Raw genomic sequence first — 57,671 nt, 5'->3', positions numbered from 1 at the left:
GTGTATGGGATATCCAATAAACTTCAAGCTGCCGTTGAGCACTTGAAAAGGTCTTCAAGGCGTCAGTTAGCCGATTATTATGAGAAGCATGGGTGAGTTTGACTCGTCTGCCACAGCACCAGGAAAAACAGGCTTCTCAGTATCGTGATTATTCTGTATATACTCGCTTATTACTTTATTTGACGTGGGTAAGTATCCCGCCAAAATAGATCCAGTACCAGTCAGCAACACTATTCTTTTCACAATTTGACCCAATAAATATCTCCTTCCGTCATCAGCGACTCACAAAACATGTACAGATCGCCCGATAAAGGTCGAGACATGGGCGGGCCCCCACATGCTGATCAGCACATTGAATTGATGAAGGAAACGTGTCAGCGAAACACGACAAGTGGCAGGTGAGTCCTGGGAATGCAGCCTCACTGACAGGCAAGCCCAGGACAGCTGACTAGCTATGTTGACTGTTAATGTCGGGAATGAACGCTCCCCTCTCAGGAAGCCCGCCATCCCATGGCCGGAGCAATATATTTGAGAATAGACTCAATAACATGAATATTGTAAGCCACACCAAGTGAGTTAGGGACGGTCAGGAGTAAGGTATCCGCCTCGGCAATGGCTTCATCCTGTTTCAACTGAGCAATGAGTTTTTCTGGTTCTGCGGCATAACTGCGGCCGAATATAGCCCGCGTTTTTTCATCCAGATAACCGACCTGGTCCCCGTCCTTACCGCTGCCACCAAAATAGGCACGGTCACGTTCATCCATCAGGGCAAAAATACTGCGACTCACGGACACCCGTGGCGTGCGCTGATGCCCCGCCTCTTTCCAGGCCGCACGATACGCCCGAATCTGATCCCGTTGTTGGATATGGAATGCTTCTCCTGTTTCATCATCTTTCAGTGTTGAGCTCTGTAAATTCATTCCCAGCCTGGCTGCCCATACGGCAGTCGCATTCGAACCAGCTCCCCACCATAGCCGTTCCCGTAACCCCCTGGAGCAGGGTTCAAGAGGCAGTAGCCCGGGGGGATTGGGGAACATTGGCTGAGGGTGGGGTTCAGCAAAACCTTCACCTTTAAGTACATTAAGCAAAACTTCCGTGTGCCGGCGAGCCATATCCGAGGCGTCTTCCCCCTCTTCAGGGCGATAGCCAAAGTAACGCCATCCATCAATCACCTGCTCCGGAGAACCACGACTGATGCCTAATTGCAGCCGGCCATTGGCGATGAAGTCTGTCGCACTCGCCTGCTCCGCCATATACAGGGGATTTTCATAGCGCATATCAATCACCCCAGTCCCAATCTCAATGCGTTGAGTCCTGGCAGCTATTGCTGCAAGCAAAGGAAATGGAGAGCTGAGTTGCCGGGCAAAGTGATGGACTCGAAAATAGGCCCCGTCAGCGCCGAGTTCCTCAGCAGCAACGGCCAGATCAATTGACTGGTGCAGTGCATCTGCTGCCGAGCGGGTTGCTGGCTGGGGGGAAGGATTCCAGTGACCAAACGATAAAAAACCTATATTTTTCATTGCCTGTCCTTTTATTTGGCTGGCCAGGTACGATCAACGCCAGCAAAAAGATTGATCCTCTACTCTACGCGGTTGTCGATGATAATAAATATCATATCGTTAATCGTATCTTTCAATTTTTTTGAATAAAGCTTCAGGGATGATCGATACCCCCGATAAGAGACACTGCCGCTTAAGCCTGCCACCAGCGTCTGGACAGACAGGAAATGCGTACTCTACGGTGCAGAACAGTGCCCGTCGACCAGAGATCCCGACTATCTGCTCTTGTTATGTGATAAACCTCTCAGCCTGTTGTTCTCTGACACGAAATCTTTTCTGTAATCAGCCTGTATTTTTGTGCTATCGCACATAGTCTATTTCATTACCAGAATTTAGAATACACACAATACAAAAAAGGAGTTATTCAGCGGTTAGATTTATTATTAATTTAAATATATTACTTACAGAATGAACATCACCTCCCGTTAATAAAAATTATAACGGAGATATTTGTATTAACTCTCTATTGTCAATGACGTAAATATATGAGGTCTTATTATGAATGCAATAGAACCCTTGGCATGGTACGGGGCACTCATTGGTCTTTTTATTGCTATTATACTTATTCTTAAAAAAATCAACCCGGTTTATTCTCTGTTTCTGGGGGCTATTATTGGTGCCCTTATTGGTGGCGGGAATTTAGTACAAATTGTTGCCATGCTAACGTCAGGAACCCAGAGTGTAATGGGCACAGTAATACGTGTTCTTGCTGCTGGGGTACTGGCTGGCGTCATGATGGAATCCGGGGCGGCAGAAACCATAGCCAAGGCGATTGTGCGAAAAATGGGCGAGAGTAAAGCCATTTTTGCACTGGCGCTGGCGACGATGATTATCACCGCCGTGGGGGTGTTTATTCCTGTCGCGGTATTAATTGTGGCACCGATCGCGTTGTCTGTCGGTAACAAAATGGGTATCTCTAAGCTTGCCTTACTGCTGGCATTATCTGGTGGCGGGAAAGCCGGTAATATTATTTCACCTAACCCCAACACCATTGCCGCTGCTAATGGTTTTAATGTCAATCTCAGCGATGTCATGATAGCGGGTCTGATCCCCGCACTCTTCGGCTTGATGATGACAGTTATCGTTGCCTCCATGCTGAAAAGTAAGGGTGTTATGGTCAGTGGCCCGGAAGCGGCTGAAGCTTATGGGTCTAAAAATACGAAAGACGACAGAGCCTACCCCACCCTTGGCAAGGCCATTGTCGCCCCTGCCGTGGCGATTGTCTTACTGATGGTTAACCCAATTGGCTCTATTTTTAATATCAGTATCCTCAGCTCAGTCAAACTGGATGCCATGTATGTACTGCCAATCGCGGGTATTGTCGGCTTGTACGCCATGGGTCAGAAAGACAAACTGATTGCCTATACGACTTCAGGCCTGGAAAAAATGACCGCCACCGTACTGATTTTGATTGGTGCAGGTGCCATCGCGGGACTGATAGCAGCATCGGACTTATCAGCACAAATTGTTGATTTAATTAATGTGATGGGAATTTCTGGCACTTTCCTTCCACCGATCTCAGGTATTTTAATGGCAGCGGCTACCGCTTCCACGTCAACAGGTACCATCCTCGCCACCGGCACATTTGGTCATGCTATTGCGGCTATAGGTATCGCGCCAATTGCCTCCGCGGTCATGGTTCATACCGGGGCTACCGTTATCGACTCCTTACCGCAGGGTAACTACTTCCACATCACTGCCCAGAGCATGAATATGACCATTAAACAGCGTATGAGCCTGGTGCCTTATGAGGCTATCGTGGGTGGAACCATGACCATTGTCGCGACTGTACTTTACGGCTTTATTCTCTGATATGAGGCAAACCATAATGAAAAAAGCAACATTTGTATTAGCCCCTGATTCCTTTAAAGAGAGCATGACGGCAAAAGAAGTGTGTAACGCGATGGAAAAAGGGTTACGCAAGATTTTCCCTGAAGCGAATTACATTCATGTGCCTATGGCTGATGGTGGCGAAGGGACCACCCAGTCACTGATTGATGCTACCGATGGTCAGATGTATCACCTGAATGTCACAGGACCATTAGGCACCACCGTTGAAGCCAGCTACGGTATCATGGGCAATGGTGAAATTGCGGTCATTGAAATGGCTTCCGCCAGTGGCATTCAGTTTGTTACCCAGGAAACTAAAAACCCGCTGGTGACCACCACCTATGGCACAGGTGAACTGATCCGTGCCTGTCTGGACAAAGGCATTAAAAAAATCATTCTGGGCATTGGGGGAAGCTCAACCAATGATGGTGGCGCGGGTATGGCGGAAGCCTTAGGTGCGCGCTTTTATGACGCGGCTGGAAACACACTGCCACGAGGCGGCGGTGCCCTGGGGCAACTGTATAAAATCGACATTTCAGGGCTGGATAGTCGGCTGAGTCAGGTGGATATTCAGGTCGCTTGTGATGTCACGAATCCACTCTGTGGTGAACAAGGTGCCTCTGCTATTTTTGGTCCACAAAAAGGAGCAACCCCCGAAATGGTTGCCCACCTTGACAGTAGCCTGGCGCACTATGCGGGGGTGATTCGTGCCCAGCTGGGTAAAGAAGTGGCCATCACTCCGGGAGCGGGTGCTGCGGGCGGACTGGGCGCGGGTTTGATGGCCTTCACCCAATGCACACTACGTAAAGGTATTGATATTGTCGTCGAGTACAGTGGCCTGTGTGACAAACTGGCTGGTGCCGATTTCTGTTTCACGGGTGAGGGACGCATCGACTACCAAACCAAGTTCGGTAAAACGCCTTATGGGGTCGCTCATAGTGCGAAAGCCGAAGGCGTGCCCGTCATCGCCGTGTCAGGTTGTGTGGGGGATGATGTGGAAGCCCTTTACGATGAAGGTATCGATACTATTTTCGGTATTATCCCTCGTGCGGATAACATTGAAGCGCTGCTAAAAGACGGCCCATTAAATATGGAACGCACTTGTGAAAATATTGCCCGCCTGCTTAAAACAGCGCTGGATAATTAATTTCCATTTATAGAAGATAGATAATATGACTGATTTATTCAGACGTACAAAAATTGTCGCCACACTTGGCCCGGCAACTGACCGTGAAACTATTCTGGAAAAAATAATTGCGGCGGGGGTTAATGTTGTCCGGCTTAATTTCTCTCACGGGGAAGCACAGGATCACATTAACCGTGCAGAACAAGTGCGTAGCATCGCCAGAAAATTAGGTAAAACGGTGGCTATTCTGGGAGATCTGCAAGGCCCTAAAATACGGATCTCAACCTTTAAAGAGGGAAAAATATTTCTCACTGTGGGAGAGACCTTTATTCTCGATGCGTTACTTGAAAAAGGTCTGGGTGACCAGACGCAGGTTGGTATCGACTATAAAGCTTTGCCACAAGATGTCGTCCCGGGGGATATTTTATTGCTGGATGATGGCCGAATTCAGCTCAAAGTGATGGACATTGTCGGGGAAAGCATCCGTACTTGCGTCACCGTGGGTGGCATGCTTTCCAATAATAAAGGTGTCAATAAATTGGGGGGTGGGCTTTCAGCCGATGCCCTGACAGAAAAAGATAAAGCCGACATCTTTCTGGCAGCAAAAATCGACGTGGACTTTCTGGCGGTCTCTTTCCCACGTAATGGGGACGATTTGCACTATGCACGGCGCCTGGCGCGTGAAGCCGGATGCCAGGCGGCAATTGTGGCCAAGGTCGAACGTGCTGAGGTCGTCGCCACACAGGAACAGATGGACTCCGTGATTCTGGCCTCTGATGTCATCATGGTAGCCCGGGGGGATTTAGGCGTTGAGATTGGTGATGCCGCCCTGGTCGGCGTACAGAAACGACTCATTCAGCGCGCGCGTCAGCTTAACCGTGTGGTTATCACAGCCACTCAAATGATGGAGTCAATGATTGCTAACCCCATGCCAACCCGGGCAGAGGTGATGGATGTTGCTAACGCTATCCTGGACGGGACTGATGCGGTGATGCTTTCGGCTGAAACCGCGGCGGGCAACTACCCTGTCGAAGCCGTATCAGCGATGGCTAATGTCTGTTCCGGAGCAGAACGGGACCCACGGGTTAATATTTCAAAACACCGTCTGGATATTCAGTTTACCAATGTTGAAGAGATGGCCGCCATGGCTGCCATGTATGCCGCTAACCACCTGCAAGGGGTTAAGGGTGTCATCGCCTTGACTGAGTCAGGACAGACCGCTTGCCTGATGTCGCGCATCAGTTCAGGCTTGCCGATTTATGCCCTGTCCCGGCATCCAAAAACCCTCAATCAGGTTGCGCTGTATCGGGGCGTTGCGCCCTTTCCTTTCGGCTACGCTGAAGCAGGAACAGATGCCGCTCATGAGGCTATCATGCTGTTAAAAACGCGGGGGATCGTGCAATCCGGCGACCGGATCATTCTGACTCAGGGCAGCCGAAACAGTGAGGTGGGCACCACGGATACCTGCCGTATTCTCGTGGTCAGTTAATCTTCATTTTTTACTATTATGCCCGCATCATGACGCCCCCCGGCAGTACATGATGGCGGGCATTTTTTGTTTCATGGGGGGACGGTTACCCCCCTTTTAAGTCAAGAGTAAAAAATAACGTGCATTGTGCGCTATCATACCGGGCGGCGACTGTCAGGAACGTCATCCCCATGCACCCGACACTGATGGTCAAGCCACGCGACCCGGTTTTTAAAGAGCTTCTGTCTCTGGAAAATCAAGCCATACCGCACTTGAGGAACAGCAAATGACGGATTACGAATTTGACTCGAAATTAGCCCTTTCGATCGTCGAACGAACCATGAAAATTATTAACTGTAATATCAATGTGATGGATGCCAAAGGCCGTATTATTGGCAGTGGTGATAAAGAGCGTATTGGTGAAATTCATGAAGGCGCACTCCTGGCCCTTAGCCAGGGCCGGGTAGTGGCCATCGATGATGCGTCAATGCATACCCTACACGGTGTCAAACCGGGTCTGAATTTACCCTTGCGCCTGAATAATCAATTTGTAGGGGTCATCGGCCTCACCGGTGATCCTGATGAACTCCTGCATTATGGTGAACTGGTGTGCATGACAACGGAGATGATGCTCGAACAGGCGCACCTGCTAAAACTCCTGGCGCAGAATAGTCGTCTGCATGAAGAGCTGGTATTAAGCATGGTACGCAACGATACCGTTTCCAGCAGTATGCAGGAATGGGCACAGCGACTTGGCGTGGATCTGATGTTACCCCGGGTGGCTATGGTCGTGGAGCTGGACAGCGGACAACTCGGGGTCAGTACCGCGATGAGCGAATTGCAGCAATTGCAAAGCTTGCTGAAAGAGGCGGGTAAAGATGATTTGATGGCCATCGTTTCCCTGACCGAGATGGTGGTACTAAAACCCGCCTATCTTCATGCAGAACGTTGGGAACCCAAAGAACATAAGAATCGCATGGAACAGCTCTACCAGCGTATACAACAACGCAGCCCGCTGAAAATCAGCCTCGGGCTGGGCAAGTTTTTTCCTGGTGATGGGGGGGTGGCTCGATCCTATCTGACAGCAAAAACAACCCTCAGCGTTGGTAAACTGCGCACCCCAGATGAGCATTGTTTTAGCTATCAGGATATTAAACTACCGGTTCTGCTCGACAGTCTGCGTAATGGCTGGCAGGCCGCCGAGCTGGCCAGCCCACTACAGCGTCTGAAGGCCAATGACAGCAATGGCGTATTCAGGAAAACACTCCATGCCTGGTTCAGGCATAACCAACAGGCCGGGGAAACAGCAAAGGCCCTCTTTATTCATAAAAATACGCTGGAGTATCGTCTGCGGCGCATTTCTGACCTGACCGGACTCAATTTGGCTAATTTTGAAGATCGTTTTTTGCTGTATGTGGCAGCACAGCTTGATAACGTTTAAGCGATTTTCTTATTCTTTAGTGTTGCCCTTCCCTGTCCTTTGGTGCAAAAAAACTCAAGTGTCTTCTGGTTAGCTGCATCGCACATAGTGAGCATGGCTAAATCAGAGTTTTTACCTATCGCTGGCCTGACACAATCAGTAAATTTCTCATATCAGGTATGATCTCGATGACCCAGGATGGTGTTAAAAACTCCAATAAAAACTTATGTGTATACCCTTATTATTGAGGGTGTTGAGGTTAACGATGCTTTTGAAACGCAGTTTTTCTGTCGCAATTCTGGTCCTGCTCACCCTGTCGATTACTGCTTGCGGACATATGTCAAACCGGGGGCGTAACACGGCCATAGGGGCCGGGATCGGGGCTGTGGGCGGTGCGATACTCACGGGGGGTAGTGCCATTGGTACGGTGGGTGGAGCGGCAGTCGGGGGCGTGATAGGCCATCAGATTAATCGTTGATAAGTGATTTCAGATACGCTCCCCATCCGGGCTCGTGTCTGCGCCTTATTCATGCAGCACGGAGAATATCTCTCTGCCTGGTCATTGCCTCTCTGCCGGGCCAGGCAACAGGCTACATGAGTAAAGTTCCGGCGATCGGAACTTTACTCAATAATGCTCTGATTACTTAATTTGATCCACTAACGACCTGGAAACAAACCAGCGGGAACCGTTATAGACATTAACCCCATCGGATGCCACTTCCTTATTGTTTAACCAGGCAATACTCTTATTACGTGGGATGCGCAGCGTCTGGTCTCCTTTTTTCACCACCAACACCGGGTTTTCTGCGTCGGTTGAGTCCTGACTCACCGTCGCCCCTTTAGCACTGAATTCGGCGTTAGCATCAAGGAACAGTAAATCTGTCGCCTGTTGCAGGTTTACATCCAGTGCTGAAGCCATAAAGTGCGCGACTTCAGTGTTGTCCATTAAGCCACCCAGTAGACGCCCGCGTGGGTCATAACTATAAAGGACAACATCTTCCCCGGTATGCCCGTTGGACGTGAAACCTATTTTTGCCCGTTCAGCAAGGATAGGCCCCACTACATAGTTCAGCTCCCCCGTCTTCGCGCCCATGATATTATTCACTTCGGCATCCGTTAAATCATCAACACCCAGCCATTCCTGTGCCAGTGTGCGAATTTTCCCTGGATTCTTGGTGGCTGACTGGGCTTCAAGAATGGCTTCAAAACCTTCGCCGGTCACTTTCGCTTTTTTCAGTGGGTCAATAAAACGTGTCCAGTGGGTTTTATCATAATTTTTAGACGTGGAACGGTCGCCGATAGAGATACCTGAGTTACCGTGATCGGTCATGGCAACAATTAAAGTATTACCATCTTTTTTGGCAAAATCGACTGCTTTAGCAACCGCATTGTCAAATCCCAGGACGTCGCTGACAATACCCACAGGATCGTTCGCATGAGCTGCCCAGTCAACTTTTGAGCCTTCCACCATTAAAAAGAAGCCATCCGGGTTTTTAGACAAAATATCAATGGCTTTTTGTGTCATCTCGGCCAGTGAAGGCTCAAGGGTGGCATCACGATCTAAATCATAAGACAGGGCCGTGTGTTTGTCTGACTTGCCAAAAACCCCCACCAGCTTTTTCCCGTTGAATGCATTTAATTGCTCCGGGGTATTTACAATACTATAACCGCGAGACGTCAGCACATTAGCCATGTCTTCTTTATCAGCACGGTTTTCCGCTTTCAGGTATTTAGCACCGCCGCCTAAAATAACATCCAGATTATTATAGACAATTTGTTCTGTGAGGTTGTCATAGCTCTTACGTGAAGGGTCATGAGCACTAAAATCAGCCGGGGTGGCGTGCATAAACTCACTGGTGCTGATAATACCCACTGAACGGCCACTCAAACGTGACGCTTCCAGTAGCGTCGCGATTGGCCGCAATTCTTCCCCTGGATTTGGTGTTTTCACCCCCGGAAAATCATACTTTTTACCCGTACTGGCGATATTACCACTCTGCGATTTCCAGCCTGAAGAGATAGCAGAACCTGCGGGGGCGGAATCGGCTATTGTGCCATCACCATTCCATGTGCTCATCAAACCACTTGCCAGCGGATCCAGCGCCAGGGGTTCGCCTTTATATAAACGAGCAAGGGTGGTTCCTGTCACACTCATACCATCCGGTATCATGACAATCACATTCTTGATTTTTTGTGACGGGCCATGGGTATCGGCGGCAGTGGAGATCAGTGGTACAGTCAGTGAAACTGAGATAGCACTATAAAGAATTGATTTTAGAAAACGCATAAATAGTATATTCCCAAGAGGTATAATAAAAATTGTAAGATTTGAGAATAAGTAGAGAACATTTCACTTTTATTAAAAAAAGATAACTAGAGATTACATTTACAATTATATATATATCAAAAAATGACTGGCTGGTGGCAGGCTATTTATAGCAAAACTCACTGTTTAAAAAAGACAATAAAATAAACCGACTATATATTGCCGATGCTGAAAAGCGGGGCTATTTCATCACCTGGTTATACTGAGAATAATTAACGTTGCAGACAGGCATACTTTCTGAAAGGAATACCACCAACTGACAGAGACAACATGCATCAGGTGTATCCCAGCCCGGGAAATAGTATGCCAGAACCAAGCTGGGAGACTCACCATCACATGCATCGCTTTGTGGCTGGGCCTCCTAAAGAGGCGCACTTATAATGGGCTACCACAGCGGTTTGATTATCGATGCGTATCGGCATTCCTGAACGCCTTTCCAGCTCAGTGCGTAATGCCGTGCCATTGACACTGCTTTCCGTGGCCATTTTTTGCAGTGTTTGAGCCATCGGTAACGGCACCTTTTTATTTGATTCAAACTCTGCCCGGTTACGTGACAAGGGTTCATGCACTTCTATCCAACGGCTCCCATCAGGCTCAGTGGTGGTTTTTACCGACTGATCGATAATCTGCACCCGTTCCCCTTCCTTCACCTGGTTGAATAGCCACTCAATATCATCATTGCGCAGACGGATACATCCCTGACTCACACGCAGGCCTATACCAAAATTGGCGTTAGTCCCATGTATGGCATACAATTTGCCAATATAAATGGCATACAGCCCCATGGGGTTGTCAGCGCCGGGCGGGACATAAGCGGGCAACACTTTCCCTTCTTTTGCGTATTCTCTGCGGGTATTCGGGGTCGGAGTCCAGGAAGGAGCCTCTCTTTTACGCTCCACTTTGGTCACCCAGTTTCGAGGGGTTTCCCGCCCTGCCTGACCAATGCCAATAGGCAAAATCTCAACCGTATTTTCTCCTGGAGGATAATAGTACAGCCGCATTTCGGCGACATTCACCACCAGGCCCTGACGTACAGTATCAGGCAGAATAATCTGTTGGGGAATAATCAACTGACTTCCACCCGCAGGAAGCAGTGGGTCAACCCCGGGGTTGGCTTCCAGCATGTTCGACAGCCCCTGACCATACTTGGCAGCAAAATACTCCAGCGGCTGGGTATTGCCCGGCTCAACAGTGATAACCAGAGGTTGTCCGACTAAACGACTCCCCTCCGGGGGAAGCGGGTAAGTTACCGCCCAGGCCGAGTGAGTTAATGCCGTCAGCACCAGGGCAAATGAAGATAAATACTTCATCATATTCTGCATCTCATTATAGGTTGTTCTTCATTAATCATAACGTGGTTATCAGATTTAGACAGAAAACTTGTACACCAATATGGCCTTGTGGGTTGCACAGGTCATAGCCAAAATGCATGATACCTCCTGCGTTTGTTAAAGGAGGCACCATGAATGCATTGATTTCTGAGCTAAAAAAGTACGGTATTGAGCCCGATCAAACCCCTTATTTGGTGGTGATAGCCATCATTATTCTGTTGACCGCCATTATCGTGCACTTCATTCTGCACCAGTTAGTACTTAAGAATATAGAAAAGCGAGCTGAGTCCAGTTCCAGCCTGGTATTACAGATTTTCACTCAAAATAAACTCTTTCATCGCCTGGCGCTGATGCTGCAAGGGATCATTGTTAACATTCAGGCGGTGTTATGGCTTTCTGCTAGTTCAGATGAGCTGGCCGTGGTAACGACCTGTGCTGAACTCTGGGTCATGCTGTATGCCCTGTTATCCTTCTTTTCGCTGCTGGACGTTATTAATGGGTTATCCCATAAATTCACGACCTTTTCCCACCTGCCATTAAAAGGCATTTTCCAGAGCCTTAAACTCATTGGCTCACTGGTGGTTGGCATTATGATTATCTCGTTGCTGATCGGGAAATCGCCAGCCATTCTGATTAGCGGCTTAGGTGCCATGGCTGCGGTACTGATGCTGGTATTTAAAGACCCAATATTGGGTTTGGTTGCCGGAATACAGTTATCTGCCAATAATATGCTGAAAATTGGTGACTGGCTGGAAATGCCTAAATATGGCGCTGACGGGGCAGTTATCGATATTGGTTTAACCACAGTTAAAGTTCAAAACTGGGATAACACTATTACCTCCATGCCAACTTATGCGCTGGTTTCCGACTCGTTTAAAAACTGGAGTGGTATGTCCGCCTCAGGTGGACGCCGGATTAAACGCAGTGTCTTTATTGATACCACCAGCATCCATTTTCTCTCCGAAGAGGAGCAAAATAAATTACAGGAAGCAAATCTGCTGCATCCTTATATTGTGAAGCGGAATCATGAAATTGAGGAATATAACCAGCATCTCAGTAATGACTCGGTACTGAACCAGCGGCAGATGACCAATATTGGTACTTTCCGTATCTATCTCAGTGAATATCTGCGTAACCACCCGATGATCCGCAAAGATATGACGCTTATGGTCCGCCAGCTTGAGCCAGGATCGCAGGGTTTACCCCTGGAAATCTATTGTTTTACTAACACTGTCGTTTGGCTGGAATATGAAGGGATTCAGTCGGATATTTTTGACCATATCTTCGCTATCGTGGGTGAATTCGGCCTGCGTGTTTACCAGTCTCCAACCGGGAATGATGTACGCTCCCTGGGCGAAGTCATTACCCATTAAGTCCGACAGGCAAGATACCGTATCGGTCAGCAAAAGATAACCAACGCTGGCCGATACTGAATGCTGACAAGGTCTATTTTTGTGGTCGCGGGTATTTTTGTAACCAGCGACCACTGGCCAGTCGCCAGTAAAAACAGGCGCCACGAACGGCCCAATCAAGGAACATTCCCAACCAAACACCCACCACGCCCATTCCTAATACAACCCCCAGAGTATAACCGGCAATGACCCGGCACCCCCACATCCCCACCATCGATACCCACATGGCGAAGCGGGCATCACGCGCCCCTTTAAGCCCAGCAGGTAAGACCCAGGAAGCCGCCCATATGGGCATAAAGGCGGCATTTAACCAGAGCAGGACCACAACGACGTGAATAACCTGAGGATCATCGGTGTAAAATGAGGCTAACAAGCTCGCAAAGGGAGCGCTTCCCCAGGCAATAAGAGTGAGAACCAGTGTGGAGAGCCAAAAAATATGCCGTAACTGACGTTCAGCCTGCCCTATCTCCCCCTTACCCAGCCGCCGGCCAACAATAATGGTCGACGACGACCCCAGCGCATTACCCGGCAAGTTAATCAGCGACGCAACGGAAAAGGCAATAAAATTACCGGCGATCACGCTGGTACCCATCCCGGCAACAAACATTTGCGTCAGTAACTTACCCCCATTGAATAAGACAGACTCCACACTGGCGGGAATGCCGATACCCATGACTTCAAGCAGTATCCCCCAGTTCAGTGGGGCAAAATAACTTCTCAGCGTAATGCGCAATGCCGGATTAAAGCCACTCATCAGGACCATAATAATGGCGATAGCCCCGATATAGCGGGAAAGCGTCAGCCCCAGGCCTGCACCGACGAAGCCTATTCCGCTCCAGCCAAATGCCCCGTAAATTAAAATACTACTGATAACAATATTGAGAATATTCATTCCGCCGTTAATCAGTAACGGCAGTTTGGTATTCCCCGCCCCTCGCAAAGCACCACTGGCTATCAGCGTGATCGCGGCGGCGGGATAGCTCCAGACGGTAGTTTGCAAATAGGACAATGCCAGTGCCTTAACGGCAGGGGTGGCATCCCCGGCAATGGTGTTGATAATCAGCGGGCCCGCAATATGAATCACCGCCGCCAGTATAAACGCGACGATCGTCATTAAAACTAATGACTGCCTGGCGGCCGCACGCGCTCGTTCAGGATCCAGCTTGCCAAAACTAAAGGCCACCACCACCATGGTGCCCAAGTCAATCGCCGCAAAAAAGGCAATAATGACCATATTAAAACTGTCAGCCAGCCCGACCCCGGCCATGGCGTCTTGTCCAAGCCAACTGACGAGGAAGGTACTGAAAACCCCCATCAATAAAACACAGGCATTCTCTAAAAAGAGAGGTACCGCTAACGGCATCACTTCCCGCCATAACAGCACGCGATGCGCCTTTCTTTTAGCACCCCAGGGGGATTTACGCACCCCACGCTGCAGGACTTCGGAGAGTTTCAATCAGTAACTCGGATAATCAAATGAAACACGATTTTAAATCATGAGCCAGCCGCAGGGATCCTGCAAAGCTTTTTCATATAATCGCTTTAAAAGACAACAAGATGTTGATTGTTTAGACAAAAAAACATTTTCTGCTATTTTATCTTTGACAAACCCACGGTAATAGCTATTATAGCGCCCAACGAAATTCCTCTGTAGTTCAGTCGGTAGAACGGCGGACTGTTAATCCGTATGTCACTGGTTCGAGTCCAGTCAGAGGAGCCAATTTAGAGAAAGCAGACGTTCACTGACGTCTGCTTTTTTGCTTTTTATCAATTGGTTCCCCGCTTTCCCCAAAAATGCTCGAAGCCATACTGTAAGTCTCCCTGCAAAAAGAACCACTCACTTTCAGTATTCCCCTGACGATACCCGCCGGGATCATTGAGTGCGAGCTGAACAGATACCTTAGTGAAGAATAACCTGAGAGCGCAAACGTATCAGCGGATGGTCGTCAGCCCATTCAGCATGTAAGCAATATTTATAAGTTAAATGGCGAGTGCTGGCGACGAGCGCGCCTGAACTGCTGAAAATATTTGGTTGTCTTTTTCGTGACCACACATATAATGAGTGAGTGCTTACGCTTTTATTTATCATTTAAAAATAAAAAATGACCATGCCGGGCATCGTTCATCGAACCGCCGGGAATACTGCATAACTTGCTGGAGTAATCATGAAATCAATCAAATGTGGTGATACCCCGCCCCTACTTTCGGTGGTATGCGTTTCCGCTCCCCGCCACGTCAGGGGGCCTGGCCTCTGGAAGATGCCAGATCAGAACCATTGATAAAACGCCCCGTTGATGTAGCCATCCATTTATGGAGCACGAATCAGATGTCAGTCTATCCTGACATAGGGGGATCAAGGCATGGGTAACGAGACCAGTAAAGACTCAACGTGAATGTCCGATACGGGTATTTCCCCTGAAAAGTAAATGAACCATGAAAAATCACTCATCAGGAAGGACAAAAAATAAAAATGTCTCTCCCACACCAAGATTGTCTTTCAGATTAACAAAGACGATATTAGCAATAATCACAGGAGCAATAACTGTGGCATTATTATGTAATTATTATGCTAAAAAGATTCCGCCCTATACCGATTCCCCGCAGTTCCATGACGGTGCATTCAAAAATGTGAACCCAAGACAAGTCGTGAGTGCGGCAGAAAATATTCAGGTTTTATGGAATTTTATTTTCAACAAACCCAAACAGACTAAGCCCGGACAACCGCTCCCAATCAAGGCATTATCCACCGGGCATCTGTTGCAAAGCCCGGATAATTCGGTATTCAGGCTGGGCCATTCTTCTCTGCTGCTGAAAATGAAGAATAAATACTGGTTAATCGATCCGGTATTCAGCAAAAGAGCCTCTCCGGTACAGTGGCTTGGTCCTGAGCGCTTTCAGGATACACCGATCACTATTGATGAATTACCTGAAATTGAAGGCGTGCTTATTTCTCACGACCATTATGACCATCTGGATTATGACGCAATTATGCGTCTTAAAGAGAAAACTCGGCACTTCCTGGCCCCACTCGGCGTTGGTGATTTATTGCGTACCTGGGGTGTTCCAGCTGAAAAGATAGTCCAGTTAGATTGGTGGCAGGATTACAGTATTGAGGGGATCACGTTTATATCCACACCCGCCCGGCATTTTTCAGGGCGTGGCTTGTTTGACAGCAACAAAAGACTGTGGACATCCTGGACGATGATCTCTGACAATTTCCGACTCTTTTTCAGCGGGGACTCAGGCTACTTTGATGGCTTCAAAAAAATTGGTGAAGCCTATGGACCCTTTGACATGGCATTCCTTGAAACCGGTGCCTACGATGCGGGCTGGAGAGATATCCATATGTTCCCGGAAGATACCATTAAAGCATTCCAGGATCTGAAGGGAAAGTGGTTATTCCCCATCCATAATGCAACCTTTGATTTAGCTTTTCATTCCTGGGATGCGCCCTTTAACAGTATTGTGACGCTGGCAAAACAACAGGGAATTTCATTATCTGTACCAGAGATTGGTGCAGGTGTTGAATTTCTGGCACCCTCAGTCGAGAAGCCGTGGTGGAATATAAACCAAGAGAGTAACTAGCCGTTTTAAAAAGAGGCTAATGGCCTCTTTTTATTTACAGATATCATGCTTCACTGGGTGATCTATTTATTCAAGCATTTTCCAGAAAACCGTGAATCCAGCGTGTTTATAAGCTTCCGCGTTATTCGGATCCTTTGCTGCAAATTTCACTGTAGAATAAGCCAGCGCCTGGAACACTGAGTCAGCAAACCCCCTGTTAAGGCCTGAAAATACTGTGCTCTGCACGAATTCCTCATGAATGCCCATATCAGGGAAGAACTCCGCTGCTTTTTGTTTCAATTCCGGTGTTATAAAGTCACCAACATCCAGGTGACTCAGCGTAATATTGGCCGCCGGATTCTTCACTCCCCAGGAAATATAACTGAACCATAAAAAACGGGCACGTTGCTCCAGGGTGGCAGACAGTGGAAATCCGTCAGAGAGATACGCGCACAGTGTTTTTTTCAAATATAAATAGAGTTCGTTAATTAACGCTTCTTTGCTTGGGAAGTAGCGGAACAGGGTGCCTTCCGATAATCCGGCATGTTTAGCAATCATTGCGGTGGATGCACTGATCCCGCGTTCAGCAAAGCAGGAGCTTGCTGCTTCCAGTATTGCCAGCGCTTTTTCTTCGCTACGAGGTCTTGCCATATTACGTCAGCCTGTGAACAAGGAACCCTGAGGATTCAGATCAAATAAAAAAGTATTCACTCATTATAAAACAACACCTGCTGGTTGCAACAAGAACCACATCCCTGCCCCCGCCTTCTGAACAGGCTGCGAGTTCCAACGCCGGGTGAAATCGTTTCTCCGGTATCCATTGCTCACCCGGTGGTCCGTGGCGTCGTCGCGAATCGGGAATACTACTCGGCTGACTTCACATTTGTATGGCCCGTTAACACCGGATAAACCATCCAGTTTTGTGGCGTTTTTCATCATGCCGTATTTTCAGGCTACATATCGAAGAAGATCAGGGCTGCGTGATAAAGGCACACCTTCAGACGGGGATCCGATGCTTTCCTGGGCTGTTAAGAGCCAAAAACAGACAGCATGCAGCACGGCTGTCTGACGAAAATCGGCACGGTGCTTTATTGGCGCCGTCTTGGCACCATGTGTACCTAAAGCTCTATGCCACCGACAGCTACTCAGACATCGACAGTAAACCGTCATCCAGCCGGTTACCCTGAATCCTGATACCGGCCAAAAGCGTATCCATATTGGCCAGATCCTCTGCACTCAATTCAAGATCAATTGCCTGCAGGTTATCGTCAATATAAGCCACTTTATCCATGCCAGGAATCGGGACAACCCAGGGTTTTTGTGCCAGTAGCCAGGCCAGAGCGACCTGAACAGGGGTCGCATTTTTGCGGGTCGCCACATCCTTCAGCATACTGACCAGCGGCATATTGGCTTTAATAGCCTCCGGTGTGAAGCGTGGGAAGTTTGCACGTAAATCAGTCGAACTATCAAATTTTGTTGATGTATCAATTGTTCCGGTCAAAAAGCCGGTACCAAGAGGTCCCCATGGCACGAAACCGATTCCCAGCGCTTCGCACACGGGCAAGACTTCGGTTTCAGGTTCACGTGTCCATAGTGAGTACTGATTCTGTATGACAGTGACAGGGGTTACCGCATGGGCCCGGCGGATGGTTGCAGCCCCTGCTTCCGATAAGCCATAGTGGCGGATCTTACCTTCCTTAATTAAATCCCCGAGTGTGCCCGCAACATCTTCAATGGGGACATTAGGATCAACACGATGCTGATAGAACAGATCAATATAATCCGTTTTCAGGCTTTTTAGCGAAGCCTCAGCAACGGCACGTATATTTTCCGGGCGACTATCAAGCCCCGTTATCGCGCCATTTTCCAGCTTAAAGCCAAATTTTGTTGCAATAATCAGGTTATTACGGTGCGGTGATAACGCCTTCCCGATCAATATTTCATTCGTATAAGGGCCATATGCCTGGGCTGTATCAAAAAATGTAATCCCCCGATCAACCGCGGCATGAAGAACATTTATGCCAGTCTGTTCATCAACAGCACTACCAGTACCGAAGCTTAAATTCATCGCCCCCATGCCTAATGCTGATACGGTTAACCCACTACGACCTAACTGACGATATTTCATGTTTTTCCTTACTTATTAAACACAGGTGATGCCAGGGCAAGAAGCACGATGCCGCCGAATAACGCATCCCGGTGAGTTAACCCATCTTCAATTTCGTGCCCATTGATCCATCCGGCAGGACGAATACAGAGCCAGATGGGCGTGACGCTTGTTTGCTAAATAGCGCGTAATAATCCAGGTGAGAGGCACTATGGCATCTGACATGAGTACATTGAGGCAATATTAAAAGAGGGGATTGTATTTGTATGTGGATTTATCACACATTCAGTATTCCCGATTCAGGAATAATAGACCGCCTTATAAAAAATAACCGAACCAGGGGCAATATTAATGAGCATGATTCATAAAGCTTATCTTGCTTAATGTGATTATTAACCGCTATCAGATCGCTATCATTAGATGAATTATCACTCTTTATTCAGGTATGTATGGGCCACTCCCACGCTATTAAGACTACCGGGCTGCTTTTCATCATCATTCTAAGTTCTCTGATGGCCTTTACGTCTTTATCAACAGATATTTATCTTCCCGCTATGCCCATTATGGCAAAAGAATTACAGGGGAATGCTGAATTAACTATCACCGGTTTTTTAATCGGTTTCTGTCTGGCTCAACTCATTTGGGGCCCTGTCAGCGATCATTTGGGTCGTCGCTTACCGCTGATCACAGGCATGTTTTTATTTATTATTGGTTCAGTCGGCTGCGCACTTTCTACTGATATAACGCAGATTGTCTTTTGGCGGGTCTTTCAGGCGTTAGGGGCCTGTACTGGTCCGATGCTCGCCCGCGCCATGATCCGGGATCTTTTCAGCCGGACTCGCGCCGCGCAAATGCTTTCAACGTTAACCATCGTCATGGCGATAGCCCCTATTATTGGCCCCCTGCTCGGCGGACAAATGATAAAATTCACCTCCTGGCATGCCATCTTCTGGTTACTGGCGGCTATCGGCATCTTCATGCTTTTATCGCTCTACTGGCTGCCGGAGACATTACCTGCTGAACGCCGTATTTCAGCCTCACTCCGTGGTGCGTTCCATACATATTATCGGTTACTCGGTAATATGAACTTTATGAAATTTACGCTCTGTCTGACGTTTTATTATGTTGCTATTTATGCGTTTATCACCGGTTCGCCTTTCGTCTATATCGCCTATTTTCATGTTGATCCGCAGCATTACGGATGGTTGTTTGCCGTAAATATTCTGGGCGTCATGGGATTCAGCGCAATCAACCGTCGTCTGGTTCAGCTTTACTCGCTGGAAACGTTACTCAAAGGCGCTGTGCTGATCGCCGCACTGGCTTCGGTGGCACTGGGATTGACGATAAAACTTGATGTGAGTGGCATCCCCCTGATTGTCATCGTAATCTTTGTGCTATTTTCAATGAATGGCATTATTGCTGCGACTGCGACAGCTGCAGCACTGGACTCAGCCCCTGATTCCGCCGGTTCGGCTTCTGCTCTGATAGGTTCACTCCAGTACGGTAGTGGTATCATTTCATCGTTACTTTTGGCCGTATTCAGTGATGGAACCCCCTGGACTATGTGCTGGATTATTATGTTGTTCACTCTCGCCAGCGCCGGTATGGCACTGACCATCCGGACAAATAAAACGAGCCATTAGCTAAACCTGCGCGGTGGTGACAGTCACCCCGCTTTGTGCATGCTATCCGGGTGATATCGTCGACATCTTGTTGTTATCACCTGTACACCGGTTTTTCTCACGGTGGGAGTACGCGAGTGATTACGGGTATTATCCACCCGGCCCGGAAAACAGATCTGTTTGCCAGTGAACCGGCCATTCTTTCTCCGCAAAACTACTGGCAAACTGCTGAACAGGCGAAGGAAGAGTGCCTTCAGGGAATAAGGCTGACATTAAAAAGTGATGTTACAACTGTAGAACACCATAAAGCCATGTGTTCAGGGTGGCCGGCCCATGAGCCACCTTTTTGCGCAGCCATAACCTTGAAGGGACATGGCTCGCGTCTTTCATTACTCATGGTGGCGACGATGAAGAAAGCCGTGACACTCTCCTTGCCAGTCTGGTCCCGGCAGCCCTGCATGAAAAAACACTTGGTATTGAATACAGTAAGAGCAGAGAAGCACCGAGATGGTAACCTTCTGGTCAGAAATACCACGCAACTGAACACGTTTACTGCCCGTCAATCCAATAAAGGCCCCCCACTCCTTGCCCTTTAAAAGCCCGGCAATGATTGAAGTGACAACGTCACAAAAAAGTCAATCTGACTATTTACGCTGATTTTTATGCCGATCGCGGAAGGATAAAAGCACGGCTGGTGTGTCAGTCACCATGAGTCATGAGATGGGCTCATAAACGCAATCACTTTCCCCCCATAACTCTTCTTCATTCCAGTTGATAAACTTTATTTCAGATAAATTCTATTCGATTAGGTGGGCATTATATTATGAAAATACTGATCGCAGGGGCGACTGGCAGCATTGGGCGTCACGTTGTGGCAATGTCACTAAAAATGGGCCATGAGCCAACCGCACTATTAAGAACCCCCCGGAAGAGCACACTGCTGCCACAAGGCGTTAAAATTTTTCACGGGGATGTTTCCATACCAGAAACACTGTCAGGAATATCTGATGGTATTGATGCCGTGATTTTCACACTAGGATCAGATGGTAAAGGGCGTATCGGAGCCAGGGCTATTGATTATGGTGGCGTCCGCAACATTCTGAAAACGCTGAAGAAGCGGTCAGTCAGGATTGTGTTAATGACCGCAATCGGGGTCACCGACAGAGATGGCGTTTATAATCGTGAAACAGAATCACATGACTGGAAGCGACGGGCAGAACGTCTCGTCCGTGCCAGCGGTCACCCCTATACGATAGTCAGGCCAGGCTGGTTTGACTATAACAAACCAGACCAACACAAAATCGTCATGCTGCAGGGTGACAAACATCACTCCGGCACACCTGCTGATGGTGTCATCGCCCGTGAACAAATTGCCCGGGTACTGGTTGGTGCATTAACGGATCACGAGGCTAAAAATAAAACACTGGAATTGATCGCTGAGTATGGCGATGAACAGCAGGATCTGACCCCACTGTTTTCATCCCTGCTGCCGGATTCCGTAGAGAAAAACGATGGTGTGCTGGATATTGACAATATGCCACTCGATTCAGAGCCGCCATGTATAATTCACGACCTTAACGCTATGTCGCAATGAGTTAAATATCCTGAGACAGGCGGCAGAATATACCGCCTGTTTAGCTTCCTTGAAGGGGCTGAAACCTGTCACAATCCGATATGTTATCGCCGGTAACACTACTTACCTGATCCTGTTTATGGCTGAACATGGGTAGATTCAGTCCCGGCCCCGAACGGCAGCCATGTGCAGTGATAAATAGCCCTGCCGCCCCCGGCGAGATGTGCAAACAGGGGATTACGGATGTAATTCGCCATATTTATACGCAGCCGTTGCTCCGCCATCAATCAGCAGGTCGCTTCCGGTCACATAAGTACCATTAGGGCCGAACAAAAATTCAGCCAGTGCGCCAATTTCATCCGGTGTGCCGCCCCGGCCAGCCGGCGATTTATCCAGCATATTTCGATAGAAAGCTCCCCTTTCCGCGCTGTTAAGTTCGTCATAGGCCAATGGCGTGAAAATAATCCCCGCGCTGATGCAGTTAATTCTCGCCCCCCGCTTGCCCCATTTCACCGCTTCTGACATAACACGAAGCGCATTACAACGCTTGGATATCTGGTAAGCATATAAGCTGTCTTCAATTTCTTTCACGAGTGGCATATCGAGAAGTGCCTCCGGGGGGAGCGTGGCAAGGGCATCGGCCTGGGCCTGAGTCAAAGCATCAACAGCCAGGCGATGACTGGACTGTGACCCTATCACGATACAACAGCCGCCAGGGGCGATAACCTGACCAAACTCTTCAAACAGTACAGCACTGCCGTACAAATCAACACGGATAAGATCCTGGGCTGTTGCCTGAGAAGGTGACAGACCTGCAGTGTGAATAATCCCGTTAACCTCACCGATATCACACGCTTTTTTTTACCAATTTCTGTACAGACTGACGTGAACGAACATCGACGGTGGTGGTACTGACATCGAAACCAGCACGAGAAAGGGTATCTTCAGCCTGTTGTGCATTCTCCGTTTTTATATCCGCCAGGAGAATATGTTTCCCTACACTGACTCGTCGCGCAATCGCCTGAGCAATTGAACCACTACCAATAACAACAATCACATTTTTCATTCTATACCTCTCCTGTGGGTTATTGCCGTCGCCTTGGCAAGGTTTCCCAAGTAAAGGCTTTTCGGGTTCGACAGCGTATAAAGCATAGCGACTAGAAAATACCACGGTAAGTCAGTTCAGATACTTGACCTTATGAACCTTGTTCATGAATGACCACTAAAGACGACATGACTCATCCGTCAGTGCTGAAGTTGTCCGACGCGTTAATGACATAGTGCTGAATTATTTCCGCCTTCATAATTCTGTCTTTTGATATAATTATGCGGTTTAACGTTAAGGGAAGGATTTCTATCGGTGCCAGATAAACTCGACACATTGAAAATTTTCTGTACCGCTGCAGAAACATTGAAATTTCGGGAAACAGCGAGCCGCCTTGGCCTGGCACCTCAAATGGTCACAAGGGCTATTGCAGAACTGGAGCAACAATTAGGTGAAGTCCTTTTTTTGCGTAATACCCGGCAGATGACATTAACCCCATTTGGTCAACAACTCTGGCCAAAGGCCGAAGCACTCCTTGCTGAAAGTGAGTCACTCTTTGCACAGGGAAAGAATAAAGACAGTCAGGATATGACTGGCCGTGTACGGGTTACATTACCGCCTTTGTTTGAAAATCAGGAGATCGTGCGCCACTTACTTCAGCGACTTGAACCCTACCCTGAGCTGGCAATTGAATGGCTCCCTGTTGACGCGCATTTGAACATTATTGATGAGCAAATAGACATTGGCATTCGGATAGGCACGATCCCGGATAATCGATTTATTGTTAAGCTCATTCGCCCGGTAGGAATGCGCATTGTTGCCGCACCGGAGTTAGTACAGCGTCTGGGGATGCCTGACACGCCACGCACCCTGCAATACACTTATCCACTCAGTGCGCTGAGTAACAGTAATTCAGGGCGGGTATGGCCGTGGCAATTTGCCGACGGCAGCTCCTTTTTCCCGGCCAAACCGGCCTTCATTGCCAGGGATATGGGTAGCGAACTGGCTGCCGCACTCGCCGGGAGAGCCTGTAGCCAATTACCCGATATTACTGTGCGCCCCTATTTACAACGTGGGGAACTGGTCAATCTATTTCCAGAAATGAATTACACACCCTATCAGCTTTATATCTTCCGCCCCCACCAGCCACTGCTCCCCATGCGTACCCGCGTTGTATTTGATCATTTGACTCAAATCTTACATGAGCTCTTTAGGGAATAACTGTTTATTTGATACCGGGCAACGTACTGGCAGGATTGATGCACATAAAAAAAGCCCCGGCAACATACCGGGGCCTGGTACAAGCAAACATCACATTGGGCGACATGATGTGCGGTAAAACGACAATTTATAAACTGGGTTCAGGCACCGTTAAGCGCCGCTTTCATTGCCCTTACCATGTCACCATCAACACAGTAACGAGTATATTCCTGGGCCACTTCACCGCTACTCATAGAAACATCAGGATTGCGGTGACGCATTACTGATTCGGTCAATTGCCCCGCCGAGCTGTGCAGTTCGTCAATACCCTGTTGTAAAAACAGTGGGAGACTGGAAAGCCTCACGCCTGCACCGGCCATAATGATTGGAGCATGTGACCGCTGTTTTAGTTCCCGGATTAATGCAATTCCTTGCTCCGCACTGGGTTGTTGTCCTGATGTCAGTATCCGGGCGACGCCAAGTTCAGTCAGTTCATCAAGGGCTTGCCACGGAGAATGGCACATGTCAAAAGCCCGGTGAAAAGTGACAGACATGCCATCGCACGCCGCCATAACCTGTCGCATACGATGCGTATCCACATTGCCATCCGCATCCAGTATGCCTGTTACCAGTCCCGGGAAGCCAAGTCCACGTACAAAAGCGATATCTGCCAGCATGCTGGCAAACTCACCCTCGGTATAACAAAAGTCCCCCCCACGCGGGCGAATAATAGGGTGAACGGGTATCCTTACTTGCTGTTTAACCAATGCCAGAATACCTGGTGAAGGTGTCAGGCCGCCTTCTGCAGGGGCGGAGCATAGCTCAATTCTATCCGCTCCCGCGTGTTGTGCTGTCAACGCACAATCCAGCCCGTAACAGCATATTTCCAGCAATGCCACTCTCTGCTCCTTAAACTTGCTTGCATCCAGGTTATTTCCTGAACGTGGTTCGATGATATGTACTGATAAAATCAGTTCACTATGTCACTCCATGTTGATGAAGAGATAGAGCAACGTCACAGCATCACGTTAAACAGCACTATTTTGATGGAGATATGTTCATGCCGCCGATGCCTTACTGCAGCTAAAATATCCGTATACTATTTATTAAGAAGAACGGTATTCAGCACTGGCTGGCGTTCGCTTAAGACTACCGCCTCGATACTCCAGGGATGGAATTTCAGTGTGACTTTGCCGTCAGTAATCGCCAGAGTGGGATTGGGCAGTGTTTCCCCTTCGGCGGCTGGCGAACTGGTTTTAACCTTAATCCCGGTATCCAGTAGGCCATCATTACCCAGGAGCGCCAACGCGCGAGCATGTAAACCCTCCGCTGGCCCGGGCAACACAATTTCAATGTGTTCCCAGCCTTCATGGGGATAACGTTTTTCCCCCGGCCATGGCAGTTCTATCAGGGTAAAATTCCAGTGCGCGACACAAACAGGTTGTTCTAATTTAAATAAACGTACTGGTCTGCCATTAATCAGACTCTCACTGAATAACGTACCACATTTCTCTAATCCGGCACTCCAGCGTTCAGCTGTTGCATTTTGATGGCAGCGTAATGAAATATGGTCAGCCATTAACGGTGCAATATCCAGCCCGATACGACAAGCCAGCCCGGTTATTTCCTGCGTAAAACGTGACAAGTCACTCACCAAGTCATACAGTTCATCAACACTCTGCCATTTGGTCATTCGGTGATCCTCACAAAACTTAAAGAACAGTAATCTACCCTGTCATCCCCAGGTAACCAACTATGATGAATCCCCCCCGGGGGTGAACGCCTATTCCTTATACACTGGAATAAATTACTGGGCGGGGAATAAGGCTTTTGCTGACTCAGCGAGGGAAATGACGTTATACTCCATGCTTATTTCTTTGCTCATTTATAGACGACCACCTTATCAGGTGGTCCGGACTTATTGTTAAGGTATCCCGGTGAATATTCAGTCTCTTCTCTCAGAAAAAGTTAGCCAGGCAATGATTGCTGCAGGCGCTCCTGCGGATTGCGAACCGCAGGTTCGTCAGTCTGCAAAAGTTCAGTTCGGTGACTATCAGGCCAATGGCGTGATGTCAGTTGCCAAAACACTGGGCATGCCACCGCGACAAGTTGCAGAGAAGGTGATTGCCAGCCTCGATTTGACCGGTATTGCACACAAAGTCGAGATTGCAGGGCCCGGTTTTATTAATATCTTCCTTGAACCAGCTTTCCTTGCCGGGCATATTGAAAGTGCTGTTACTTCTGAACGTCTGGGCATTAGTCCGGTAACACCACAAACCATTGTTGTCGATTACTCCGCACCAAACGTTGCGAAAGAAATGCATGTGGGCCACGTGCGTTCAACCATTATTGGCGATGCATCGGTACGTACTCTTGAGTTCCTCGGCCATCGTGTTATTCGTGCTAACCATGTCGGAGACTGGGGTACCCAGTTTGGCATGCTTATCGCGTGGCTTGAAAAACAACAAACAGAAAATGCCGGGGATATGGTGCTGTCGGACCTTGAAGCCTTCTACCGTGATGCTAAAAAGCATTACGATGAAGACGCAGTCTTTGCGGAGCGCGCCCGTGGTTATGTCGTCAAGCTGCAAAGTGGTGATGAATACTGCCGTGATATGTGGCGCAAGCTGGTTGATATCACCATGACTCAGAATCAGATAACTTACCAGCGTCTTAATGTCACCCTGACCCGGGATGATGTCATGGGTGAAAGCCTCTACAACCCCATGCTGGCGGGCATTGTTGCTGATCTGAAAGCCAAAGGGCTGGCGGTAGAGAGCGAAGGCGCAACGGTCGTCTTTCTTGATGAATTCAAGAATAAAGACGGGGAGCCAATGGGGGTTATCATTCAGAAAAAAGATGGCGGTTACCTCTATACCACCACTGATATCGCTTGTGCAAAATATCGCTATGAAACCCTGCATGCAGACCGTGTGCTCTACTATATTGATTCCCGTCAGCACCAGCATTTGATGCAAGCCTGGACTATCGTGCGCAAAGCGGGTTATATCCCCGAAAGTATGTCTCTGGAACATCATATGTTCGGCATGATGTTAGGGAAAGATGGTAAACCCTTTAAAACACGTGCTGGGGGAACGATCAAACTCTCTGAATTGTTAGATGAGGCCCTGGATCGTGCTCGCCAGTTGGTGGCAGAAAAGAACCCGGATATGCCCGCTGATGAGCTGGAAAAACTGGCTAATGTGGTAGGTATCGGTGCGGTTAAATATGCTGATCTGTCCAAGAGTCGTACCACTGACTATATCTTTGACTGGGATAACATGCTGGCATTTGAAGGCAATACAGCGCCTTATATGCAGTATGCCTATACCCGAGTGCTGTCGGTGTTCCGTAAAGCGGGGATCACTGAGTCTGCTCTGCTGGCGTCTCCTGTTACCCTGACAGAAGATCGTGAAATCCAGCTGGCTGTCCGTCTGCTACAGTTTGAAGAAACGCTTGGCGTTGTTGCCCGTGACGGTACACCACACGTCATGTGTAGCTACTTATATGATTTAGCCGGCCTGTTTTCTGGTTTCTATGAGCATTGCCCTATTCTGAATGCAGGAAGTGAAGAGCTGCGGAATAGCCGCCTTAAACTGGCCCTGTTAACAGCGAAAACGCTGAAACTGGGTCTGGATACCTTGGGTATTGAAACAGTAGAGCGGATGTAATCCCCCGCCGGATGTATAACGGGCTGTCAGAACTCTGCTCTGACAGCCCGTTTTTTATATTCTAAGGCTGGTAGTTGACGATAACCTGGTTACTGGTCACCCGTACCGGGGGATAAAGCCCTCCCCTGCCAGACACATACCAGACAAAGCGCAGCGGCTGCCCGGCTGGATCCCCTGCCAGTGCCCGGGTAGTGCCACTGGGGCCATCCAGCTCAGTACAACGGCTCTCTGAACAGAGTTTGACGACCAACCCTGTCGGCTCTGGCGTCAGCAACCGATAACGCCAGGCAATTAACGTTATCGTCCCCCTCACCGCCATCGGTGGTTTAAGGGGGACAGAACTGGCTTCAGTGCCACGATAATTGAGAGTGGCCCCCACCGCGCTGTTTTGCCAGTCGCCGCCCCCGCTGGCGTGAACAAACAGGGGAAGTAACAGCAGTAACAGAGCGCGCCGCCGCATTATTGGCCACCAATCGTCGCCGTCATGCGAATATGACGGTTATCTGATAGTTCAAGATTTGAAAGCACCACCAACTGTGGCAATGAACGACGCAAAAAGCGCGCCAGTAACGGGCGTAATGCATGGTTCACCAGCAAAACAGGAGGCGCGCCAAGCATTTCCTGGCGCTGTAGTGCGTCCCGGGATTGTTCAAGCAGGCGATCAGCAAGCCCTGGCTCAAGCCCACCGCCTCCTTGCAGAGCCTGTAATAATATACGTTCCAGGGCGGGATCAAGGCCGATAACCTGTACTTCATCATTCCCGGGGAACCACTGTTGTGTTATCGCCCGTCCCAGGGCAACCCGTACCACCGCGGTTAATTCATGGGGGTCATTTTGAATAGGGGCATGTTCAGCTAACGTCTCCATGATAGTACGCATATCACGAATCGGGATCTTCTCTTCCAGCAGATTCTGTAGCACTTTATGCAGTGTCGTGAGGGTGACCACTGCCGGTACTAAATCTTCGGTCATTTTTGGCATTTCCTGGGCAACCCTGTCCAGTAACTGTTGCGCTTCCTGGCGACCAAAGAGTTCAGCCGCATGAAGCCCAATTAAATGGTTGAGGTGTGTCGCCACCACGGTGCTGGCCTCAACCACAGTGAACCCCTGAATTTGCGCCTGCTCTTTCAGGGCACTTTCAATCCAGATAGCCGCCAGACCAAAAGCAGGGTCAACCGTCGCTTCACCGGGTAAAGACCCGGCGGCAGTACCGGGGTTTATCGCCAGCCAGCGGCCGGGATAGGCTTCACCGCTACCAATCTCCACCCCTTTCATCAGAATGCGGTAACGTGCTGGGGTTAAGTCCATATTGTCACGAATATGAACGACCGGTGGTAAAAAGCCCATCTCCTGCGCGAACTTCTTCCGGATACTACGAATACGCCCCAGCAGTTCACCATCTTGTTGGGTATCAACCATCGGGATCAGCCGATATCCCACTTCCATACCAAGGGGATCTTCTAACTGGACATCATTCCAGCTGGCCTCCACCACTTGGGTATTCTCCGGCATTTTTACGGGTTCAGGGGCATCAATGGCGGCTTGCTCTCGCCCACGCAGCCACCAGGCCAGGCCCAAAAGCGCAGCGGTAAACAGGAGGAAAACAAAGTTTGGCATGCCCGGAACCAAGCCCAGTAGCCCAAGAACACCGGCAGATAGTAGCATCACGCGGGGATGGCTGAAGAGCTGAGTCACCATCTGCTCTCCCACATCCTGGTCGGTTGCAACACGGGTAACAATCACCCCCGCGGCTGTTGAGATAACCAGGGCCGGTATTTGCGCGACTAAACCATCACCGATAGTCAACAGGGTATAGCTTTCTGCCGCCGCACCAATCGGCATATCATGCTGAACCACCCCCACCAGCAAGCCACCAACGATGTTGATAACCATAATGATTAAGCCGGCAACCGCATCACCACGAACGAATTTACTCGCCCCGTCCATCGAACCATAGAAGTCCGCTTCCTGAGTGACTTCAGCACGGCGTTTTTTCGCCTCATCCTCACCGATTAATCCGGCATTCAAGTCCGCATCAATCGCCATTTGTTTGCCTGGCATCCCATCGAGTACAAAGCGCGCACCCACTTCTGCAATTCGCCCGGCCCCCTTGGTGATGACCATAAAGTTGATGATGACGAGGATGATAAATACCACAATACCGATAGCGAAGTTCCCACCCACCAGAAAGTGGCCAAACGCCTCTACCACTTTTCCTGCAGCTGCCGCCCCGGTATGCCCATCCAGTAATATAATCCGCGTTGAGGCAACGTTCAGTGCGAGGCGCAGCAAGGTAGTGAACAGCAAGATGGTCGGGAAAGCGGCGAACTCAAGAGTGCGCTGGGTGAACATGGCAACCAGCAGGACCATGATGGATAAAGCAATGTTAAAGGTGAACAGCAAATCAAGGACAAAAGCCGGTAATGGCAACACCATCATCGACAGGATAAGTAAAATAAGTATTGGCCCGGCAAGGATCTGCCACTGCCCCGACTTCATACTGCTGGGTAGACGCAGCATCGTTATCAAACTACTCATCAGAGTCCTTCTCATTTGCAAAGTCCAGCGCGGCTGGCACAGGTAAATTTCCAGGTTTTTTAGGGATAAGTCCCCCAGTCATACGCCAGCGTCTGAGCTGCCATACCCAGGCAAGTACTTCGGCCACGGCGCTATACAGCTGACCCGGGATTTGTTGCCCTATTTCGGCATGTCGATACAGTGCCCGGGCCAGGGGGGGAGCTTCCAGCATCGGAATGCGATTTTGTTCCGCCAGTTCACGTATTCGTAACGCGACTTGACCGGCGCCTTTCGCCAGTACTTTTGGCGCACTCATTTTGTTTTCGTCATACTGCAATGCGACGGCATAATGGGTCGGGTTGGTAACAATCACATCCGCTTTCGGCACATCCGCCATCATTCGACGGCGTGCCATCGCCCGTTGTTGCTGTCGAATGCGCCCCTTAACATGTGGATCCCCTTCATTTTGCTTATGCTCATCACGAATATCCTGCTGTGTCATTTTCAATTTTTTGATATGGCTAAAAATTTGAAAGAAAACATCAAACCCCACCATCGGGATAAGCCCCAGGATAACGAGCAGGGCGCAAAGCGCCACGGTATTTAAGGCATCACTCAGCGCCGTTACAGGGGGTTCATGAATCAAGCGCAGCATAGAGGGCCAGTTGTGCCATAAAAACCAGCCAACAACGACACCCACTAAAATGGCTTTCAGCAAGGCTTTAAACAGTTCTGCCGCGGTCTGCATGGAGAACAGACGTTTGAACCCTTTAATTGGGTTCATTTTGCCCAGGTCAAACTTTATCGATTTGCCATTGAACATCACGCCACCGAGAAGCATCGGCGCGGCAATAGCTATGATAACCAGCCCACCAATCAGTGGCAGGAGAGCCGTTACTGCAAGCGTGATTAAATGGCTAATTTGGTGAATGGTCAGATTAGGGTCATTGATAATTTTATGGTCAAAATGCAGACCATCGGAGAGCATTGATCCCAAAGTACGGGCCAGTGAAGCACCACCTGCCCACAGGACGCTTAATCCAACCAACAACATCAACAATGAGGTGAGTTCACGGGATCGCGGGATCTGCCCCTCTTCCCGCGCTTTTTCAAGTCGGTGGGATGTGGGAGCTTCTGTTTTTTCCTGATCACTCTCTTCAGACACTCTGAAAATCCCCTGGCCTTAAGGTCAGCGAAAGCATGCCAGAGGTGATAAGGAATAATGGGGGAATTACAGCGGTTTTTATGCGGCTATTTTAACGTTAAGTCACACCATGCCAGTGTTTGCTGGCATGGTGTGACGGCGCTTAGAAGCCTAAGCTATCGAGTAAATCATCAACTTGATCCTGGCTTGCTACCACCCCGCTCGCGCTGGTATTCATCTGTGGGCCATTCAATAAGCTCTCATTGGCTCGTTTTGCACGGGCTTCAGGTTCAGGCATATTTTCCAGTAATACCATCAGCAACTGACGCTCAATTTCCTGGATCACATCCATCATACGCTTGATAACCTGGCCGGTCAGATCCTGGAAGTCCTGAGCCATCATGATTTCAAGCAACTGTGCGTTGGTAAAGCTGGTATGCCCCGGCACGTCAGACAGATACTTACGAGTGTCTGTGACCAACTCACGCGCATCGTCAAGGGCAATCGGGTTTTCAAACCACTCATCCCAGCGCCCACTCAGAGATTTGGCACCACGTTCCAGCTCCGCCTGATGGGGTTGAGAGAGTTCTACACAGTTTAATGCCCGTTCAGCGGCCTGGGCTGTCATCTGTACCACATAATCCAGTCGGTCACGTGCATCCGGTATTGCTTCTGCTGCTTCGGCAATCGCTTGATCCAGCCCCAGTTCACGCAAACTGTCACGCAACATACGCGTCAGGCTGCCGATACGTGCGACAATATCAGCCGCTGAATTTGGTTGTAGTTCTGTTGCCGGGTTTGTTGACGAGTGCATGAGCACCTCCTTACATGCCAAGCTTTTCGAATATTTTATTCAGCTTCTCTTCGAGTGTTGCGGCAGTAAATGGTTTAACAACATAACCGCTTGCTCCCGCTTGTGCTGCTGCAATAATGTTCTCTTTTTTGGCCTCTGCCGTTACCATCAAAACAGGCATGGCCGACATGGAACCCTCCGCGCGAATGGTTTTAAGTAACTCCAGTCCATCCATATTTGGCATGTTCCAGTCGGTGATAACAAAACCAAAACCCCCTGCTTGCAGTTTTTGGAATGCATCAACACCGTCTTCTGCTTCTTCAACGTTATTAAAACCGAGTTCTTTTAATAGGTTACGCACGATACGTCGCATCGTTGAGAAATCGTCCACCACCAGAAACTTAAGTTCTTTGTCTGCCATAAAATCCGGGCTCCTTCAGTTAAATTCGTATTGCCTGTCCGGCACTAATTTTCGCCAGCATTTGCTGGCTTATCTGACCTAACTCGACCACTTCGCTAACGCCACCTGCATTGATGGCTTCGCGCGGCATGCCGAACACCACACAACTTGCTTCATTTTGGGCAATCGTCCAGGCCCCTGCCTGGTGCATGGCGAGCATTCCTGCCGCACCATCATTCCCCATCCCGGTAAGGATCACGCCCACCGCATTACGCCCCGCATATTTCGCTACCGAATGAAACAGGACATCCACCGAAGGACGATGGCGGTTCACAGGGGGGGCTTCGGTTATCGTGATTTGATAATTTGCACCACTGCGAACCAGCGCCATATGCTGATTGCCTGGTGCGATATATGCGTGTCCCGGTAATACACGCTCACCATCGCAGGCTTCTTTTACTTCTATCTGACATAATCGGTTAAGCCGCTCGGCAAATGAACGGGTGAATCCTGCTGGCATATGCTGGGTAATCAACACCGCCGGGCTTGAAAGTGGCAGGGGTTGCAGAACATGACGAATGGCTTCCGTACCGCCGGTAGAAGCACCAATGGCAATCAATTTTTCTGAACTCAGCAATGGGCCACTTTTTAACAACACCGGTGTGGCTGGGTTGCTATGAGCCGCGAGCTTCGCCCGGGATGCGGTGCGTACTTTATCGGCAATGGTCTCGCTGTAAGCCAGCATTCCTTCACGGATCCCTAACTGAGGTTTGGTGACAAAATCAATGGCACCTAACTCAAGTGCGCGCAACGTCACCTCCGAACCTTTTCCCGTCAGGGATGACACCATAACCACGGGCATAGGGCGTAGCCGCATAAGTTTTTCAAGAAAATCAAGACCATCCATACGTGGCATTTCCACATCCAGGGTCAAAACATCAGGGTTGAATTTCTTGATCAAGTCACGTGCCACTAGCGGGTCAGGTGCAGTGGCCACCATCTCCATATCAGGGTGACTATTAATGATCTCCGTCATTATCCGCCGCATTAAGGCAGAGTCATCAACCGACAACACACGTATTTTTGTCACGTTCTTTCCTTACTCAGCCCATACACAGTCTGGCCACGAAGCCAGAAATCACGACTAAGATGACTGAAATTTTCCGAATGCCCGGCAAACAGTAATCCCCCCGGTTTTAATAACGGAACAAAGCGCTGAAGAATGGCTTGCTGTGTTTTTTTATCAAAATAAATCATTACGTTACGGCAAAAAATCGCATCAAATGATCCGGGGACATTCAGCTTTGAATCCAGTAGGTTAATCACCGCAAATTCAACGTGCTTAATGATCTCCTGACGTACACGGACATAGCCTTCATGGGGCCCGGTTCCACGCATGAAATAGCGCTGGAGCTGTTGCTGTGACAGGGTTTTAAGTTCCTGTTGGCGGTAAATACCGCTCTGCGCTTTCTCCAGCACTTGCGTGTCAATATCACTGGCAAACACTTTCCAGCGTCCATGTCCCTCCCCGAAGACATCCGCCAGCGTGATGGCAATAGAGTATGGTTCCTCCCCCGTGGACGCCGCCGCACTCCAGACTTTATATTCACCCGTTCGTTGGCGTGCATGCTCCGCCAGCAACGGGAAATGGTGCCCCTCCCGGAAAAATGCTGTCAAATTAGTAGTCAGAGCATTAATAAAGGCCTGCCACTCAGCATCGCTGGCATTCGCCTCCAGCATTCCAAGATAGTCACCAAAATCGTCCAGCCCGAGCAGCCGTAAACGGCGTACCAGGCGGTTGTAAACCATGTCCCGCTTATGGTCAGCCAGCACAATCCCTGCGCGCTGATAGATTAACTGACATATCCGACGAAAATGGACGTCGGAAAGCGGCAGACGCTGTGTCATCTGTTGTAGTAATGACGATTGTCCATGAGGACCCAGTAATGTCATCGCGTCTTCTCAATTGCTCTTCAGATATGACTGATATCTAAAATCACCGATTTATTTACCCAGCACCGAGTCATACGTCACTAAGACGAAATACATTAACCACCTGAGTTAAGTGTTCCGTCTGGCTGGCCAGCGATTCAGTCGCACTGGCCGATTCTTCCACTAATGCAGCATTCTGCTGAGTGACGAGATCCATTTGACTCACGGCCTGAGCAACCTGTGCTATACCGTGACGCTGTTCATCGGACGCAGAAGCTATTTCACCCATAATATCATTGACCTGCGTCACCGAATGGACGATCTCAGCCATGGTTATGGCTGCCGCTTCTACACTTTTTGAACCTTGTTGTACTCTGTTTACTGATTCTTCTATTAACGCTTTGATCTCTTTCGCTGCCTGAGCACTGCGGCTGGCCAGATTGCGTACTTCTCCGGCCACAACAGCAAACCCACGCCCCTGCTCCCCGGCGCGAGCGGCCTCAACAGCTGCGTTCAGTGCCAAAATATTGGTCTGAAATGCGATGCTGTCGATAACGTTAGTAATATCGCTAATTTTCTGTGAGCTGCCAGTGATCTCTTGCATCGTCCGGGCCACGGTCGCCGTCTGATTGCCACCCTGCTTTGCTTTATCCGCAGCGGCATGGGAAAGTTGTGCCGCCTGGCGAGCATTGTCGGCATTTTGTCCGACCGTGGCGGTTAACTGCTCCATACTGGCTGCCGTCTGGGCCAGAGAAGCGGCTTGCTGTTCTGTTCTGGCAGACAGATCATTGTTTCCCATAGAAATTTCGGAAACACCGCTGTACATAGCATTGCTATTATCACGGACTTGAGTGATCGTCTCTTTAAGGGCGCTCTGCATCTTTTTAAGGCTGGCAAAAATAAGCGATATTTCGTTACGCCCAAAAACAGCAATCGGTTTTGCCAGATCCCCGGCGGCAATGCTGTCAAAATGATCCCGGACAATACCCAAAGGCTGCACAATCATTTTACGCGACCACCACAGCGAACCCAGGGTCAGCATAATGGCGATAACGGCCACACAACCAAAAATAATCGCTGACAGCTGGTAGTTAATCTCACTGTCACTACGCGCATCAGTAATGCGCTGGTTAATTTCCTGCTGCCAGAGAGTAAAGTAAGACTCAAAGCTGTCCTGAGCCTGCCCCACAGGTGCATTTAAGAATTCTGATAGCTGATTATTTTCCAGCCAGGAAATCTGTTTTGCTAACGCCGCTTCAAAGCCGGTAAAACTTTGTTGTGCAGACGTGATCATCTCGGCATCGTTGTTATCTGCACTAACCGATTCACTAAACTGAGCAAAATACGCGGTGGCCTGCTTTAAATTTTCCCGGGCCAGCACAATCTGACGTTTAACATCCTCCACAGGGTAGCTTAAGGCTGTCAGGGTACCTGCCCGGCCTAATGCCCCTCCCGCCTGAAGGAGTGCCGCTCTACTTTGCGTCAGTAATTCGCGCTGCTGATTACTGGACTCCACCATTTTCAAATTCTGATAATCGTCATGGGATGCCCAAAAGGAGAGCCCATTGCTGCCTATTTGCAGAACACCACAAATCACTAAAATAATAAAAAGCGTGGTCGAAATTTTGATACGGTTAAACATCAATCCCTTCCTTAGCTAATACCTGTAAGTGTTGACTTAATCAGCCGGGTTTCTGCCTATGGCATAAGCAGAGATGCCCCGCAGTTATTCGGGGCAATTACGTTACTGCTATTGAGCCACTCTGTGCCGGTTTAACCGCAGCCAGACGATGCTCTGACACCAGAGACAGTCAAACAATGGCCTGCGTAACTCACCCGTCCCTCCCCCCGGAATGCATTATTTCCAGTGCATTAGCAAAATTTATAACTCTGTTTCTGCCAGGGTGATCTATCGGTTTCTTCACCTTATTCTTCTTGTTCAGTGACAGAGTAAGTGATGAATAACAGTAACAGAGCGGCGTACTGGGCCTGCCCTGCAAGGTTCCGGGCAGACAAACTCAGTAAACGCTTATCGATATTATCGGCAGCGTTAATTGAAACTTTATTGAATGGTGCAGGGAAATTAATGGGGAACAACAATGGTGGGAAAATAGCCTGCAGGCAGCGTTATTCAGAAAAGAATAACGCTGCCCATCAAGACAAACAGCAGGATGATACGGTTACGACACGGTGGACTCAACCAGTGCCATCTCTTCACTACTCAGCAGTTTTTCAATATTGACAAGGATTAGCATTCGCTCACCTAAGGCCCCCAGGCCAGTGAGGTATTCCGTTGATAGTGTTACAGCGAATTCAGGTGCCGGGCGAATTTGATCCGTGGTCAGGGAGAGAACATCAGAGACGCCATCAACAACGATGCCAACCACGCGTTGTTCAAAATTGAGAACAATAACAACGGTGTTGTCATTATATTCCACATCGTTCTGTGCAAACTTGATGCGCAGATCAATGATGGGAACAATCACCCCGCGCAGATTCGTCACACCTTTAATAAAGTTAGGCGTATTGGCAATGCGTGTCACTTGGTCATAGCCACGGATTTCCTGAACTTTCAGAATATCAATGCCATACTCCTCATCGCCAAGGGTGAAGACCAGAAACTCCTGTCCTACGGATTCGCCAGTTAATTTTGCCACATGCGTTGATGCTGTCATTTGCATACCTATATCTTAAGCGGTTGATCAAGCGATGGTGAACCAAGGCGTTGTTCACGATTTAAACTCTGCAGGGCAGAAACGTCGACAATTAAAGCGACGCTACCATCCCCTAAAATAGTGGCAGCAGAAATGCCCGGTACCTTGCGATAATTACTTTCGAGATTTTTTACCACCACCTGGTGCTGGCCTATCAGTTGATCAACCAGCAGCGCGAAGCGGCGACCTGCACTTTGCAAAATAACCACGATGCCTTGTGTCGCTTCAGTTTTCGCCCCCTGAACATCAAAAACCTTCCAGAGTTCAACTAAAGGTAAATATTCACCCCGCACTTCCAGTACACGTTCCCCCCCCGCCAGCGGGTGCAGATCATGTTCCTGAGGCTGCAGTGATTCCATCACGGCATTCAGTGGCAAAATAAAGACTTCGTCACTCACTTTTACCGACATGCCATCCAGTATTGCGAGGGTCAGTGGCAGCAAGATCCGGATAGTCGTCCCGGCCCCCGCTTTGGTCTGGATCTCCACATGCCCACCCATTTCCTGGATATTACGTTTGACGACATCCATACCCACGCCACGGCCAGAAACATCCGTGACCTGCTCCGCGGTGGAAAAACCGGGCGCAAAAATCAGCATGCCTATCTCGTCATCACTCATATTTTCGTTAACCGCCAGCCCCTGCGAGAGCGCTTTGGCCAGGATACGTTCGCGATTCAACCCGGCACCGTCATCCGTGACTTCAATACAGATATTTCCGCCCTGATGTTCAGCAGATAAAATCAGATTGCCTGACTCACTTTTCCCGGCGGCACGACGTTTGTCTGGTGTCTCAATGCCATGATCAAGACTGTTACGCACCAAGTGAGTCAGTGGATCAATAATGCGTTCAATCAGGCTCTTATCCAGCTCAGTGGAGCTCCCCAACAACGTCAGCTCAACTTCTTTATTCAGCTTACTTGCCAGGTCACGCACCAGCCGAGGGAACCGGCTAAACACATATTCCATCGGCATCATACGAATCGACATGACTGACTCTTGCAAGTCCCGGGCATTACGTTCCAGCTGCCCCATGCTGGTAATCAGCTCACCGTGGTGAACGGGGTCTAGCTCACCCGAACGCTGGGCCAGCATGGACTGCGTGATCACCAGCTCACCGACCAGGTTAATCAGCTGGTCAACTTTTTCTACCGCAACCCGAATGCTGCTGGACTCAGAAGCCCGATGGGCGGCTTTCTCGCGCACCACACGTCCGCTGACGGGGGCAATAACGTCGGGTAACGACGTTTTAGCCTCAACCCGAGCAGGCGCTGTCGGTATCACGGCGACCACGTCCCCTCCGGTGGTAAGCCCTTCTTCAGTGCTGGCAGGGCTCAGAGGCAAGAAATGAATCTGCTCAGGCTCAATCACGAAACACAATACGGCGGTGATATCATCTTCACTGACCGTCGTTTCCAGTGTCGCGGTGAGTGAGGTGGCCTCTTTGACCACCTCGCTGACGTTACCTAAATTCGTCAGCTCTTCCAGCATCAGATCACATTCTGCCTCTTTGAGGCCGTCCAGCAATATGCGGAGCTTGCCATCACTCGCAGGGGAAACCGGTGGGCTTTTTTCTTCAGGCGCAGGGGCAACCTCCTTTATCGGGGTACCTTTACTCTCCAGGGCTAACTGGCGTAATGCCTGACAAATATACTGAAAGCTTTCCGCATCTGGTTCTTCTGAAGCTTTATAGGCATCTAACTGTTCCTGCATAATATCTTTGGTTTCCAAAAACAGGTTGATAATATCTGGGCTAAGCTGCATTTCACCACGCCGCGCCTCATCGAGTAAGTTCTCCATCAGGTGGGTCGTTTCCTGCAATATGCTAAAACCGAACGTTCCCGCACCACCTTTAATGGAGTGTGCTGCACGGAAAATGGCATTTAACTGTTCGGAATCGGGATCCTCTGGTACCAAATCCAGTAAATGCTGTTCCATATCAGCCAGTAACTCGTCGGCTTCATCAAAAAATGTCTGGTAAAAATCGCTGATATCCATACTCACGCTATCACCTCATATCTGGTTGTGGCGCAATATTATTATTTCCGGTTAACGTCTCTGGTAATGCGTGTAAAACGTCCAGGGATTTATTTTCGCTTTCTGCGTTTTCATGCATGATGGCGTCTTCAGTCTGTTTATTCAGAACCAACAAACTAATACGGCGGTTGATGGCATCCCCTGCACCTTTGTTCGATAACACCATGGTCGATGACATCCCGACAACCCGCAGAACCTTCCCTTCATCAAGCCCACCCGCAACCAGTTCACGTCGTGATGCATTCGCCCGTTCAGCAGATAATTCCCAGTTGCTATAACCACGTTCACCATTGGCATAAGGCAAGTCATCCGTATGACCTGACAGGCTGATTCTATTCGGCAAGTCATTAAGCAATGGTGCGATTTTGCGCAGAATATCACGCATATAAGGTTCAACTTCGGCACTGCCAGTTTTAAACATAGGGCGGTTCTGGCTATCAATTATCTGGATACGCAGACCTTCCTGTACCAGTTTGATCTGTAAATGGGGGCGCAGTGCTCGCAACTTAGGGTCAGACTCAATTAACTGATCCAAGTCGCCTTTAATGCGTTTAAGACGATTGGATTCCATACGCTGACGTAACGTTTCAATATCAATCTGTTTTTTCACTTCACCCTGTTGTTGGGTGTAATCATCACCGCCCCCCGGTATCGGGCTGTCGCTATCCGCAATACGCTCTCCCCCCGTAATCGCCTGGGCCAGTGGGGTACGAAAATAATCGGCAATTTGTGCCAGTTGTTTCGGGCTGGATATCGAGATTAGCCACATGACCAGAAAGAATGCCATCATGGCGGTCATAAAATCAGCATAAGCAATCTTCCATGACCCATGCCCACCCTGCCCGTGGTGTTTACTTTTACGGCGTCTTACGACAACGATAGGGTGGGACTGATTTTTCATACTTCTTCTTCCGTGGCACGTTGAGCATTCGGTGAACGAACGGCACGGACGTGCTCTTCAAGTTCAACAAAGGATGGGCGCTCGCTGGAATACAGGGTCTTGCGTCCAAATTCCACCGCAATAGGTGGGGCGTAACCATTGAGACTTGACAACAGTGTCACTTTAACGCACTGCATCATTTTGGTGGTTTCCGCACTTTTCTGACGTAATACCGATGCCAGCGGGGAAACAAACCCGTACGCCAGTAAAATACCCAAGAAAGTCCCCACCATGGCATGGGCAATCAGGCTGCCCAATTCAGCCGCGGGACGATCCGCAGAGGCCAGTGCATTCACTACCCCCATAACCGCGGCAACAATACCAAAAGCCGGCAATGAGTCCCCCATCAGTGACAAGCTACTGGCAGGGATTTCGGCTTCATTTTCATGGGTTTCTATCTCTTCATCCATCAGCGCTTCTATTTCAAAAGTGTTCATATTGCCGCTGATAATCAGACGCAGGTAGTCAACAATAAAGTCGAGCATCACCGTATCAGCCAGAATGCGGGGATAACTGGCGAAAATCTCACTTTCTTCTGGTTTTTCAATATCGCGCTCAAGGGAAAACATCCCTTGCTGACGGGACTTCGCCATCAAGCGATAAAGCAGCGCCATTAAGTCCATATACATACTTTTGTTGTATTTAGACTGCCGAAACAGGAGGGGTAATGCTTTCAACGTTCCCTTGATGGCTTTACCATTGTTACCCACAATAAAAGCCCCGATACCGGCACCACCAATGATGATAAATTCAGCGGGCTGATACAGTGCGCCAAGGTGTCCGCCGGTCATCATATAACCACCAAAGACAGTCCCTACAACAACCAGGTAACCTATTAAAATCAGCACGAGACGATCCTTCCGCTATTGAATATGGTGAGAATGAACAAAAAACCAGTAACAGGGCTAACGACAGACATAAAAAAAGCAGCAGTAAAACTTCACCGCTGCTGGAATGTTTTAACATCGTGCGTGTTAAACGACCTGTTCCACCTGTTCATCCAGCAGTTGCGGAATAATATCGGCAGAGTTTATGAAAAGTTTACGTCTTTTTACCGCACGTGAAGGAGGCTGGCAAAGACTGCAGGTAAAACTTCCGGCGGGCTGGTGTGCATGGGTAATAAAGTTACCCCCACAGCTACTGCATTCACATAATTCCAGCATGCCACTTTCGACAAAACGCACCAGTGTCCAGGCCCGTGTCAGTGCCAGCAATGGGCCATCGGCTGAAGAAGGACATTGTTCAAGATAGAGGCGGTAGGCTTTGATAACAGCATCAACACCTTCGCTCAGACCACTGCGCAGTAAAAATTGCCAGGCATTGCAGAACATAGAAGCATGAATATTTTGCTCCCACGTCATAAACCAGTCAGTGGAAAAAGGTAACATACCTTTCGGCGGAGGGCTGCCACGCAGTTCTTTATAGAGCTTAATCAAACGACCACGACTCAACTGTGTTTCGCTTTCCAGCATCTGTAATCGGGCACCTAAGGTGATAAGCTCCATTGCCAGTTGAATATCCCGGGCTTCCTGAACAATGCTTTTTTCGCTCATATCAGGCCCTTTTCTTCTTGGCGGTTTCAGCCGGCGCAGAAACGCTATTCAGTAGCTGAGTAGAGAGCAAAATACCGGTGTGGATCTGTTGCAGATCATCCACTCGGGAATCTTGTGTCAGCCTTGTAATCGTTTGATGATCATTAAAACGAAATTGGCATACTAGCTGATTAGTTTCCGCCAATTTGACCATCTGCGGTAATGTTAACTCAACTAACGTTGTGGCCATATCCTCAGAAATTCCTAAACGGAACATCGCAGAGGCTTTATCCTGCCCGATGAGGTGCTGTGCAAGTAGTAAATATGACAGATTGATATCATATATATGTTTTAGCAACTCGGATGTGTGCATTTATACCACCCAAAAAAACACTATTTGTAAACAGTGCGAATTAATCCCAATACATCAAAAAAGATGAGCGTTAATTACAGCGTTCTGAAATTAATCGGTACTGAACATCGGAACGAACCTACCCCACCCATACCTTTCATCTGACGATGCCGAGAAAAAACCACACCCCATAAACTCAAGGATCACGCGGGTAACTGGAGGACCTCCCCCTAAAAATTACCCGATAGCGCCCAACAAATGCAGAAACACTGCAAAACCGGCTTATTATTGCCAGACGGGACAGTCTTTGTTGTTATCTGAGGTCAAAAAATTAAGACTTTTCCTAATAGAGGCTGACTCTACTCGCAGCACATAGCACATACAATCAAACCCACCACGATTTTGAAATTTATGTGACGCAGATCACAAAAACAACTTAAATTTTTTACGAAAAATCATTAGCCAGGCTTGCTATTCGGTTAATTTTTAGCCCCGCTATTGTCATGAAAAAACCAATGTTGTCATTTACGACCAGTCCAGGCTCTTATGTGCTAAAGGTGCTTAAATATTCACAATATCGCCGTAAATTTTTTTGCCATAGCCATCATCGGTTTTTTATGTTTTAAAACTAAAAATAATGTATATAAATATAACAATAATTTATGATGATATTTTTTACTCAATCGTGATAATAAAATAATCACCAGAGGCTGGTTTCTATTCATTATCATATTGGTAACATTTCCTGTCGGGGAGCAATTTAGCCCAAGCATCGCATAAAGATATGACAAGCTTATTTCATAAGAATAGTTTAACTATTATGAGGCTATATTACGGCGGCGATCGTCGGGGGCACCATTGCTGGTATAAGCACATCCTGGTGTAGCATGCCAGGAGAATAAATACCGCTCGCAGAACACCAGCAGGCAACGGGGGCGACACCGGGTCACAATGACGGAATGATGCGATTCGACCGCATCAGAAATGCTGAAGAAGGGCAAGTGGCCAGGCAAAAGGCAGATAACAGATAAAGAAGATGAGGACCAACATATGCCTGCCCTCTTCATTGATAAACACACTGAATGATCAGTGTGCCTCTTGTTGTTGTGTGAACTTTAACTCAATAAGCGCGATTGCCTTTTGGACAGCCCGCTGGGTCACTGGATCAGGGTGTTTGGTAAAATCAATCGACTTTAACTGACTTGCCATTTTATCCCGAACCGCTACTGGGGCAATCACATCAATCACGTCAAGAATTTGCTTGATGACTAACTGGCATGCCACAACATCAGACACCAGCTCTTGATCGGCGGAAAACTGTTCGGCCATGACTCTTCTCCTGTTTAATACCATAGGCAGTTTACCTGCCCTGTTTACGATGAAGCAACCGAATGAACCGCTGCAAAAATAAAATAATACTGATACCAATAAGGTACCCGCAGGCCAATACGATGGCCCGGGCGACCGGCTAAATTAATTTGAAGAATTTTTTTTATGAAAAGAAAAACGCAGATGAAAATAGTCTTTCAGGGTTTCTTCCATTGACTGGACTTTCTGGTCAATGCGCTGACATAAATACTCATCACTATTCATGGCTTCCACCCTGCTCAGTGCCATCAGGTCTATCTCTTCTTTTTGTCGTTCGCTCAGTTCAGGTTTATTTTGTTGTTGCGTCATAATCGCACTCTCCAGAATTTGTTGTCAGTATCTAACGCTATTATGATACTGAACTCCATGGTGTTATTGAAGTGACTTGTACACCGCCCACAGGAAGAAACCTTGCCATTCATCCCTGCAATTGAGCCCAGGCTGTCGCAGATCACAGGCCTTAATGCTCAGGAAGGCGGCAGCATTTCACAATATCAATTTCACTTAATGCAGTGTTTTAAATCGAAACAGTATCTTACACAGTATTACTCCACTAAGAATACTTCCTTCATTGGCCCCACGTGTTAACCTGTGGCCATTCTGGTTGAGGTACCAATAAAGATGAAACATCGTTATCTTTTAATCGCTATTTTGTTGGTGGGGGGTTGCACCCTGAATAAAAACCCTAAGGTGGTCAGCACGGACCCTACCGCCGGAGTCGTTCGTCTGGGCTATAGCCTGCTGCCTCTTAACAGCGGTGAAATAGATCCTTTCCTGACGCAATCTACTGCAGCACAGCAATGTCAGAAGTGGGGCTATGCCACGGCACTACCTTACGGGGAGACGAAGACCTGCACGGTTTACAGTGGGCCTCAATGCCTGAATTATGACGTACTACTGGATTATCAATGTCGCGGTACAAGTGGAACCCCTTATTCCGTTGTCACTAGCAACTGGTAGTGCGTATCGTAACGGGGCAGGATATCCGCACGGATAAGTGTCAGTATCGCCCCCTTCGCCCATCAGCAGGACGCCAGCGGATAAAACACCATTTTAGTGTTTCTCACATTTATTATTAATAGTGTGTCTTTCACGGGATTTATCTTTAATTAAATCGTAATATTTTTATTATTTTAATATTAAAGAATATCAGCGCTTCCCTTCCGGTTATTTAATCAAAAAAGGTATAACAAGATTTATTATCATTATTATTACCAACTATTTAACTAGAAATAAAATTAACAATCATTATCATTTAACTAATAAATGCAACATTTTATTTGCTTTTCCGCAAATAGATATCTAGAGTATTAAATATCTACCGAATCTTATTTATGGAGTGACACATGTTAAAAAAGGACATGATCGAAAAGCTGAACGAGCAAATGAACCTTGAGCTTTTTTCATCCCTGTTGTATCAACAAATGAGCGCCTGGTGCAGCTATCATAGTTTTGAAGGTGCGGCTGCTTTTCTGCGCCGTCACGCTCAAGAAGAAATGACGCATATGCAGCGTCTGTTTGCGTATTTGACTGACACAGGAAATATGCCACAGATTAATGCCATTCCTTCACCTTATAAAGAATACTCTTCATTAGATACCTTATTTACAGCAACTTATGAACATGAACAGTTAATTACTCGTCAAATTAACGAACTTGCTCATGCAGCAATGACATCGCAGGATTACCCGACGTTTAATTTCCTGCAATGGTATGTTGCCGAACAGCACGAAGAAGAAAAACTGTTTAAATCAGTACTGGACAAACTGAGCCTGGTTGGCAAAAGTGGTGATGGCCTGTACCTTATTGATAAAGAACTGGCCACCCTCGATACCCAAGCTTAAACGCGTATCGCTGTTGATTCTGCAGGCTTATTCACCTGCAGAATCATCTTCCCTCAAAAAACCTGCCTGAAGAATAACCTTTTTATATTAATGGAGTACTTTCCCGGTATTACGGTGCTGCCAGTAGTGGTACAGGCTGAGTACAGAAGGTTTTATCTGATCAATACTGTCCAGGAATGCTGCGGGGGACATCTGGTTTATTGTCGCCACATTCTCTTCAATGCCATGTAACGCAATAACCGCCAGGGCCGGACGGAGGTTTTCGGGTAATTCAGCACTCCCCGTTAGCATCACACCGCGCATATAACCATAGCACCACTCTTCTACCAGCACGATTTCACGGTTGTCCACTTCATCTGTGCCGAACAGCGGTTCAAACTGCGTCGGGTAAAATGCCAGACGCTCCGCAATATCGCTCTGATGCTGATAAACCAGCCCTTCAAAACGAACTTTTTCGGCTTCGTTTTCCCACTGTGGGAGCTCACGCCCCCCCCAAAGGGCCGGCCAGAGTTCTGCCGGGTCCAGGGTATCCCGGACAGACAGCAATGCGGTCAACAAGCCATCAAGTTCTGCCGCATCAATTACCGAATCCGGAGTACCATACTTCGCTAATACCTCATCAATCCATTCAATTTCATCTTCATTGAGTGGTCCCTGGGTCATCATTGGTTTCTCCTGGCGTTACAGCACGTCACCGCCCACACAGGTGGCCGGTAACGCAAATCATTATAGTAGCCCTATAGTACAACGAAAGTGTGGAACATGCTGAGAAAGAAAAACCTGAGAACGCATTTCCGCACGTTGCCTGTGCAGAGCCCCCTTTATACGTTAATGGCATGACGTAAACGGATACCGATAACGCTACCCCCTAAAGCCATGACCATCCAAATCCAGCCATGCAGGCTCCCTGATGCGGTGCCATCAAAAAAGCCCCCAAGATTACACGCCGCATAAGCGCCACCAAGCCCCATCAGTAACCCACCTAACACACTGGCACATATCCTTCCTGCTGATGCGGGGGACGACGGGTGCTTGCCTGTCAGATATCGGGAAAACGCGGCCCCTAACAACCCCGCAACAAACATCCCTACCATGGGGTTAAGAAAGAGCGGTTTTGCCAGTCTTGGGTCATCACCAAACAGCCCGAACAGTGAAGCGACCCTAAGGGCTGACTCATAAATAGCCCCTGTAACGGTCCAGGCAGAGCCATGTAATGCCACTACCGTTGAATTAAGTACCGCAATAAGAATACCGCCAGTTAATACGGTAAAACGCCCATCTTTCCAGAACACATGACGTCGGGTAAAAATATGACTGATATTCCCTGTTTTCTTGAATTCCAGATAACTGAATAAAAAATACAACGCTGCCACCAGCAGAATATTGAGCAGCATGCCGCTCCATAAGTTACCTGTAATATCTTTCGCTGTAATCGCAACGCCCGGAAAAATGGCGGTCAACTCAGGTTTGAAAGCGTTACTGATTAATGTGCCCACACCATAGAATACCAGCACAATCCAGAATAACGGCCGCCCCTCACCACAACAATAAAGCGTTCCCGAAGCACAGGCCCCTGCCAGCTGCATGCCAATACCAAACACAAAAGCCCACACAACAAAGGGGACACTTATCGCCATAATATTCCCGACCATTTTCCCACCAAAAATAGCATGGGTGAATGATAATAGTGTGGTGAAAAGCAGTATCTCAATCAGAATTGTTAATAAATGAATACGAACATAATAACTGCTTCTGCGGGAAATCATCTCCCGCCAGCCAAAAACAATACCAAATCGACTAAATGATAAGGTGAAACCAAGGCCGAATCCTATTGTTCCCATCAGCGCCCATTTCAGGCCAATAGCGTGCCCCAGCCAGAATATAAAAATCACGCTGACAAGCGCCACAATTATTGACATTAACTTTTCGTTCACACAATCACCATTAAATTTCATCACCCTCGCCCGGGGAGCCGTAAAAAGTCATCCCGCCGCAGTAAACTTAATTAATCAGCTTATTCCTGTTGTCAGGCCTGCATAATAATATCTGACACATGCCATTAGTCCCGGTCACCTTTTGGTAAGAACCTGGCCCCGTATCACTCATAATTCTTACCAGATTGCATACATCCTTGCCCACCAGGAAATGCGTTCCCGGGCATCAATACCAATAGCGTATTATCAGGATTTAAGATGTTCAGTTAAATAACCCTCCGCTATTATTTCTATGCCAGTTGATCAGGCTCATATTGCCTGTAAATAACCGCTCTCAGAATGTTTGAAAGCCACTTTACCCTTCGCTGAACACCGGTGGCGATACGGCCAGGATCGACACAGGGTTAACACCTTAGCCAGGGACAGTGAATCCCTGTCCCAATGAAAGCCTGGAGCATCACGCACGATCTTCAGAATAAAAGGCATCCAGGCCCTGGCTCCCGAAAACTAATACCAACCCGCGGGTTCATTTTTATAACCGTGTCTTATCAGACTCAGTATTATTGCGATTAGTTTTGATGTGTCCTGTTACGCTCCTGTGATAGTGTTTATTGGTATCGTGATAAGCCGTGATAAATAAATTTTTATCATACAAAAATTTATAGATTATTGAATGCTGCCATAGAGACTTATGGAAGGAACAGGAGGCGGGATAATGGCCCGTGTTTTTGAAATATCCAAATCAAATAAAAGTGGTTTGAACAGTAAAGAAAGCTATATCGTGACCCGTAATAAGGTTAGTTATTTACGCATTCTTGGTGCGGAACCGCAGTGGGGATTAATGACCGCCACCGCAGATGAAGATAATAAGCGTATAAAAGTATGCCCTGAGCAACTACGTCTGGTTGAGACCGCACTACGCCTGGGAAATGAACTGACAACATCACCGTTAGTAGAGAAGGACTGGGCCGGGCGCGAGTATGTGCAAATCTGTTTGATTCATCAACCACCGGAGCAAAGTGACCAGGAGCTGACACACGAACTGAGCCTCGTTTTACACCGATTCTTTGAGCTTTATGATGCATGGACAGTATTCAGCAGCCGCTCTGATGATGACATGGTTGCCCTCTACGATGCCGTCGCACCTGATAATGCAGGGAGTGACGTATATCTGAGTGATGGTATCTGGCTGAGTCGCGATGGCACCCTCACTGACCGGGGGCGATAACATAACGTTACCGTCAGAATACCCCGCTTGCTCCGCGACGAGAGCAAGCCGTACAGCAGGCACAAACTTAACACGTTATTCATTACAGGCCAGTTGCAGTGGTGTTATCTCTGACTGTCGCAATTCGGTTTTCATTCGTGGCATCAACAACCATCACAGCCAGTGTATTCTGGCTGTCTGTGGGCCATGACATATTCAGGAGCGGCGGCAGAAAATGGCAGGATGCAGCCCGCAAGTTCAGGCCATGTGCAGGCGGGGAATTTCAGGCAATAAAAAACCACCCGAAGGTGGTTTACACGACACTGCTTATCATTGATTTTATTCTTATTTTCCCATGGTGCCCGGAGCGAGACTTGAACTCGCACAGCGCGTACGCCGAGGGATTTTAAATCCCTTGTGTCTACCGATTCCACCATCCGGGCTTGGGAAAAATTGGAGGCGCGTTCCGGAGTCGAACCGGACTAGACGGATTTGCAATCCGCTACATAACCGCTTTGCTAACGCGCCAATTTCTTAGCCTTTACAGCTAACAGCAGAAACCTGCTGCTTAATAATTTGGAGCGGGAAACGAGACTCGAACTCGCGACCCCGACCTTGGCAAGGTCGTGCTCTACCAACTGAGCTATTCCCGCACTTTACAAGTTAAAGAGTTTTTTCTAATCACTTGTTTTAATTCTCTTCTGAACGTCAGTGCTGCCGTTCGATGCGTTGCATTCTACTTATCTGGCGCAATGAGTCAATGAAATTTTCTAACTCTTCGAATCGTTTGATGATTTTTGCGCCGGATAGATCACTGTTCGAGCAAATCGCTCCTTGCAGCGGCTAAATATTGAAACATTGACCAGAAAGTGAGTACCGCGGCAATAAAGAATAATGCGATCCCGGCATACTCAATCCACATATTCGGGCGCCACAGCATGCCAATCAGCGCCAGCATCTGCGCCATGGTTTTTGTTTTACCAACCCAGGAAACAGCAACACTGCTTCTTTTACCAATTTCAGCCATCCATTCACGCAGGGCTGAAATGATGATCTCCCTGGCTATCATGGTTGCCGCGGGCAACGTGACCCACCAGGCATGATAGTGTTCCGCCACCAGCACCAGGGCAACAGCGACCATCACCTTGTCAGCAACGGGATCAAGGAATGCACCAAAACGCGTGCTTTGATTCCATCGCCGGGCAAGAAAGCCGTCAAACCAGTCGGTAATCGCCGCCAGCCAGAAGATAAACGCACAAAGAAAAGGAGCCCAGCTGAACGGCAGATAAAACGCCAGAACAAAAAATGGGATAAGAATGACCCGGAATAGCGTGAGCAGTGTAGGAATATTAAATTGCATAGCGCCAAGTAGCTTTCTACTGAAAGTGGTAAATTGTCCCTATGTTGCTACAGAGACCCTAATGTTTCAACGAGTAGTAGATCTTTTCTGCCAGTGCTTGTGAAATACCCGGCACTTTTGCTATTTCCTCGACGGATGCATTCTTTAATGGTTGCAAACCGCCCATGTATTTTAGCAGCATCTGACGTCGTTTGGGGCCGATACCTTCGATTGTTTCCAACGCACTGGTATTTTTCACTTTGGCACGCTTGTTTCGGTGTCCGGAAATGGCGTGATTGTGTGAATCATCGCGAATATGCTGGATCACATGCAATGCGGGTGAGTCGGGGGGGAGAGCAAACCCCTCACCTGTCGGTTCCAAAAATAACGTTTCCAGCCCTGCTTTACGATCCGTGCCTTTAGCAACCCCCAGCAGTAACGGGTGATGTTTGTCCCAGGACACATCAAGTTTGTCAAATACCGCCTTCGCCTGGCCTAATTGCCCTTTTCCCCCGTCGATAATAATCACATCAGGGACTTTACTCGCCTCTATCGCCTTACCATAACGCCGGGACAGCACCTGTTCCATGGCCGCGTAATCATCCCCCGGCGTAATTCCCGTAATATTATAGCGGCGATACTCTGCCCGTAATGGGCCATTGGCATCGAATACCACACAGGAAGCAATGGTTTGCTCCCCCATGGTATGACTAATATCAAAACATTCCATGCGTTCAATTGCCGGTAGTTTTAACACTTCTGCAAGGGCGTTCAGGCGCTGATGAATGGTCGACTGTTCCGCCAGCCGGGTTACCAGTGCTGTTGCCGCATTGGTTCGTGCCAGTTTGAGGTAACGCGCGCGTGGCCCCCGGGGTTTACTCTGGATGTTAATTTTACGGCCTGCGAATTCACTCAGCGTATCTGCCAGGATGGTTTTATCTTTCAGGGTAAAGTCGAGCAGCACCTCACTGGGTAAGCTACGCACCTCACTGCCTTGCAAATAAAACTGACCAACAAAGGTTTCCACGACTTCGGCAAGCTCAGTGCCTGATGGCACTTTAGGAAAATAGCTACGGCTCCCCAGGACTTTACCCTGCCGGATAAACAGTACATGAATGCAAGCCATACCGGCGTCAAATGCCACCCCAATCACATCAAGATCATCGCCATTATTGGAAACAAACTGCTGTTCGGTAACACGCCGTACTGCCTGAATTTGGTCACGAATACGCGCGGCTTCTTCAAATTCCAGCTGGCTACTGGCTTGTTCCATGCGTTCAATAAGCAGGTTCAGTACCTGGTCATCCTTGCCCGATAAGAATAAACGCACATACTCCACTTGTCGGGCATAGTCTGCTTCACTGACCAGCCCGCTGACACAAGGCCCCAGACAACGGCCTATCTGGTACTGCAAGCAAGGGCGGGAACGGTTACGATAGACACTGTTTTCGCACTGACGCACAGGGAACACTTTTTGTAATAACGCTAACGTTTCACGTACCGCATAACCATTAGGAAACGGGCCAAAGTATTCACCACGCGCATGTTTAGCTCCGCGATGCATCGCCAGCCTGGGGTGAGTATCCGCACTCAGAAAAATAAAGGGGTAAGATTTGTCATCCCGCAACAGCACATTATAGCGAGGCTGATAAAGCTTGATGTAATTATGCTCAAGGAGCAGTGCTTCCGTCTCCGTATGGGTAACGGTAACATCAATATGTGCTATCTGCGCCACCAGGGCTTCGGTTTTACGGCTGGCAAGATGACTGCGGAAGTAGCTGGCCAGCCGTTTTTTTAGATCTTTTGCCTTCCCGACATAGATAACGGTGTCACTGGCATCATACATGCGGTAGACACCCGGCTGGCTGGTCACCGTCTTTAAAAACGCATGGGAATCAAAAATATTACTCACTTCCGGATAACGTCTCCGTATTAAATAGCCCGTAACGAATCGCCAGGTGGGTTAATTCGACATCGCCATTAATGTTAAGTTTACTGAACATTCGATAACGATAACTGTTAACGGTTTTCGGGCTCAAATTCAGCTGTTCAGAAATTTCATTGACCTTCTGCCCTTTGGTTATCATTAGCATTATCTGTAACTCTCGCTCCGATAAGCAGGCAAAAGGTGAAGCCGATTTGTCCGGTTCAATTTGGCTCAATGCCATTTGTTGCGCGATATCTGAAGCAATATAACGCTGCCCGGACATAACCAGACGAATGGCATTAACCATATCTTGTGGTGCCGCGCCTTTGCTCAGATAGCCAGCAGCCCCAGCTTGCATAACTTTAGCTGGTAAGGGATTTTCAGTATAAATCGTCAACATAATGACTTTGATATCGGGGGAATAACGTAAGATTTTACGAGTTGCTTCCAGCCCGCCGATCCCCGGCATGTTCATGTCCATTAACACCACATCCACAGACTGATTACGGCACCATTTAATGGCGTCTTCACCGCAATTAACTTCACCCGTTACGTTAATGCCTTTAATATCTTCCAGAATACGTCGTATCCCTGCTCGCACCAACTCATGGTCATCAACAAGAAGTACGTTGATCAAAGAATAAATCTCCAGAAAATGGATAACGTTACTGATGAGAACAATTCATAGAGTAACGCTTTTCAGACAAGAGGCAAATTCAATTTGCCGTAAGCGCAGCCAAGAACACAATATGAAGAGTTTTCTCACCCTTTATGGCAACAGTCTGTTTAAAAAACTAACAGCCCGCTCAAATAAACGGCTTACCTGGCTCCCTTCCTGTTCTTGCACACATGCACACCCGCTATAGTATCTCTCAAGGTAGTTGAACCGTACTTAAATCATTTATTATAGATTCCTATACTACCAACATTAGCAAAACATTTTTCCATAATACGGCTATAGTATAATTAACATTGGTAACAGAATTTTTGATCTGTATCCGGGCTCAATAAATTCACCTGAGCCATGATATACTCCAACGCCTTAATATCCCGCCGCACAAAAGGTTGCGAAATCACCAAGCATTGAGGAATGTAAATGAGTACTCCTGATTTTTCCACGGAAGAGAATACCCGCCAGCTGGCGAGTGAAATTTCTTGCCTGAAAGCACTGTTAACGCAGATGCTGCTGGCTATGGGTCAGGCCGATGCCGGACGTGTAATACTGAAAATGGAAAAACAAATCGCTGAGATGGAAGACACCGCTCAGGCAGAGGTGTTTTGTAATACCGTTAAGCAGATCAAGCAGGCTTACAAGCAATAAATCTTTTCGGGCTGGCAACCTGTTGCCAGCCCATGTATTAAATAACCACATGAATGGAGAGATTATAACGATTTTTCTGGCCGTTATGATATTGCGTATCTTTTACCTTTCCCCGGATTAACAAATTTCAGCCTCCCCCATTATTCACCCACCGATAAAAAACCCTCACTGACCGGGTCTATTTGCAATCTTTGGCGAACGCGACGTTTTAATCATTAATCCCGTTACGTTTACCTGCAAGAGGCCGGCACATTATTCTGGGGTGCTGACAGGGGGCGAAATAAAACCGGGCCTCTGGGCTTTAAGGGGTATGGCCCATGTTAATGCCCGGGGATGGGCTACAGACGGCAACGTTGTTCCCGCTGCTGGAACTGATCATACTTGCGCAGCGCAATCAGGTAGTTATTGCTACTGGTTTTGGGTAACCATTCACTCAGTGTTGCCAGACAGAACCCCTCAGGGGCATCTTGTGGTGGCCTGTAATGCTCGCGCAGGTGGTTCCCTAACCGGCGAAGACGCACCACATACTCACGGATCGTGCCATGGCTCATCTCCGTCTGTTCAAGCAGATAGGTTTTGAATCCAATAATATCAAAAAAGTTATCTTGCTCTTTGCTGTACAGATCGCCACAAAAGCGGCACAGGGCGGCCCATAAAGGTTTTTCTGCCAGCCAGCCGGCTTCATCAATCTGGGTATCAAGCCGGGCAATACCCGCTTTATTGACAAGCACCCCGGCACGCGTCAGGGTCACTCTGTCCAGTATTTTACGACAGTGTGCACAGTGCGTGGCCATATGTTTAAAATCTTTTAGGTAGCGGCTTAATGGCCGTCTTTTTACTGGTTGCAGTATCATTTGCTTTTCCCGAACGACTGAGAATATCCTGTATGCCTATAACTTACCCAGTTTGCTACGCAAACGTTTAATCGCCTGGCTGTGGAGCTGGCTGACTCTTGACTCCCCCACATCCAGTACGGCTCCTATCTCTTTAAGGTTCAGCTCTTCCTGGTAGTACAGGGTCAGGACTTGCTGTTCCCGTTCCGGTAACTTTTCAATCGCGTCCATCACACGCTGGCGCAGATTACCGTCCAGCAGTGCCTGGAGCGGGTTTTCCTGCTGGTGCTGATCAGTGATGAGCTCAATACCATCCCCATACTCTTCATGCCATTCGTCATACGAAAAGAGTTGGCTATTATTGGTGTCGAGTAACATCTGGCGATAGTTTTCCAGCGGAATATTGAGCCGTGTTGCTACCTCAGTTTCTGTCGCATTCCGCCCCAGTTCTTGCTCAAGCTGGCCAATCGTCCTGGCCACTTCCCGGGCATTACGCCGGACACTGCGTGGTGCCCAGTCACGGCTGCGTAGTTCATCCAGCATGGCGCCACGAATGCGCTGCACCGCATAGGTGGTAAAGGCCGTCCCTTGTAATGCATCGTAACGATCTACTGCATTAAGCAGACCAATCCCCCCCGCTTGTAACAGGTCATCAAGTTCGACACTGGCGGGCAAACGGACCTGTAACCGCAATGCTTCATGGCGTACCAGGGGGACATAACGCTGCCACAGGGAGTGTTTGTCCATGACACCATCAGCGGTATAGAGTGCATTCACCATAAACAGCCCTGCGTAAATTGATTTATCGGCATAATTATCCGTTGCTGACGGGGTTTTAATCGCAGGAATAGTGGGGCAAATAGCGGGTATTTTTGACAGTAACGGGGAAGTGAACAGGGATCAGTGTGCGAGGACGGTGGATACCTGTGCCGATGGCGGGATCGGCTGTGGGGCAGCCGATTGCCATGCAGAGCACAGCAATCGGCGTAATGACTCAGCTACGGGAGAATTAACGCAGCAGGGACATCATGGACTGTGGTACCTGGTTTGCCTGGGACAGGACAGAGGTGCCAGCCTGTTGCAGGATCTGCGCACGGGACATGTTGGACACTTCGGTCGCGTAGTCCGCGTCCTGGATACGGCTACGAGCAGAGGTCAGGTTATTAACGGTGTTGCTCAGGTTAGAGATGGTGGACTCAAAACGGTTCTGAGATGCACCCAGGGAGCTACGTTGCTCATCCACAGACTTCAGGGCGGCATCAATATTAGCCAGTGGGCTGCCGTTAGTGGTACCGGTGGCGTCAACAGTGCCAGACAGAACGTCAAAACCGGTGGCTGCAATAGTACGTAACTTACCGTTAACCACCGATTTTGTGTCCACAGCTTTTGCTGCGGCGATCGCGGCATCTTCTTGGGTCGCTGCAACACCCGACATTTTCCCTGCCAGGGCTGTTGCTGCAGTCGTTTTCTGTTCAGCTGTTGCACCAGCTTTGTAATAATCAGCGACCTTTGAATCTAAAGCGGCGGTATTATCAAAGCCTACTTTATCCTGGAATGCTTTGAGTGCTTTTGCTGTATCAGCCTTTGCAGTGGCCTCCGCGTCACCCGTCTTGCCAGTCTCATTCGTAACAGCATCGGTATAAGCTTTATATTCATCAGTTGCACCAGAAAGCTTGTCTGCTGCTTGTTCTGCAACTGTTTTTGTTGGCGCTTGCGCACTATTAAATGCATTTGTTGCAGATGTCAGTGTAGCTTGGTTGGTATTTAATGTGGTGCTTGTCTGACCCGCCGCTGCCAGGTTCCAGCCAGCACTGGAATTGATCTTAATATCAATCTGCTCATTGTCTTTAGAGCCAACCTGGAAGTTATAAGCTTTCGCGCCATCTGCACGGTTATCAAGAATTTTGATGCCGTTAAAATCAGTCTGTTTAGTAACGCGGTCAATCTCTTCCATACGCTGGTTAACTTCAGACTGGATGGAGTCAATATCGGACGCAGAGTTGGAGCTGTTCTGTGCCTGTACGGTCAGGTCACGCACACGCTGCAGGTTGTTGTTGATCTCACCCAGTGCGCCTTCAGCGGTCTGTGCCAGGGAAATACCGTCGTTCGCGTTACGGGAAGCAACGTTCAGGCCGTTGATGTTAGACGTAAAGCGGTTGGCAATCGCCTGACCAGCGGCATCGTCTTTGGCGCTGTTAATACGCAGGCCAGAAGAGAGACGCTCAATAGCGGTTCCTAAAGAGGATTGTGATTTATTCAGGTTGTTCTGGGTCATCAGCGACAAGCTGTTAGTATTAATCACTGCCATAATTCATTATCCTTCATAATAAGTTAAGTTTCAGGCTGCTGGCCTACGGCTTGCTCGCCGTTGATACCGTTATCGACCCCTTGAATCTGATCTTTAGTCTTTTTTTTAAATTTCCTGAAACTGAAAATACCCCCCTAAACCCCGCTTATCCTGCCCATTGAATGCCGGCATTTTTTATTAAACTTCTGGGTGCGGGTGCCGATAACTCTGTCATTGGTCTTCGTTCGCTTAAGGAAAACAGTATGGCAAGTGTCAGTGCGCTCGGTGTTGGCTCCAATCTGAAACTCGGTGATTTGCTGGATAATTTAACCCAGTCAGAACAAGGGCGGCTCACGCCCCTGACCAGCCAGCAAACCTCTTACAAGGCCAAACTCACCGCCTGGAGTGTGGTGCAAAGCTCGGTGCAGAAAGTGCAAAGTGCTGCCGAGGCGCTGTCAAAAGCGCAAAATATTGCCACCACCAAAGTGACCAGCACCAATACGGCGTTTACCGCGACCATTGATGCCAGCGCAGACGCCAGTAACTACAGCGTGGAAGTGACCCAGCTAGCCCAGGCCCAGTCGCTGGTTTCCGGCAAGTTTGGCAGTAAAACGGACGCACTCAGCACCCTGAAGAGTGATGCGGACAATCCCCGCACCCTGGTCTTTACTCAGGGCTCCGGGGATAAGCAAAAAATAATGAGCGTGACACTGGGCGATGACCAGACTTCGCTGACGGCGATCCGGGATGCGGTGAACAAGCAGCAAGGCGGTGTGACGGCCAGTATTATCCAGGCCGATGACAACACCTTTCATCTGTCATTCACCGCCCGGGATACCGGGGAAAACAACGCCATGCGTGTTGAGGTCACCGGGGACAGTGACCTGAATACACAACTGGGGTATGACGCTAAGAATCCCATTGCCGGGAAAATGAGCGAAACGGTAGCCGCAAAAGATGCGGAACTGAAAATCAACGATATTGAGATTAGACGCAGTAGCAATACCATTACCGGTGCCCCTGAAGGCGTCACGCTTAATTTGACCCAAACCAATGAAGGAAAGCCTGAGCAGCTGAAGGTGGCGAAAGACACGGCCCCCATGAAAAGTGCGATTAAAACCTTCGTGGATGCCTACAACTCGCTCCAGACCACCATTAATTCTCAGACTAAATATACCGCTGCGGATAAGGGCAGTACGACACAAAACAGCAGTAATGGTGACTTACTCGGGGACGGCACCCTGCGCAGTATTCAGACCCAGCTGCGCTCCATGCTCAGTGCACCTGTCGGGGGGGATATTGCCAACCTCGCCTCCCTGGGTATCACCCAGGATGTTACGGGCAAGCTCACTATTGATGATACCAAACTGGATAAGAATTTGAATGAAAAGCCAGCCAGTGTCAGCGCGTTCTTTACCGGTGACGGCAAAGAAACCGGCTTTGGGGTGGTGACCAACAAATTGTTAACCGGTTTTCTGGGGGATGATGGTGCCATTAAAAGTGCCACCAACGGCATTGATAAAACACTGAAAAATATTGATGACCGCATTAAGACCACCAATATCAGCATTAATAGCACCATCGAGCGCTATAAGAAGCAGTTTACCCAGCTCGACGGCTTGGTTAATCAACTCACTAACACGGGTAACTATTTGACCAAGCAGTTCGACGCCATGAGCTCATAAAAGGATACACAGATGTATAATCGCGCCGGAGTCAATGCATACGCCCAAGTCGGACTCGAAAGTTCGGTGCTTAGCGCATCGCCCTATCAGTTAGTGGTTATGCTGTTTGATGGGGCGCTTAGCGCCTTAAAAAAAGCGTCCATCCTGATGGAACAAGGGGATATTCCCGGTAAAGGACAGGCCATTACCAAGGCGATTAATATCATCACTAATGGCCTGCAAGCCGGGCTTGATCATTCGGTGAACAGCGAACTCACAGGTAACCTTGATAGTCTGTATGACTATATGGGACGCCGTTTACTGGAGGCCAAC

General features: G+C 48.5%; 50 protein-coding genes, 4 tRNA genes and 1 pseudogene (1 of these 55 running past the window's edge). 19 read left to right on the top strand and 36 right to left on the bottom strand.

The features are described from left to right. Nucleotides 1-491: 491 nt before the first annotated feature. Nucleotides 492-1,520 (bottom strand): LLM class flavin-dependent oxidoreductase, encoded by a 1,029-nt coding sequence (locus JK154_RS01330; RefSeq protein WP_211990680.1) that lies wholly within the window; start codon nucleotides 1,518-1,520, stop codon nucleotides 492-494. 537 nt (nucleotides 1,521-2,057) lie between these two features. On the opposite strand from JK154_RS01330, the gene JK154_RS01325 reads away from it, so the two are divergent. From JK154_RS01325 to JK154_RS01305, 5 genes are all read left to right on the top strand, one after another. Continuing rightward, entirely contained in the window at nucleotides 2,058-3,371 is a 1,314-nt protein-coding gene (locus JK154_RS01325; protein ID WP_211990679.1) for a GntP family permease, read from the top strand. Between the two features lie 16 nt (nucleotides 3,372-3,387). Continuing rightward, on the top strand, nucleotides 3,388-4,536 hold the full coding sequence (locus tag JK154_RS01320; protein ID WP_211990678.1) for a glycerate kinase: 1,149 nt from the start codon (nucleotides 3,388-3,390) through the stop codon (nucleotides 4,534-4,536). A 25-nt stretch (nucleotides 4,537-4,561) separates the two neighbouring features. Next, nucleotides 4,562-6,004: a pyruvate kinase gene (pyk, locus tag JK154_RS01315; protein ID WP_211990677.1), complete on the top strand. Its 1,443-nt coding sequence runs from the start codon at nucleotides 4,562-4,564 to the stop codon at nucleotides 6,002-6,004. A gap of 265 nt (nucleotides 6,005-6,269) precedes the next feature. Beyond that, nucleotides 6,270-7,424, top strand: coding sequence for a CdaR family transcriptional regulator (locus JK154_RS01310; RefSeq protein ID WP_211990676.1), 1,155 nt, complete (start codon nucleotides 6,270-6,272; stop codon nucleotides 7,422-7,424). Between the two features lie 244 nt (nucleotides 7,425-7,668). Further along, nucleotides 7,669-7,881 carry a glycine zipper 2TM domain-containing protein gene (locus JK154_RS01305; RefSeq protein ID WP_211990675.1) on the top strand — a complete coding sequence of 71 codons (213 nt, stop codon included), beginning with the start codon at nucleotides 7,669-7,671 and terminating at the stop codon, nucleotides 7,879-7,881. A 162-nt stretch (nucleotides 7,882-8,043) separates the two neighbouring features. Here JK154_RS01305 and JK154_RS01300 read toward each other — a convergent pair whose 3' ends face one another. Both JK154_RS01300 and ldtA read right to left on the bottom strand, forming a co-directional pair. Next, nucleotides 8,044-9,690 carry an alkaline phosphatase gene (locus JK154_RS01300; protein ID WP_211990674.1) on the bottom strand — a complete coding sequence of 549 codons (1,647 nt, stop codon included), beginning with the start codon at nucleotides 9,688-9,690 and terminating at the stop codon, nucleotides 8,044-8,046. Between the two features lie 371 nt (nucleotides 9,691-10,061). Beyond that, the gene (gene ldtA / locus JK154_RS01295; RefSeq protein ID WP_211990932.1) at nucleotides 10,062-11,039 is read right to left on the bottom strand and encodes a L,D-transpeptidase; all 978 of its coding nucleotides are present in this window, start codon (nucleotides 11,037-11,039) and stop codon (nucleotides 10,062-10,064) included. 152 nt (nucleotides 11,040-11,191) lie between these two features. Between ldtA and JK154_RS01290 the strand changes: the two genes are divergently transcribed. After that, nucleotides 11,192-12,433: a mechanosensitive ion channel family protein gene (locus tag JK154_RS01290; protein WP_211990673.1), complete on the top strand. Its 1,242-nt coding sequence runs from the start codon at nucleotides 11,192-11,194 to the stop codon at nucleotides 12,431-12,433. A 73-nt stretch (nucleotides 12,434-12,506) separates the two neighbouring features. Here the strand turns inward: JK154_RS01290 and JK154_RS01285 are convergent, their stop codons facing one another. Continuing rightward, on the bottom strand, nucleotides 12,507-13,928 hold the full coding sequence (locus JK154_RS01285) for an EmmdR/YeeO family multidrug/toxin efflux MATE transporter (RefSeq protein WP_211990672.1): 1,422 nt from the start codon (nucleotides 13,926-13,928) through the stop codon (nucleotides 12,507-12,509). A gap of 188 nt (nucleotides 13,929-14,116) precedes the next feature. On the opposite strand from JK154_RS01285, the gene JK154_RS01280 reads away from it, so the two are divergent. Both JK154_RS01280 and JK154_RS01275 read left to right on the top strand, forming a co-directional pair. Then, a tRNA-Asn gene (locus JK154_RS01280) sits at nucleotides 14,117-14,192 on the top strand. A gap of 824 nt (nucleotides 14,193-15,016) precedes the next feature. Continuing rightward, a complete protein-coding gene (locus JK154_RS01275) occupies nucleotides 15,017-16,057 on the top strand; it encodes an MBL fold metallo-hydrolase (protein ID WP_349291086.1) in 1,041 nt (346 codons plus the stop codon). 66 nt (nucleotides 16,058-16,123) lie between these two features. Here the strand turns inward: JK154_RS01275 and JK154_RS01270 are convergent, their stop codons facing one another. Beyond that, nucleotides 16,124-16,687 (bottom strand): TetR/AcrR family transcriptional regulator, encoded by a 564-nt coding sequence (locus tag JK154_RS01270; RefSeq protein WP_211990670.1) that lies wholly within the window; start codon nucleotides 16,685-16,687, stop codon nucleotides 16,124-16,126. A gap of 490 nt (nucleotides 16,688-17,177) precedes the next feature. Next, the gene (locus JK154_RS01265; protein WP_211990669.1) at nucleotides 17,178-18,164 is read right to left on the bottom strand and encodes an aldo/keto reductase; all 987 of its coding nucleotides are present in this window, start codon (nucleotides 18,162-18,164) and stop codon (nucleotides 17,178-17,180) included. 428 nt (nucleotides 18,165-18,592) lie between these two features. Here JK154_RS01265 and JK154_RS01260 point away from each other — a divergent pair, with 428 nt between their 5' ends. The 3 genes from JK154_RS01260 (at nucleotide 18,593) to JK154_RS01250 (ending at nucleotide 21,359) form a co-directional block, all read left to right on the top strand. Next, complete coding sequence (locus tag JK154_RS01260) at nucleotides 18,593-19,786, top strand: multidrug effflux MFS transporter (protein ID WP_211990668.1); 1,194 nt, start codon at nucleotides 18,593-18,595, stop codon at nucleotides 19,784-19,786. A 116-nt stretch (nucleotides 19,787-19,902) separates the two neighbouring features. Further along, entirely contained in the window at nucleotides 19,903-20,361 is a 459-nt protein-coding gene (locus tag JK154_RS01255; protein ID WP_211990667.1) for a hypothetical protein, read from the top strand. Nucleotides 20,362-20,588: 227 nt separating this feature from the next. Further along, nucleotides 20,589-21,359, top strand: a complete 771-nt coding sequence (locus JK154_RS01250; protein ID WP_211990666.1) for an SDR family oxidoreductase — start codon at nucleotides 20,589-20,591, stop codon at nucleotides 21,357-21,359. Between the two features lie 216 nt (nucleotides 21,360-21,575). Here the strand turns inward: JK154_RS01250 and JK154_RS01245 are convergent. After that, nucleotides 21,576-22,404 (bottom strand): annotated as a pseudogene (locus JK154_RS01245) (SDR family oxidoreductase). Nucleotides 22,405-22,698: 294 nt separating this feature from the next. Between JK154_RS01245 and JK154_RS01240 the strand changes: the two are divergent. Next, complete coding sequence (locus JK154_RS01240) at nucleotides 22,699-23,604, top strand: LysR family transcriptional regulator (RefSeq protein ID WP_211990665.1); 906 nt, start codon at nucleotides 22,699-22,701, stop codon at nucleotides 23,602-23,604. A gap of 140 nt (nucleotides 23,605-23,744) precedes the next feature. Here the strand turns inward: JK154_RS01240 and cutC are convergent, their stop codons facing one another. Beyond that, nucleotides 23,745-24,482 carry a copper homeostasis protein CutC gene (gene cutC, locus JK154_RS01235; protein WP_211990664.1) on the bottom strand — a complete coding sequence of 246 codons (738 nt, stop codon included), beginning with the start codon at nucleotides 24,480-24,482 and terminating at the stop codon, nucleotides 23,745-23,747. Nucleotides 24,483-24,682: 200 nt separating this feature from the next. After that, nucleotides 24,683-25,276 carry a VOC family protein gene (locus tag JK154_RS01230; RefSeq protein WP_211990663.1) on the bottom strand — a complete coding sequence of 198 codons (594 nt, stop codon included), beginning with the start codon at nucleotides 25,274-25,276 and terminating at the stop codon, nucleotides 24,683-24,685. A 244-nt stretch (nucleotides 25,277-25,520) separates the two neighbouring features. Between JK154_RS01230 and argS the strand changes: the two genes are divergently transcribed. Continuing rightward, nucleotides 25,521-27,254, top strand: a complete 1,734-nt coding sequence (gene argS, locus JK154_RS01225; protein WP_211990662.1) for an arginine--tRNA ligase — start codon at nucleotides 25,521-25,523, stop codon at nucleotides 27,252-27,254. Nucleotides 27,255-27,315: 61 nt separating this feature from the next. Here argS and JK154_RS01220 read toward each other — a convergent pair whose 3' ends face one another. From JK154_RS01220 to JK154_RS01145, 16 genes are all read right to left on the bottom strand, one after another. Further along, nucleotides 27,316-27,714 carry a flagellar protein FlhE gene (locus JK154_RS01220; protein WP_211990661.1) on the bottom strand — a complete coding sequence of 133 codons (399 nt, stop codon included), beginning with the start codon at nucleotides 27,712-27,714 and terminating at the stop codon, nucleotides 27,316-27,318. After that, nucleotides 27,714-29,792: a flagellar biosynthesis protein FlhA gene (flhA, locus tag JK154_RS01215; RefSeq protein WP_211990660.1), complete on the bottom strand. Its 2,079-nt coding sequence runs from the start codon at nucleotides 29,790-29,792 to the stop codon at nucleotides 27,714-27,716. The genes JK154_RS01220 and flhA overlap by 1 nt, the downstream gene beginning before the upstream one ends. Next, nucleotides 29,785-30,936 carry a flagellar biosynthesis protein FlhB gene (gene flhB / locus JK154_RS01210; RefSeq protein WP_211990659.1) on the bottom strand — a complete coding sequence of 384 codons (1,152 nt, stop codon included), beginning with the start codon at nucleotides 30,934-30,936 and terminating at the stop codon, nucleotides 29,785-29,787. Before flhB ends, flhA begins: the two co-directional genes overlap by 8 nt. 142 nt (nucleotides 30,937-31,078) lie before the next feature. Next, nucleotides 31,079-31,729, bottom strand: coding sequence for a protein phosphatase CheZ (gene cheZ / locus JK154_RS01205; protein WP_211990658.1), 651 nt, complete (start codon nucleotides 31,727-31,729; stop codon nucleotides 31,079-31,081). A gap of 10 nt (nucleotides 31,730-31,739) precedes the next feature. Then, nucleotides 31,740-32,129, bottom strand: coding sequence for a chemotaxis response regulator CheY (gene cheY / locus JK154_RS01200; RefSeq protein WP_211990657.1), 390 nt, complete (start codon nucleotides 32,127-32,129; stop codon nucleotides 31,740-31,742). Nucleotides 32,130-32,148: 19 nt separating this feature from the next. Continuing rightward, nucleotides 32,149-33,198: a chemotaxis response regulator protein-glutamate methylesterase gene (locus tag JK154_RS01195; RefSeq protein WP_211990656.1), complete on the bottom strand. Its 1,050-nt coding sequence runs from the start codon at nucleotides 33,196-33,198 to the stop codon at nucleotides 32,149-32,151. Further along, a complete protein-coding gene (gene cheR / locus JK154_RS01190) occupies nucleotides 33,195-34,061 on the bottom strand; it encodes a protein-glutamate O-methyltransferase CheR (protein ID WP_211990655.1) in 867 nt (288 codons plus the stop codon). Before cheR ends, JK154_RS01195 begins: the two co-directional genes overlap by 4 nt. Nucleotides 34,062-34,131: 70 nt before the next feature. Beyond that, nucleotides 34,132-35,682, bottom strand: coding sequence for a methyl-accepting chemotaxis protein (locus tag JK154_RS01185; protein ID WP_211990654.1), 1,551 nt, complete (start codon nucleotides 35,680-35,682; stop codon nucleotides 34,132-34,134). Nucleotides 35,683-36,220: 538 nt separating this feature from the next. Next, the gene (cheW, locus tag JK154_RS01180; RefSeq protein WP_211990653.1) at nucleotides 36,221-36,715 is read right to left on the bottom strand and encodes a chemotaxis protein CheW; all 495 of its coding nucleotides are present in this window, start codon (nucleotides 36,713-36,715) and stop codon (nucleotides 36,221-36,223) included. Nucleotides 36,716-36,723: 8 nt separating this feature from the next. Continuing rightward, complete coding sequence (gene cheA, locus JK154_RS01175; RefSeq protein ID WP_211990652.1) at nucleotides 36,724-38,757, bottom strand: chemotaxis protein CheA; 2,034 nt, start codon at nucleotides 38,755-38,757, stop codon at nucleotides 36,724-36,726. A gap of 4 nt (nucleotides 38,758-38,761) precedes the next feature. After that, nucleotides 38,762-39,691 (bottom strand): flagellar motor protein MotB, encoded by a 930-nt coding sequence (motB, locus tag JK154_RS01170; protein ID WP_211990651.1) that lies wholly within the window; start codon nucleotides 39,689-39,691, stop codon nucleotides 38,762-38,764. Next, the gene (gene motA, locus JK154_RS01165) at nucleotides 39,688-40,578 is read right to left on the bottom strand and encodes a flagellar motor stator protein MotA (protein WP_211990650.1); all 891 of its coding nucleotides are present in this window, start codon (nucleotides 40,576-40,578) and stop codon (nucleotides 39,688-39,690) included. The genes motB and motA overlap by 4 nt, the downstream gene beginning before the upstream one ends. Nucleotides 40,579-40,704: 126 nt before the next feature. Next, nucleotides 40,705-41,283, bottom strand: a complete 579-nt coding sequence (flhC, locus tag JK154_RS01160; RefSeq protein WP_211990649.1) for a flagellar transcriptional regulator FlhC — start codon at nucleotides 41,281-41,283, stop codon at nucleotides 40,705-40,707. A gap of 1 nt (nucleotide 41,284) precedes the next feature. Beyond that, the gene (flhD, locus tag JK154_RS01155) at nucleotides 41,285-41,635 is read right to left on the bottom strand and encodes a flagellar transcriptional regulator FlhD (RefSeq protein WP_211990648.1); all 351 of its coding nucleotides are present in this window, start codon (nucleotides 41,633-41,635) and stop codon (nucleotides 41,285-41,287) included. A gap of 1,065 nt (nucleotides 41,636-42,700) precedes the next feature. Then, nucleotides 42,701-42,943, bottom strand: coding sequence for a DUF2766 family protein (locus tag JK154_RS01150; protein ID WP_211990647.1), 243 nt, complete (start codon nucleotides 42,941-42,943; stop codon nucleotides 42,701-42,703). 144 nt (nucleotides 42,944-43,087) lie between these two features. Next, nucleotides 43,088-43,291: a hypothetical protein gene (locus JK154_RS01145; protein WP_211990646.1), complete on the bottom strand. Its 204-nt coding sequence runs from the start codon at nucleotides 43,289-43,291 to the stop codon at nucleotides 43,088-43,090. Between the two features lie 312 nt (nucleotides 43,292-43,603). Here JK154_RS01145 and yecR point away from each other — a divergent pair, with 312 nt between their 5' ends. Both yecR and ftnA read left to right on the top strand, forming a co-directional pair. After that, nucleotides 43,604-43,942 carry a YecR family lipoprotein gene (gene yecR, locus JK154_RS01140; RefSeq protein WP_211990645.1) on the top strand — a complete coding sequence of 113 codons (339 nt, stop codon included), beginning with the start codon at nucleotides 43,604-43,606 and terminating at the stop codon, nucleotides 43,940-43,942. Between the two features lie 386 nt (nucleotides 43,943-44,328). Then, entirely contained in the window at nucleotides 44,329-44,826 is a 498-nt protein-coding gene (ftnA, locus tag JK154_RS01135) for a non-heme ferritin (RefSeq protein WP_211990644.1), read from the top strand. An 87-nt stretch (nucleotides 44,827-44,913) separates the two neighbouring features. Here ftnA and JK154_RS01130 read toward each other — a convergent pair whose 3' ends face one another. Together JK154_RS01130 and JK154_RS01125 are read right to left on the bottom strand one after the other, a co-directional pair. After that, nucleotides 44,914-45,492 carry a UPF0149 family protein gene (locus JK154_RS01130; RefSeq protein WP_249215706.1) on the bottom strand — a complete coding sequence of 193 codons (579 nt, stop codon included), beginning with the start codon at nucleotides 45,490-45,492 and terminating at the stop codon, nucleotides 44,914-44,916. A gap of 155 nt (nucleotides 45,493-45,647) precedes the next feature. Further along, a complete protein-coding gene (locus tag JK154_RS01125) occupies nucleotides 45,648-46,760 on the bottom strand; it encodes a YeeE/YedE thiosulfate transporter family protein (protein ID WP_349291085.1) in 1,113 nt (370 codons plus the stop codon). A 715-nt stretch (nucleotides 46,761-47,475) separates the two neighbouring features. Here JK154_RS01125 and JK154_RS01120 point away from each other — a divergent pair. After that, nucleotides 47,476-47,988: a hypothetical protein gene (locus JK154_RS01120; protein ID WP_211990642.1), complete on the top strand. Its 513-nt coding sequence runs from the start codon at nucleotides 47,476-47,478 to the stop codon at nucleotides 47,986-47,988. Nucleotides 47,989-48,323: 335 nt separating this feature from the next. Here the strand turns inward: JK154_RS01120 and JK154_RS01115 are convergent. The 6 genes from JK154_RS01115 to uvrY form a co-directional block, all read right to left on the bottom strand. Next, a tRNA-Leu gene (locus JK154_RS01115) sits at nucleotides 48,324-48,410 on the bottom strand. 11 nt (nucleotides 48,411-48,421) lie between these two features. Beyond that, nucleotides 48,422-48,495 (bottom strand) — tRNA-Cys (locus JK154_RS01110). A gap of 49 nt (nucleotides 48,496-48,544) precedes the next feature. Continuing rightward, nucleotides 48,545-48,620: transfer RNA gene (locus JK154_RS01105), tRNA-Gly, on the bottom strand. A gap of 158 nt (nucleotides 48,621-48,778) precedes the next feature. Next, the gene (gene pgsA / locus JK154_RS01100) at nucleotides 48,779-49,327 is read right to left on the bottom strand and encodes a CDP-diacylglycerol--glycerol-3-phosphate 3-phosphatidyltransferase (RefSeq protein ID WP_211990641.1); all 549 of its coding nucleotides are present in this window, start codon (nucleotides 49,325-49,327) and stop codon (nucleotides 48,779-48,781) included. A gap of 58 nt (nucleotides 49,328-49,385) precedes the next feature. Further along, entirely contained in the window at nucleotides 49,386-51,218 is a 1,833-nt protein-coding gene (gene uvrC / locus JK154_RS01095) for an excinuclease ABC subunit UvrC (protein ID WP_211990640.1), read from the bottom strand. After that, entirely contained in the window at nucleotides 51,211-51,870 is a 660-nt protein-coding gene (gene uvrY, locus JK154_RS01090) for a UvrY/SirA/GacA family response regulator transcription factor (protein WP_211990639.1), read from the bottom strand. Before uvrY ends, uvrC begins: the two co-directional genes overlap by 8 nt. A 459-nt stretch (nucleotides 51,871-52,329) precedes the next feature. Between uvrY and JK154_RS01085 the strand changes: the two genes are divergently transcribed. Beyond that, on the top strand, nucleotides 52,330-52,554 hold the full coding sequence (locus tag JK154_RS01085; protein WP_211990638.1) for a DUF2594 family protein: 225 nt from the start codon (nucleotides 52,330-52,332) through the stop codon (nucleotides 52,552-52,554). Between the two features lie 338 nt (nucleotides 52,555-52,892). Here the strand turns inward: JK154_RS01085 and fliZ are convergent, their stop codons facing one another. The 3 genes from fliZ to JK154_RS01070 all read right to left on the bottom strand — a co-directional run bounded on the left by fliZ (nucleotide 52,893) and on the right by JK154_RS01070 (nucleotide 55,695). Next, on the bottom strand, nucleotides 52,893-53,408 hold the full coding sequence (fliZ, locus tag JK154_RS01080) for a flagella biosynthesis regulatory protein FliZ (RefSeq protein ID WP_211990637.1): 516 nt from the start codon (nucleotides 53,406-53,408) through the stop codon (nucleotides 52,893-52,895). A gap of 36 nt (nucleotides 53,409-53,444) precedes the next feature. Continuing rightward, a complete protein-coding gene (locus JK154_RS01075; RefSeq protein ID WP_211990929.1) occupies nucleotides 53,445-54,164 on the bottom strand; it encodes an RNA polymerase sigma factor FliA in 720 nt (239 codons plus the stop codon). 232 nt (nucleotides 54,165-54,396) lie between these two features. Beyond that, nucleotides 54,397-55,695, bottom strand: coding sequence for a FliC/FljB family flagellin (locus tag JK154_RS01070; protein ID WP_211990636.1), 1,299 nt, complete (start codon nucleotides 55,693-55,695; stop codon nucleotides 54,397-54,399). A gap of 242 nt (nucleotides 55,696-55,937) precedes the next feature. Between JK154_RS01070 and fliD the strand changes: the two genes are divergently transcribed. Next, nucleotides 55,938-57,359 (top strand): flagellar filament capping protein FliD, encoded by a 1,422-nt coding sequence (gene fliD, locus JK154_RS01065; protein WP_211990635.1) that lies wholly within the window; start codon nucleotides 55,938-55,940, stop codon nucleotides 57,357-57,359. Between the two features lie 12 nt (nucleotides 57,360-57,371). Beyond that, nucleotides 57,372-57,671, top strand: partial view of a flagellar export chaperone FliS gene (gene fliS / locus JK154_RS01060; protein WP_211990634.1) — the 5' portion only. Its footprint extends 114 nt past the window's final position; 300 of the gene's 414 nt are visible here — the first part of the coding sequence; the start codon lies at nucleotides 57,372-57,374; the stop codon falls past the right edge of the window.

It is taken from the genome of Citrobacter sp. JGM124, from assembly GCF_018257795.1.
Classification (GTDB): domain Bacteria; phylum Pseudomonadota; class Gammaproteobacteria; order Enterobacterales; family Enterobacteriaceae; genus JGM124.
Note: the sequence above shows the minus strand (reverse complement) of the source record. Positions and strands in the feature narration are given on the sequence as shown.

Bases quoted from the DNA above. Each gene is read 5' to 3' on its own strand.
- JK154_RS01330 (WP_211990680.1), bottom strand. From the start codon at position 1,520: ATGAAAAATATAGGTTTTTTATCGTTTGGTCACTGGAATCCTTCCCCC.
- JK154_RS01325 (WP_211990679.1), top strand. From the start codon at position 2,058: ATGAATGCAATAGAACCCTTGGCATGGTACGGGGCACTCATTGGTCTT.
- JK154_RS01320 (WP_211990678.1), top strand. From the start codon at position 3,388: ATGAAAAAAGCAACATTTGTATTAGCCCCTGATTCCTTTAAAGAGAGC.
- pyk (WP_211990677.1), top strand. From the start codon at position 4,562: ATGACTGATTTATTCAGACGTACAAAAATTGTCGCCACACTTGGCCCG.
- JK154_RS01310 (WP_211990676.1), top strand. From the start codon at position 6,270: ATGACGGATTACGAATTTGACTCGAAATTAGCCCTTTCGATCGTCGAA.
- JK154_RS01305 (WP_211990675.1), top strand. From the start codon at position 7,669: ATGCTTTTGAAACGCAGTTTTTCTGTCGCAATTCTGGTCCTGCTCACC.
- JK154_RS01300 (WP_211990674.1), bottom strand. From the start codon at position 9,690: ATGCGTTTTCTAAAATCAATTCTTTATAGTGCTATCTCAGTTTCACTG.
- ldtA (WP_211990932.1), bottom strand. From the start codon at position 11,039: ATGAAGTATTTATCTTCATTTGCCCTGGTGCTGACGGCATTAACTCAC.
- JK154_RS01290 (WP_211990673.1), top strand. From the start codon at position 11,192: ATGAATGCATTGATTTCTGAGCTAAAAAAGTACGGTATTGAGCCCGAT.
- JK154_RS01270 (WP_211990670.1), bottom strand. From the start codon at position 16,687: ATGGCAAGACCTCGTAGCGAAGAAAAAGCGCTGGCAATACTGGAAGCA.
- JK154_RS01265 (WP_211990669.1), bottom strand. From the start codon at position 18,164: ATGAAATATCGTCAGTTAGGTCGTAGTGGGTTAACCGTATCAGCATTA.
- JK154_RS01260 (WP_211990668.1), top strand. From the start codon at position 18,593: ATGGGCCACTCCCACGCTATTAAGACTACCGGGCTGCTTTTCATCATC.
- JK154_RS01250 (WP_211990666.1), top strand. From the start codon at position 20,589: ATGAAAATACTGATCGCAGGGGCGACTGGCAGCATTGGGCGTCACGTT.
- JK154_RS01230 (WP_211990663.1), bottom strand. From the start codon at position 25,276: ATGACCAAATGGCAGAGTGTTGATGAACTGTATGACTTGGTGAGTGAC.
- JK154_RS01220 (WP_211990661.1), bottom strand. From the start codon at position 27,714: ATGCGGCGGCGCGCTCTGTTACTGCTGTTACTTCCCCTGTTTGTTCAC.
- flhA (WP_211990660.1), bottom strand. From the start codon at position 29,792: ATGAGTAGTTTGATAACGATGCTGCGTCTACCCAGCAGTATGAAGTCG.
- cheZ (WP_211990658.1), bottom strand. From the start codon at position 31,729: ATGCACTCGTCAACAAACCCGGCAACAGAACTACAACCAAATTCAGCG.
- cheY (WP_211990657.1), bottom strand. From the start codon at position 32,129: ATGGCAGACAAAGAACTTAAGTTTCTGGTGGTGGACGATTTCTCAACG.
- cheR (WP_211990655.1), bottom strand. From the start codon at position 34,061: ATGACATTACTGGGTCCTCATGGACAATCGTCATTACTACAACAGATG.
- JK154_RS01185 (WP_211990654.1), bottom strand. From the start codon at position 35,682: ATGTTTAACCGTATCAAAATTTCGACCACGCTTTTTATTATTTTAGTG.
- cheW (WP_211990653.1), bottom strand. From the start codon at position 36,715: ATGACAGCATCAACGCATGTGGCAAAATTAACTGGCGAATCCGTAGGA.
- motB (WP_211990651.1), bottom strand. From the start codon at position 39,691: ATGAAAAATCAGTCCCACCCTATCGTTGTCGTAAGACGCCGTAAAAGT.
- flhC (WP_211990649.1), bottom strand. From the start codon at position 41,283: ATGAGCGAAAAAAGCATTGTTCAGGAAGCCCGGGATATTCAACTGGCA.
- flhD (WP_211990648.1), bottom strand. From the start codon at position 41,635: ATGCACACATCCGAGTTGCTAAAACATATATATGATATCAATCTGTCA.
- JK154_RS01150 (WP_211990647.1), bottom strand. From the start codon at position 42,943: ATGGCCGAACAGTTTTCCGCCGATCAAGAGCTGGTGTCTGATGTTGTG.
- JK154_RS01145 (WP_211990646.1), bottom strand. From the start codon at position 43,291: ATGACGCAACAACAAAATAAACCTGAACTGAGCGAACGACAAAAAGAA.
- yecR (WP_211990645.1), top strand. From the start codon at position 43,604: ATGAAACATCGTTATCTTTTAATCGCTATTTTGTTGGTGGGGGGTTGC.
- ftnA (WP_211990644.1), top strand. From the start codon at position 44,329: ATGTTAAAAAAGGACATGATCGAAAAGCTGAACGAGCAAATGAACCTT.
- JK154_RS01130 (WP_249215706.1), bottom strand. From the start codon at position 45,492: ATGATGACCCAGGGACCACTCAATGAAGATGAAATTGAATGGATTGAT.
- JK154_RS01120 (WP_211990642.1), top strand. From the start codon at position 47,476: ATGGCCCGTGTTTTTGAAATATCCAAATCAAATAAAAGTGGTTTGAAC.
- pgsA (WP_211990641.1), bottom strand. From the start codon at position 49,327: ATGCAATTTAATATTCCTACACTGCTCACGCTATTCCGGGTCATTCTT.
- JK154_RS01085 (WP_211990638.1), top strand. From the start codon at position 52,330: ATGAGTACTCCTGATTTTTCCACGGAAGAGAATACCCGCCAGCTGGCG.
- fliZ (WP_211990637.1), bottom strand. From the start codon at position 53,408: ATGATACTGCAACCAGTAAAAAGACGGCCATTAAGCCGCTACCTAAAA.
- JK154_RS01070 (WP_211990636.1), bottom strand. From the start codon at position 55,695: ATGGCAGTGATTAATACTAACAGCTTGTCGCTGATGACCCAGAACAAC.
- fliD (WP_211990635.1), top strand. From the start codon at position 55,938: ATGGCAAGTGTCAGTGCGCTCGGTGTTGGCTCCAATCTGAAACTCGGT.